This is a genomic window from Streptomyces massasporeus, from assembly GCF_014648995.1.
GTDB lineage: Bacteria > Actinomycetota > Actinomycetes > Streptomycetales > Streptomycetaceae > Streptomyces > Streptomyces massasporeus.
The window spans coordinates 171,674-228,030 of sequence record NZ_BMSE01000013.1 but is presented as its reverse complement, the minus strand read 5'-3'; the positions used below and the strand labels follow the sequence as shown (position 1 = coordinate 228,030).

Here is a 56,357-nt window from a genome sequence, read left to right as displayed (position 1 = left end):
CGGCGGTGACCTGGAGGGCGCCGAAGAGGGCGTTGGCGGAGGTGTCCGAGCCGGACACGGCGACGCCGAACCAGCCGAGGACGGGCGACAGGAACGCGAGCCCGGCTCCGGCCGCCGCCACGAAGTGGCCGATGGTCGCCGCCTGCCCGGAGAGGTTCATGACGTAGGCGAGGGCCAGGACGGACGTCACGGTGAGGATCGCGAAGCGCAGTTCGTGGACGGTCGCGAGCCACTCTCTGACCGCCACGCGCGCGTGGACCCCGATGACGGCGGCCGTGAGGATCCCGGCGAGCAGGACGAGAGTGCCGCCGGTCGACACGACGGGCCAGCTGAAGACGTTGCCGCCGACCGGTTCGCCGTCCGGGCCGGCGACGTCCAGGAAGGGCCAGTCGAAGGTCTGGGTGGTCCGGGCGAGCCAGTCCTTGACGGGCGGGATCTGCGCGACGGAGAAGATCACGACGATCAGCACGTAGGGGGCGTAGGCGCGCAGGACCTCGCGGGGCGGGTCCTCCTCGTCGAGTTCTTCGCTGCGGGCGCCGGTCAGCACGGAGGCGCGCACGGACTCGGCGGCGGGCACCCGCGCGCGTGGTACGGCGACCAGGGCACCCGCACCGGCCAGGGCGGCGCCGATGTCGGCGAGTTGGGCGGAGACGTAGTTGGACGCGGCGAACTGGGCGACGGCGAAGGCGACTCCGCACGCCAGGGCGGGCACCCAGGTCTCGCGCAGGCCGCGCCGGCCGTCCACGAGCCAGACCAGCACCAGGGGCACGACGAGTGCCAGCAGCGGCGTCTGACGGCCCACCACGGACGCCACGGAGTCCAGGGGCAGTCCGGTCACCTGGGCGAGCGTGACGACCGGCGTGCCCATCGCGCCGAAGGCCACGGGCGCGGTGTTGGCGACCAGGGCGACGATGGCCGCACGCACTGGTTCGAAGCCGAGGGCGACCAGCATCACCGCGCTGATCGCGACGGGCGCCCCGAAGCCGGCGAGCGCCTCCAGCAGCGCCCCGAAGCAGAAGGCGATGACGAGGGCCTGGATGCGCGGGTCGTCGGACAGCCGCCCGAAGGACCGGCGCAGGATGTCGAAGTGCCGGGTGCGGACGGTCATCCGGTACACCCACAGGGCGTTGACGACGATCCACAGGATGGGGAAGAGGCCGAAGACGGCGCCCTGGGCGCCGCTGGAGAGGGTCTGGCCGAGTGGCATGCCGTAGGCGAGCCAGGCCACGAGGACGGCGGCGAGGAGGCCGGTCAGGCCCGCCAGGTGCGCCTTCATGCGGACGCCGCCGAGCAGGACCAGGACGATCACCAGGGGCAGGGCCGCCACCAGGGCGGACAGGCCGAGCGAGCCGGCGACGGGTTCCAGCTCCTGGACGTACACGGGCGCCTCCCCGGTTTCCGTCATGCGAAAGCGATTTCTCGCAGCCTCACAACGGAATGGTCATGTCCGCGCCAAGCACGCGTCAATGGGTACACACATGGAGAAACCGAGAGGGGCGGTCAGTTGTCGGGCGAACGCAGGACGCGCAGATGCCCGCGTCGCGCGACTTCCCGCGGGTCGGCCCCGCGGCCCCCGCCCGCCTCGGCCGCCCGCTCCTGGGGGCGGGCCGCCTCACGCACGGCGTTCGCAAGCGCTTCCAGGTCGTCCCCGCTGGGGCGTGCCGGGGCCGAGCCGTCGAGGAGCCGGACGACCTCCCAGCCACGCGGGGCGGTGAGGCGCTCGGAGTGCTCGGCGCACAGGTCGTAGCAGTGGGGTTCGGCGTAGGTGGCGAGCGGGCCGAGGACCGCGGTCGAGTCGGCGTAGACGTACGTCAGCGTCGCGACGGCGGGACGGCCGCAAGCGGTGCGCGAACAGCGACGTACAGGGCTCACGACGTTGGACGGTACCGCACTCTTGAGCGGGCCGCGACGACTCTCCATCAGGTCACTCCCCCGTGTCGTGCTGTGAAACACCCCACACACCCTTGTGAGCGCACCTTCCTGACCTCGCAGGACATCACCGTCCGAGGTGTCGAACGATCCCTCAAGCGGTCAACAGTCGTCACAAAACCCCCAATTGCCGTGAGGTCACCGGTCTCGGCGGGATACGGATTTGAGCCCAACCTTGGCTTGAATGGTCATGTAACGACATGCCATGTGACGCGGCCGGAAGCCGTCCGTGCCGCCGTGCGGTGCCGGGCGCGGGGACGCGACGGGGACTACCCTTCACCAGTGATGGACAAGCCCGTAACGCCCCGTGCCGCCGCCCCCGGGCCCCGCCGTCGTGATCGCCACGGACGGGGCATGCGCGGCCCGATCGCACCGCCGCAGGTGCCGCTCGCCGCGAGCCGCGCGGAGGCGTTCGCCGATCTGGTGCAGGACTCCGTGGAGCGCCTGGAGCGGCGGTGGCCGCAGCTCGCCGACATCGATTTCCTGGTCCTTGAGGTGCCACGGCTCGACGGGCCCGGCCAGGCGTGGAACGACGAGGCCGTTCCGCTCGGCGGCACGATCAGCGCGCATGAGGGCCGCCCCGCGCGCGTGGTCGTCTACCGGCGGCCGGTCGAGATCCGCACCAAGGGACGCGACGAGCGGGCGGCACTGGTGCACGAGGTCGTCGTGGAGCAGGTCGCCGAGCTGCTCGGGCTGACGCCGGAGACGGTGGATCCGCGGTACGGCGAGGACCAGGGCTAGGAGGACCGGCGCCGGACGGACACCGTCCGGCGGACCCGCTCCGGCCGACGGGCCCGCTTCGATCGACGGGCCCCCTCCGGCCGGCAGCCCTACCGCTGGAGAACCGACAGGTCCTCGTCAGCCTCCGGCACCGCCACCGTGCCCCGGTCGTCCGGCAGTGTCTGCACGGTGAAGGCGGGGACGCCGTCCTCGTTCGCCGTCAGGGTGCGGGCCCCGTAGACCGGGCCGCCCGACACCGTCTCGACCGTGAGCGCGTAGGTGCCCTTCAGGCCGCCGGGGGCCGGGGGCTCGATGTCCTGGGTCGTGCCGGCCTTGATCGTGTACGTCTTCGACACCGGAGTGCCGCCCTCGCTGCCGGCCGAGGCCGTGACCTTGACCGTGGCGGCGGCGCCGGGGGCCGTCAGGGACAGGGTGCTGCCCTTGCCGCTGTTGTCGGCGGACGTCGCGCGCGTGCCGACGGGGCGGGTGGCCGGGACGAACGCCGTCTCCTGCTTGTCGCCCTTGCCGCGTACGACCCGCAGGGCCGCCACGACCGGCACGGACCGGTCCGTCGGGGTCAGCACCAGGGAGCCCGCCTCGCCGCGGGTGACGTCGCCCAGGTCGACGGCTGTGGTCATGCCGCCCTTGACGTGCACCGTCTCGTGCCCGGCCGGGGTGATCAGCCCGGAGGGGGAGGCCAGGCGCACCTTCAGGTCCGCGTCGGCGTCGCCGGGGGTGAGGGCGACCAGGCGCACGGACGTGGCGTCCTTGGGGATGCCGGGCAGGACCAGGCTGCCCGACGGGTCCGTGGACGCGGCCAGCCAGTCGCCGCCGAGCTTGTCGTCCAGGGCCTGCACGGCGGCGCCGACGCGTCCGCTGCGGACGTTGACGTGCACCGTGAGGTTGGTCTGCCGCTCGCCGGTGAGGGTGGACAGCAGGACCGGCTCGCTGGAGTGCGGCGGGACGGTGATGCCCTCCCCCACCGCGGACTTCAGGGCGCCGTCCTTGCCGTAGAGCTCGATGTCGACCACGGCGGCCGAGTCGTCGGGGTTCGTCAGGTGGACGTAGTCGGTGCGGTCGGCGTCCGTGCTGGCGCCGGGGAACCAGAAGTCGGTGTCCGGGGCGGTGCAGTTGACGCCCTGGAGGCCGCGTCCGGTCCCCGCGGCGACCTCGGTCGTCTCCTGGACGGTCCAGCCCGGCGCGAACCTGCCGTCCGCGGTGCCGACGAGGGCGGGTGCGTCGCCGCCGGAGCTGTCGCCGGTGACCGGCTTGCCGGGCTCCTTGGGAGTCAGCACGGGTTTCGCGGGCTTGTCCTCGCCGGACTTCCCGCCGTCCTTTCCCTTGCCCTTGCCGTTGCCCTTGTCCTCGCCATCACCGTCGGCCGGGGCGTCGGCCGACTCCTCGTCGGCCTCCCGGAGTTCGGCCTTGCCGCCGCTCCCGGTGCCCTTCGTGACGGGCGTGAAGGAGGTGTAGGACGTCTCGGCGAGGTCGGACGTACTGGGCGCCGGGCACAGCAGGCTCGTGCGCTCCACGGGCAGTTGGGCAGCCGCCTCGGCGGCGGTGTCCGTGCCCGGGGCGTCCGGGGCGGACAGCGCGGCGAAGCCGGTGACGGCGGCGAGCGCGGTCGCGCCGGCGATCAGGGACAGGGTGGTGCGGTTCACTGCTGGCTCCCGTCGGGACGCTCACTGCCCGTGCCGTGGGGGTGGTGCTGCTGCGCCGGGTCGTACGACGTGCCGTAGCCCTGCTGGTAGGTCTGGTCGTAGCCCTGCTGGTCGTACGGCGGGTTCTGCCCCTGTCCCCCGTACGCGTACGGGTCGTACTGGCCGCCCTGGTAGGGGTCCGCCTGGTACTGCTGCCCGTAGGCGTCCGCCGGGTACTGGGCGTTCTGGTACTGGTCGCCGTAACCCGCGTACTCGCCGGCCTGGTAGCCGGCGTTGTCCCACTCCCCGTAGTTCTGCTGCTGGGGCAGCGCCGCCGGCGGCTGCTCCGGGGGCGGGGGCGGGAACTCCTCGGGTCCTGGAGTCTCCTCGGCCTCGGCCTCCGCCTGGGCGCGCAGGCGGCGGGCGCGGCGGCCCTCGCCTGCGACGGCCTGGGCCGGGACGGCCGGCTCCTCGGGGAGGTCGTCGTCGATGTCGCGGCGCCGGCCGGGCAGGGCGAGCACGACCAGGACGACGGCGAGGAGGCCCTGGGCCCACAGCCAGGCCGTGTGGCCGACCGGGTCGTCGTAGGTGACGTCCAGCCGGCCGCCGGTGGCGGGGAGTTCGAAGCCCTGAGCCCAGCCGTCGACCGTGGTGCGGGTCAGCGGCTTGCCGTCGAGCGTGGCGGACCAGCCGTCGGAGGCCGCGTCGGCGAGGCGCAGCACGCGTCCGCCCGCGCCGGTCGGGATCGTGGTGCGGATGTCGACGGGCCCGGCGGCGACGGGCTGCGGGGTGCCGGAGGCGGGGACGATCGTGGCGCGCGCGACCTCCCGGTTGACGCGCCACAGCGCACCGCCGGCCTGCTGGCTGAGCCGGGTCAGACCGGGCGTGGCGTCCAGGACGCGGGTGACCTCGCGGGGCGCGCCCTGGTGGACGAAGACGTAGCGCACGGCGAAACCACCGAGCTGGTCGGCCTGGTCGGCGCCGGAGCCCGCGACCAGGTTGGCGACGACCTTGTCGAGCCTGCCGTTCTCGCCGTCGGCCGCGGCGATCTCGCCGTCGCCGAGGCGGGCGCCGGAACCGCGGACGAGCATGTAGCCGACGTGGGCGCCGGAGTCGCTGTCGAGGACGAGGGTGCGGGCCTGGTCGCGGGTGCCGCTCTCCTCGGCGACGAACGCGGGGACCTGGATCGGGTCGCGCCGCTCCAGAGGGCCGTCGGCGCCGCGGATCATCCAGCCGGCGGCGATGAGGAGCGGACCGGCGGCCGAGGCGAAGGCGATCAGCACGGCGACCGGCTGGCGCCAGCCGAAGCTCTGCTCCGCCACCCGCGCGCGTGCCCCGTCGGCGCCGAGCGCGGCGGCGGCCAGGAGGGCGATGCCGTAGACGAGGGTCGCCGGGCCGGCCCAGGTGGAGTTGTTGGACAGGATCGCGAAGACGAAGCCGACCAGGGCGACCGCCCAGGCCGTCCAGATGCCCGACTGGCGCTCCGAGCGGACCAGGGCGGCGAGGGCGGCGAGCACGATGCCGATGAGCATGAGGCCGCTGACGGTGCCGGGGCCGCCCGGGCTGGCGCCGAGCAGGTCGACGGCGGAGGCCGCCGAGGGGCCGTACGCGAGGCCCGCTTCCTTGAGGAAGCCGAACGGGAGCAGCGTGAGCGACCAGGGCGCGAGGAGCAGCAGGGGGGTGCCGAGCTGGGCGAGGAACCGCAGCCCGTAGGCCGTGATGTCGCTCCGGCGCAGCACCAGCAGTCCGACGCCGAGGAGCAGCGCGATCGGCCAGACGATCGGTGTGAAGGCCGTGGTGATGGTCAGCAGCAGCGCGTAGGCCCAGGTGGCGCGCCAGCTGCCGCGGGAGCCGGAGGAGTTCGTCAGGCCGCCGGCCGCGATGCCCGCGCGGGCGATGAGCGGCAGCAGCGCGGCCAGGACGGCGGTGCCGATGCGGCCGCCGGCAAGGGCGCCGGTGGCGGCGGGCAGGAAGGCGTAGACGACGGCCGCCCAGGCGCGCAGCAGCCGGGACTCGACGAGCGGGCGGGAGGCGAAGTAGGCGGCGACGCCGGCCAGCGGCACCGAGCAGACGAGCAGGACCGTGACGGCCAGGCCGGTCGAGCCGAACAGCAGGGACGCCAGCATCGCCACGAGCGCGACGTACGGCGGCGCCGATGAGGTGCCGCCGGCGCCGACCGGGTGCCAGGCGTCCAGGTAGCGCGACCACAGCTCGGCGGAGTCGGCGGGGGCGGGCAGCAGGGCGCCGCCCGCGAGCGCGCCGCCGCCGAGGAGCTGGCGGCAGGCGACCAGGGAGACGAGCAGCAGCACCAGGAAGAGGACCGGGCCGGGCTTGCGCGCGATGCGCTTGAGCCGGGCGAACTGCTCGATCTCCAGGAAGTCGGCGTCGTCGCCGCCGGGGCCCGACTCGACGGCGCTGCCGTGCCGTCCGGCGCCGGCCGCGACCTCCGGGTCGGAGCGGCCGACGAGGCTGCTCGCGACCTGCTCGACGGTGACGCGGACGGTCGCGCCGGGCGGCGGGAACAGCGCCCGCAGCTCGCCCTTGTCGATCTGGGGTGCGCCTCTGCCGCGACGCCCGGCGAGGATCCGCTCGGGCCGGAGCAGGGTGCCCATCAGGCCGCGGATCTCGTCGACGGCCTGCCCGGGGACCTTGCCGACGAGGTAGGCCACGGTGCGCAGCAGGGTGCCGAGCACGATCCGCAGCATCACCCAGGGGAGCACGGCCGTACGCGAGTTGACGAGCAGGGTGTAGACGGCGCCGGCCTTGTCGACCTTGTGCGGCGAGGCCGCCGTTCGGCCCATGCAGTCGACCGTGCGGCGCTCGCGGCTGGACGCCTCGGCGTGCCGGACGACCGCCTCGGGGGCGACCAGGACGCGGTAGCCGGCGGCGTGGGCACGCCAGCACAGGTCGACGTCGTCGCGCATGAGGGGCAGGTGGCGGTCGAATCCGCCGAGCTGCTCGAAGACGTCGCGGCGCACGAGCATGCCGGCGGTGGACACGGACAGCACGGGCCGGACGTGGTCGTGCTGGCCCTGGTCCTGTTCGCGGCGGTCCAGGCCGGTCCAGCGGCGGCCGGAGTTGGCGATGGAGACGCCGACCTCCAGCAGCTGCCGCCGGTCGTACCAGCCGCGGAGCTTGGGGCCCACGACGGCCACGTCCTCGCGGCCCAGCTCGTACTCGTTCTCCACGACCCGCAGCAGCTGGGCCAGGGCGTCCGGGTCCGGGGCGCAGTCGTCGTGCAGCAGCCACAGCCATTGCACCGGCTCGCCGTGCGGCAGCTCGGGCAGGTCGTAGGCGTCGTCGCGCCACGAGCGGGTGACCGGGTCCCAGCCGCTGGGGCGCTTCAGGTACGGCAGCTCGTCCGGGGTGAGGACCGGGGCGACGCGGCCGCACTCCTCGACGGCCTGGCCGAAGCCGGTACGGCGGGCGAGGTGCAGCACGCGGTCGGCGCCGAGGGCGTCGGTGACCAGCTGGGCGGAGGCGTCCGCGCTGCCGGTGTCGGCCCCCATCGCGTACTGGACGGGCCGCTCCTGGCCGAGCAGTCCGGCGAGCGCGTCGGGCAGCCAGCGGGCGCCGTCGTGGGAGACGAGGACCGCGGTCACCACGTGACGCGGGAACTCGGGCGGGCGGGCCGGATCAAACACGGCTGTGGCAGCGGTGTCGTGATGAGCTGCCGAGTGGCTGTGCACGGACATCGAGGTACGGGCCCCGGTTCGGTGGACTGCGGTGGACGCCTGCGCCCGGTGGGGGCGGCGGGGCGTCTCGGACGAGCGACCACACTATCGGCTGCACGGAAGGCGGCCCGCCGCCTGTGGATGACCCACGGGCGACGGGCCGTTCACGAAGAGGGGTGGGGGGTCAGACGGCGGCCTTCTTCAGCCGGCGGCGCTCCCGCTCGGACAGGCCGCCCCAGATGCCGAATCGCTCGTCGTTGGCGAGGGCGTACTCGAGGCACTCGGAGCGGACCTCGCAGGCGAGGCAGACCTTCTTGGCCTCCCTGGTCGAGCCGCCCTTCTCGGGGAAGAAGGACTCGGGGTCGGTCTGGGCGCACAGCGCGCGCTCCTGCCAGCCGAGTTCCTCGTCCGCGTCGTCGACCAGCAGTTGCTGCACCGTCTCGGTCATGTGCGCCCCTCGTCTGTCTTCGCGTCCCCGTGATCTAGCCGTTACCGATTCCGGCTGAACGACACGAGTGAAATTACAAGTGTGCTGCTCCGGGCGAGTCAAGCCGAGATCTGCTATTGAGCCCCTTATTCACTCTGCGGAACCAAGCCCATGCGGAAAGTGTTCAAATCACCATAAAACCTGACACACAGATGGAGCCCCTGAGGGCTCACCCCTTCCGACGGACCCCTCGCAGACCTGTACGGAGAAGGACGCCCAGGAGTTCGATCTCGTTCCGACACGCACGTCGAAGCGAAACGGATCACAGTCGGATCACGAGTACGCAACGGGGTTTGTGCGCCCGGTTGGACGCCATGTGTCCCGGGCGGGCCATGAACAAACCTTTCATCTGAGCGATCGACCGGATGAGGTGAACCACATCCCACATACCGGGTGTCGAGTTGACAGTGAAGGTGTGAACCGGTGTCCTTGTGGGCATGCTCGCGAACTTGGCGCTCACCTCGACCCGCACCGCCGGGTCCCACGGTGCTGCCCGCGCTCGCTGTAGCTGTCGCTGTTCCAGCTGTTGAGCCACACCTGCTCCAGCTGAAGGCCGAGCCACCCGCATCTCGGCTCCCGTTCCCTCTGACCTTCTTTCACTGAGGAACCACGCACCCCATGAACAGCGACAGCGACCTCCAGATCGCCGGCGACATCCTCGAAGTCACCCACCTCCTCCAGACCCCGCGCGAGCACCCGGCCACCGTCGCCGAGTTCGTCGGACTGGCCCGCTCGATCGCCGAGGACCGCTCCCAGTGGGAGCACCTCGTCCGCTACGACGCGGCCGGCCGCTGGTACCACCGGCTGCGCACCGGACCCGGTTACGAGGTGTGGCTGCTGTCCTGGGTGCCCGGACAGGGCAGCGGACTGCACGACCACGGCCGCTCCTCCGGTGTGCTGACCGTTCTGGACGGCACGCTGACCGAGCGCACGGAGCGGGGCACGCGCGCGTTGCGGGCGGGCGCGCAGCGCGTGTTCGCGCCGGGGTACGTGCACGAAGTCGTCAACGACGCGCTGGAGCCGGCGGTGAGCCTGCACGTCTACTACCCGGGCCTCACCGAGATGCCGATGCACACGGCCCCGCACTGCGAGGCCCGCACGGTGCCGGGTGCGCTGACCGCCTGACCGGTCCGCGAGTGCCGGCCGGTCGCCGAGACCGCCGGCCGTCGTCGAAGCCGCCGACCGGTTGTCGAAGCCGCCGACCGGTTGTCGTAGGCGCCTGCAAGACTGGCTCCCATGCGCATTGTGGTTCTGGCAGGCGGCATCGGCGGTGCCCGGTTCCTGCGTGGTCTGAAGCAGGCCGTCCCGGACGCGGACATCACGGTCATCGGCAACACCGGGGACGACATCCACCTCTTCGGGCTGAAGGTCTGCCCGGACCTCGACACGGTGATGTACACGCTCGGCGGCGGCATCAACGAGGAGCAGGGCTGGGGTCGCGCCGACGAGACCTTCCACCTCAAGGAGGAGCTCGCGGCGTACGGCGTCGGGCCCGAGTGGTTCGGCCTCGGCGACCGGGACTTCGCCACGCACATCGTGCGGACGCAGATGATCGGCGCCGGGTACCCGCTGAGCGCGGTGACGGAGGCGCTGTGCGACCGCTGGAAGCCGGGCGTGCGGCTGATCCCCATGTCCGACGACCGCGTCGAGACCCATGTGGCCGTCGAGATGGACGGCGAGACCAAGGCGATCCACTTCCAGGAGTACTGGGTGCGGCTGCGCGCCTCGGTGCCCGCCCGGGCCGTCGTGCCGGTGGGCGCCGACCAGGCGAAGCCCGCGCCGGGCGTCCTGGAGGCCATCGCCGAGGCGGACGTGATCCTCTTCCCGCCGTCCAACCCGGTCGTGTCGATCGGCACGATCCTCGCCGTGCCCGGGATCCGGGAGGCGATCGCCGACGCCGGGGTGCCGGTCGTCGGCCTCTCCCCCATCGTCGGTGACGCGCCCGTGCGGGGCATGGCCGACAAGGTGCTCGCCGCCGTGGGGGTCGAGTCGACCGCGACGGCGGTGGCCGAGCACTACGGCTCGGGCCTGCTGGACGGCTGGCTCGTCGACTCGGTGGACGCGGGCGCGGTGGAGCAGGTCGAGGCGGCCGGGATCCGCTGCCGGGCCGTGCCGCTGATGATGAGTGACACGGACGCGACCGCGCGGATGGCCCAGGAGGCGCTGGCTCTGGCCGAGGAGGTGCGGGGGGCGTGAGCGCTGATTCCTCCCCCGACGTGTCTGTCGAGGTCACCGGCGAGGAGCGGGGCGCCGGCGGGTACCGGGTGTGGGCCGTGGGCGGCATACCGGAGGTCGCGCCCGGGGACGACCTGGCCAAGCTGATCGCGGCCGCCGAGCCCGGCCTGGCCGATGGGGACGTGCTGCTCGTCACCTCGAAGATCGTGTCCAAGGCGGAGGGACGGATCGTCCGGGCCGCCGATCGGGAGGCCGCGATCGACGCGGAGACGGTCCGGGTGGTGGCCCGGCGCGGCGCCCTGCGGATCGTCGAGAACCGGCAGGGCCTGATCATGGCCGCGGCCGGGGTGGACGCGTCCAACACCCCCTCCGGGACGGTGCTGTTGCTGCCCGAGGACCCGGACGCCTCCGCCCGCGCCGTCCGGGACGGGCTGCGGGACGCCCTCGGGGTGGACGTCGGCGTCGTCGTCACCGACACGTTCGGGCGGCCCTGGCGAGCCGGGCTCACGGACGTCGCGATCGGCGCCGCCGGAGTGCGCGTGCTCGACGATCTGCGCGGCGGCACGGACGCGTACGGCAATCCGCTCAGCGCCACCGTCGTCGCCACGGCCGACGAACTCGCCGCGGCCGGCGACCTGGTCAAGGGCAAGGCCGCGGGACTGCCCGTCGCCGTGGTGCGCGGGCTTCCGCACCTGGTGGCGGAGGGCGACCGCGGCGAGGGCGCGCGGGCCATGGTCCGCGGCGCGCGCGACGACATGTTCCGCCTCGGCACCTCCGAGGCGGTACGGCTGGCCGTGACCCAGCGGCGTACGGTCCGGTCCTTCACCGACGAGCCCGTCGACGCGGATGCCGTACGGCGGGCCGTGGCCGCGGCCGTGACGGCACCGGCCCCGCACCACACGACACCCTGGCGGTTCGTCCTGCTGCAGTCGGAGGAATCGCGGACACGGCTGCTCGACGCCATGAAGGACGCCTGGATCGCCGATCTGCGCCGGGACGGCAAGAGCGAGGAGTCCATCGCCAAGCGGGTCCGGCGCGGGGACGTCCTGCGCAACGCGCCGTACCTCGTCGTCCCCTGCCTGGTCATGGACGGCTCGCACACCTACGGCGACCCGCGGCGGGACGGCGCCGAGCGGGAGATGTTCGTGGTCGCCACGGGTGCCGGCGTGCAGAACCTCCTGGTCGCGCTGGCCGGGGAGCGGCTGGGGTCGGCCTGGGTGTCGTCGACGATGTTCTGCCGGGACGTGGTGCGCGAGGTGCTGGATCTGCCCGCGGACTGGGACCCGATGGGGGCGGTGGCGGTCGGGCATCCGGCGGAGGAACCGCGGCCCCGTCCCGGGCGGGACGCCGAGGCGTTCATCGAGGTGCGGTGACAGGTGCCGGACGGCGCCTACGCTCGTAGGGCTGCTCCTCACGGATCCCAGGGACGTCATTCATGGCAGGACGGTTCGCTCCGCGGCCCACGCGCACGACGGTGCGCGGTGGGCATGTCGCCGTGCCCGCGGGTGTGCCCCGGCAGGCGGCGGGGCCGGGCCGGGTGCGGGAGTGGGTGCCGGGCGGGCCGCTGGATCTCGGTCTGGTGCTCGGGCCGTTGCGGCGCGGGCCCGGCGACCCGACGTTCCGGGCGACGCCGGACGGGTCCGTGTGGCGGACCAGCCTCACTCCGGCCGGGCCGGGGACGCTCCGGGTGTGCGCATACGGCGGTGGGGTGCGCGGGGAGGCCTGGGGGCCCGGGGCGGAGTGGCTGCTGGAGGGGTTGCCGGAGCTGCTCGGGGCCGCGGACGATCCGTCGGCGTTCGTGCCGCGGCACCGGCTGCTGGCGTCGGCCCGGCATCGGCGGCCGGGGCTGCGGCTGACGCGGAGCGGGCTCGTGCTGGAGTCGCTGATCCCGTCGATCCTGGAGCAGAAGGTCACGACCGACGAGGCGTACCGGGCGTGGCGGCTGCTGGTGCGGAAGTTCGGGGAGCCGGCGCCGGGGCCCGCGCCCGCGCGGATGTACGTGATGCCGGAGCCGCGGACGTGGGCGTTGATCCCGTCGTGGGAGTGGCATCGGGCCGGGGTCGACAACAAGCGGGCGTCGACGATCCTGCGTGCCGTGCGGGTCGCCGCGCGGCTGGAGCAGGCGGTGGGAATGGAGCCCGGAGCGGCTCGGGCGCGGCTGGAGCTGGTGCCGGGGGTCGGGCCGTGGACCTCCGCGGAGACGGTGCAGCGCAGTCATGGTGCGGCGGACGAGGTGACGGTGGGGGATCTGCATCTGCCCGGGATCGTGGGGTGGGCGCTGGCCGGGGACCGGGATGCGGATGACGCGGTGATGCTGGAGCTGCTTCAGCCGTATGCGGGGCAGCGGCATCGGGCGGCTCGGTTGATTCTGCTCAGCGGGAGGGTGCCTGCGCGGCGGGCGCCGAAGATGCCTCGGTGGGACATCGGGCAGTTGTGAGCTGTTGGCTTCGGGGGCTCGGCGTTTGTGCGGGCAGGGTGTTGCGCGCGAACTGTCGGGGTTCAGGTGCTCGGCGTCGGTGCTGAGGCCGGGTGGATCCGCAACCCGGCGTAGTGAGGTGCTGCTGCGTCTGTGCTGAGGCCGGGTGGGTCCGCAGCCCGGCGGAGCGGGGTGCCGCTGCGCCCACCCGTGCCGCCCCTGGCGGCACGCATGCCCGCAGCTGGGGGCGGGGCGGGCCCCCGCAGCGGGGGTCGCCTCGCAGGCCCGCGGAGAGGCGGCCGCGCAGGCCTGCGGAGGGCACGGCGCGCAGGCCCGCGGCTGGGTCGGTGCGCACTCCCGCGGCTGGATAGCGGGGCCCGCCCCCTGCCGTTTCTACTGGTCCGATGAGAAGCGGACCGCGCCTGCCGGGATGCGGGCGTCGCACCATATGCGGGCGCCCTCCAGGAGTTCGTTGTCGGGGCCGATCACCGCGCCGTCGCCTATGACCGTGCCCGTGAGGACCGAGCGTTGGCCGACGCGGGCCCGGGTGCCGATCAGTGAGTCGGTGATGACCGCGCCCGGCTCGATGACCGCGCCCGGCAGGATCGTGCTGCCGAAGATCCGCGCGCCCTCCGCGACGAAGGCCCCCTCGCCCACCACCGTGCCGCCCGACAGCTTCGCGTCGGACGCGACCTGCGCCGTGGGCAGGACCAGGCGGTCGCCGCAGCGGCCGGGGACGGCGGGCGACGGGGCCCGGCCGAGGACCAGGTCCGCCGAGCCGCGGACGAAGGCCGCCGGGGTGCCGAGGTCCAGCCAGTACGTCGAGTCGACCATGCCTTGGAGGTGCGCCCCGGCCGAGAGGAGGCCGGGGAAGGTCTCCCGTTCCACCGACACCGGCCTGCCCAGCGGGATCGCGTCGATGACCGAGCGGCGGAAGACGTACGCTCCCGCGTTGATCTGGTCGGTGACGATCTCCTCGGGCGTCTGCGGCTTCTCCAGGAAGGCCTGCACCCTGCCCGTGTCGTCGGTGGGGACCAGGCCGTAGGCGCGCGGGTCCGTGACCTTGGTGAGGTGCAGGGAGACGTCCGCGCCCGTCGTCTCGTGGGTGTCGACCAGGGCCCGGATGTCCAGGCCCGTCAGGATGTCGCCGTTGAAGATCAGGACCGGGTCGTCGGGGCCGGAGTGCAGCCGGGAGGCCACGTTGCGGATGGCGCCGCCCGTGCCGAGCGGCTCCTCCTCCGTGACGTACTCGATGTGCAGTCCGAGCGCGGCGCCGTCACCGAAGTACGGCTCGAAGACCTCGGCCAGGTAGGACGTGGCCAGGACTATGTGCTCGACACCCGCGGCTCTCGCTCTCGCCAGCTGGTGCGTGAGGAAGGGCACGCCGGCCGCCCGGACCATGGGCTTGGGCGTGTGCACCGTGAGCGGGCGCAGCCGGGTGCCCTTGCCGCCGACCAGGAGGATCGCTTCAGTCACGTGTCGTCTCTGCTTCCTGCCGGGACCGGCCGAACTGTCTTTCGGCCGGTCAGTGTATGCAGATCGTTCCGTGGCGCCTTCGTTGGCCGTGCGGCATGCCGCCCCCTGCCCCCCGTAGGCGGTGAACGTGTGCTCAGCGGCCCTGGTAGCGGGCCGCCTTGGAGCGGGCCGAGCCGAGCTTTCCGTAGAGCTTGCGTCCCGGGCACTCGGTCTTGAAGCCGTCCCGGTGCCCCGAGATCACGTTCAGTCGTACCTTCTTACCTTTTCGGTGGAGATTGCTGCCAGCCGACTTCAGGTAGGTCTTCCCCTTCGGATTCACCCGGTACAGCCCCAGCTTCCACGCGGTCAGCCGCGCGATGGCCTTGACCGCGGACTTCGACGGCTTGGTGGCGCCGTACGACCCGAGGACGGCGATCCCCATGCTGTTGTTGTTGAAACCCAGGGTGTGCGCGCCGAGGACCGGTTTCGCCACGCCCCCGGCGCGGCCCTCGTAGATCTTTCCGCACTTGTCGATGAGGAAGTTGTAGCCGATGTCCCGCCAGCCCATGCTCTTGACGTGGTAGCGGTAGATACTGCGGATGAGTGACGGGACCTGCGAGCAGCGGTAGTTGTTGCCGCTGGCCGTGTGGTGCACGAAGGCCGCCTTGACCTTCTTCGTGTAGCGGAAGCCGCTCTCCCGCAACCCCTCGTTCGCGCCCCAGCCGCGCCGCGTGACGATACCCGGGCGCGGACCGACGTACGGCTTGGCCTGCCGCTGCTGCTCCGTCAGCCCGCCGGGGTTCAGGGCGAGGTACTCCTGTTCGGTCTCGGCGCGGTTCAGTGCCGCGATCTCGGTGGCGCCGAAGGGGGCGAGGTCGGCGTTGACGGCGGAGGCCTCGGCGCCGGCGGAGGTCTCGGTGAGGGCGGAGGTCTCGGTGAGGGCGGAGGCCTCGGTGCCGGTGGAGGTCTCGGTGAGGGCGGAGGTCTCGGCGTTCAGGGCGCCTGCGGCGCGGGGGTCTTCCTCAGCGCCGAGGGCTGCGTCGTCCTCGCCGGGGTCGACGAGTTCGAGTCGCAGGCCCGAGGGCAGCGGGGGCGCGGCGGGGAGGTTGCGGTCGCCCGAGGTGTGTCCGGCGGAATCGTCGGACTCGGAGCGGACCCGCAGCTCCACGCCGTCGGAGTCGCCGACCCACAGCGGGGCCGTGGCACCGCGGACGCGGCTCGAGGCCCTCTCGAGGGTGTCCGGGTCGGCGGCGTGGTCGGCGTTGTGGGTCTCCACCTCCTGCCAGCCCGACCAGGTGCCGGTGCCCGCGGTTCGGGTGCGGACCTGCACGCGGCCGTGCAGTTCGGCGTTCGGGTCGTCCCAGACGACGCCGACGAGGGAGAAGTGGCGTACGGCCCGGCGGGGCAGACCCTGTTCGGTGGCGGGGGCGGAGGGGGTGGCACGGTCGCGGGTGAGGGGTTCCAGGGGGAGGGACTGGGTGCTGCCGGCGGCGGACGGCTCCGCGGCGCGCCGGTCGGACGGGGTCGTGGCCGGGGTCCCCGCGCGGGGCGCGGGTCTCGCGGCTTCCGCGGCCGGCACCGGTCTCGCCGTCGCCGCGAGGGCGGGAGGGGTGAGGGGGAGGGCCAGAGCGGCCGCGCAGGTGACACCGATCGAGGAAGCAAGGAATCCACGCATGCCCCTGATCTTCGACATAGTCGTACAAGTCTGTCTATTTGGGAGTTGACGGGCCGTCGGTCTGGGTTCCGCCGAACCGGTGGCGGATTCGGGGCGCCGCGGTGGGCGGGCCGTTGGGCGGGGGCCCGTGCGTTGCGTACGCTTGCGCGGTGAACGCCACCGATCGCACCCCTGCCGACCTGCTGGGTTCCGCGCTCGCCGCGGATCCGGGACGCCCCCTGGTGACCTTCTACGATGACGCCACGGGCGAACGGGTCGAACTGTCCGTGGCCACCTTCGCCAATTGGGTGGCCAAGACCGCGAATCTCCTCCAGGACGAGCTGTCCGTCGAGCCCGGGGACCGGGTGGCGCTGCTGCTGCCCGCGCACTGGCAGACGGCGGTGTGGCTGCTGGCGTGTGCGTCGGCGGGAGTCGTCGCGGACGTGTCCGGGGATGCCCGGGGAGCCGACGTCGTGGTGAGCGGGCCGGACCGGCTGGAGGAGGCCCGGGCGTGCTCCGGTGCGCGGATCGGGATGGCGCTGCGGCCTCTGGGAGGGCGGTTCCCGCAGGCACCCGAGGGCTTCGTCGACTACGCGGTGGAGGTGCCGGGGCAGGGCGACCGTTTCGTGCCGTACGCGCCCGTGGATCCGGAGGGGCCCGCGCTGATCGTGGCCGGGCGGGAGTTCAGCGGGGCCGAGGTGGTCGAGCGGGCCCGGGCGGAGGCGGTGGCGCTGGGGCTGACCGGGCCCGGGTCGCGAATCCTGTCCGGTCTGCCGTACGACACATGGGACGGGCTGCACGCGGGTCTGTACGGGCCGCTGGCCACCGGGGGTTCCGTGGTGCTGTGCCGGCATCTGGAGCAGGCCGGGGACGGGGTGCTGGACAAGCGGGTGGAGAGCGAGCGGGTCACGACGATCGCCCGCGGCGCAGCGGGCCACTAGAGGAGCGAGCGGGTCACGAGGATCGCCCGCGAGCCAGCAGGCCCTGGGACGAGCCGCGAGTCCCTCGTTCGCCCGCGGCGCCACGGGCCACCAGAGGAGCGAGCGGGCACCACGACCACCCGCGACACAGCAGGCGCCGGACGACCCGCGACACAGTTGGCGCCGGACGAGCCGGTGGGTCCCTCCCCCGTTCGGCCCATCCCCACCCACCCCCCGCCCTCCATCCGCGCCATGGTCGTAGGAGCAGTGCGCTGCGGGGCGTTCCTACGTCAGGAGGGGTGGTTGCTGCCGTGGGCTACAGGGTCGGTCCTGGCAGGGGGGCGTCCGCCAGTGGGCGGGGGCTGGTGCGGCGGCGCCGGCGGCGGTGGGTGCGGATCACGGCGTTCGGGGCCACGACCCTCCTCGTGGCGGCCGGCGGGGTCGGCTGGGCCGTCTACGCCAAGCTCAGCGGGAACATCACCCCTGACGAGGCCGCCGCCGCCGAGCTCGCGAAGTACGACAAGGAGCGGCCCACCTCCCTGGTCAAGGACGCGCGGAACATCCTGCTGATCGGGTCGGACTCGCGCGAGGGGCGCGACAACGCCCGCTACGGGCGGGATTCCGGCACCGAGCGGTCCGACACCACGATCCTGCTGCACCTGTCCGCGGGCCGGCGCAGCGCCACCGCCGTCTCCCTGCCCCGGGACCTGATGGTGGACCTGCCGGGCTGCCGCCGCCCGGACGGGTCCCGCAGCGCGCCCCGGTTCGCCATGTTCAACCAGGCCTTCCAGCTGGGTGGTTCGGCCTGCACCATCCGGACCGTGGAGAAGCTGACCGACATCCGCGTCGACCATCACGTCGTCGTCGACTTCCACGGCTTCAAGGAGATGGTCGACGCGGTCGACGGCGTGGAGGTGTGCCTGCGGGAGCCGATCGACGACCGGGCCGCCAAGCTGCGGCTGCCCGCCGGGCGCGTGACGCTGAACGGCGAGCAGGCCCTCGGCTACGTCCGCGCCCGCAAGACCCTCGGCGACGGCAGTGACACCGAGCGGATGGAGCGGCAGCAGCGATTCCTCGGGGCGCTCGTCAACAAGGTGCGCAGCAATGACGTCCTGCTGAATCCGGTGAAGCTGTATCCCGTGCTGGACGCCGCAACGTCGTCTCTCACCACCGACCCGAAACTGGCCAGCTTGCGCGGTTTGTACGAACTCGTGCGCGGCCTGCGCGACATCCCCATGGAACAAGTGCAATTCCTGACCGTCCCCCGGGAGTCGTATGCGTACGACACCAATCGTGACCAACTCGTGGAGCCCGCGGCGGAGAGGCTCTTCGAGCGGCTGCGGACGGACGCGCCGGTGGTCGTCGAGGGTGGCGGCCTGCGACGTCACGCCCCATTGAGGCTCCCCGACACGCGTGACGGGTCGTACGGGGATTCGCTTCCGGGCCCTTATCGCGGGCCCGCCGTCACCGTTTCTCCTCCACCGACGTTTCGGGGGAACACGGCAGCCGAGGACACCTGTGAGTAAAGCGGGCACCAAGGTTACTCCAAGGCAATGAGCTCCTCGCCCGGGAAATGGGCGAATTGCCCAGGTGTAGGGACGTGGAATGTGTCACCGTCGTCGCTCGGCGCGGAATGGGGCGGTTAGTGTGAGCGATCCGGTGCGCCCGGCTCTGAGGGACGGTCCTGAGGTCGCGCACTGAGTGACCGAGACCCGAGCGCCTTGGAGGGGAAGGCGCCGCGTGCCCCGACGGAGGAATCAGGCAACCGTGGACGCGCAAGGCCGTGGGCGGGCGGACGACATCGATCCCGCAGATCAGTGGGTGCTCAACCCGAACACCGGCGAATACGAACTGCGACTGGGGCCTTCCGCCCCGCAGTCGGGCGTCCCCGCGCCCCGCAGGCCACGGTCCTCCGAGGAGGCCCCGCCGGCGCGCGGCCGCACGGCCGCGCCCGGCCGGTCGCGGCCCGAGACGCCCGGCCGCGCGGTGCCGCCGCCGCGCAGGCGCCGCGGGGCGCCGGAGGAGCCGCCGCCGGGACGGCGTGGACGGCGTCCGGCGAAGAAGGCCTCGAAGAGCAAGAAGGTCCTGCTGTGGACCGGCGGCACGATGGCGTTCGTACTGGTCGCCGGTTCGGGCGCCGCGTACTTCTACATCGAGCACCTGAACGACAACATCGCGTCCGTCTCCGACGACGGCGCGAGCACCGGTGGCTTCCAGAAGGACAAGGCCATCAACATCCTGCTGATCGGTACCGACAAGCGCACCGGCAAGGGCAACGGCAGCTACGGCGACGCGGGCAGTGTCGGGCACGCCGACACCACGATCCTGCTGCACGTCTCCAAGGACCGTTCGAACGCGACCGCGCTGAGCATCCCGCGTGACCTGATCACCGACGTGCCGGACTGCCCGACGACGCAGGAGGACGGCACGCAGAAGGTCATCCCCGGCACGCAGCAGGTCCGCTTCAACACGAGCCTCGGCCAGGACGGCCGTACGCCCAGCTGCACCATGCGGACCGTGACCGAGCTGACCGGGGTCAAGCCGGACAACTTCATGGTCGCGGACTTCAACGCGGTCAAGACGCTGACCAGCGCGGTCGGCGGGGTCGAGGTCTGTGTGGGCAAGGACCTCGACGACCCGGACTCGCACCTCAAGCTGTCCAAGGGCACCCACACCATCGAGGGCGAGCAGGCCCTGGCCTTCGTCCGCACCCGGCACGCCGTCGGCTTCGGTGGCGACCTGAGCCGGATCGGGCTGCAGCAGCAGTTCCTGAGCGCGCTGATGCGCAAGCTCAAGTCCAACGACACCCTCACCAGTCCGTCGAAGATGCTCGACCTGGCCGAGGCGGGCACCAAGGCGTTGACCGTCGACTCGCAGCTGGACAGCATCGGCAAGCTGAAGGACCTCGGCCTGGAGCTGGGCAAGCTCAACACCAAGAACCTGACGTTCACCACGATTCCGGTCATCGACAACCCGACCGAGAAGGTGAAGGCCACGGTCGTGCTGAACGAGTCGACGGCCCCGCAGGTCTTCGAAATGATCAGGAACGACGTCTCCTTCACCGCCGTCAAGGAGCAGAAGAAGAAGGAGGCCGCCGCGGTCGCCGCCCGGCTGAAGGGCACCAAGGCCCCTGCCTCCGAGGTGCGGGTGCGGATCCTCAACGGCGGAGCCGTCGCGGGCAGCGCGCAGGAGACGCTGAGCTGGCTGCAGAACGAGGAGGGCGTGACCAAGTCGGAGAACGCCGGCAACGCGCCCGCCTCGCTGGCGAAGACCACCCTCGAGTACGCGCCGGACCAGGCCGACCAGGCACGCCGTCTCGCCGACATCATGGGCCTGCCCGGGTCCGCGATGAAGCCGGGCGAGAGCGTGACCAACGACCAGGGGCTGCCCGCGATGACGCTCACCCTCGGCAAGGACTTCGAGGGGGCGGGGGTCTCCCTCACCGCACCTTCAAAGGCGCCGGAGGGCGTACAGAAGTCCACCGCCGACAAGGTGGAGTGCGCCAAGTGACGTGCATTTCCTTCGCGTTCGCAGAACTTCCTTCAAACAAATGGGCGGGATTGCCCAGTTGTGAGAACGTGCAATTTCTCACCCACGTCGCTTGACGCCGAAGTGTGCGGATAGTGTGTGCGATCCAGTGCTCTCACCCATGAGCTCCGTCCTGGGGGCGTGCACTGCTTGACCAGCACCGTGCGCCTTCCGGGGGAGGGCGCCGCGTGGCCCGACGGAGGAATCAGGCAACCGTGGACGCGCAAGGCCGTGGGCGGGCGGACGACATCGACCCCGCAGACCAGTGGGTACTCAACCCGAACACCGGCGAATACGAACTGCGACTGGCCCCTTCCGCAGCGCAGTCGTCCGTTCCCGGGCCCCGTGGTTCCGGTGGCCGTGGCACGACCGGAAGAGGCGGCCCGGCCGGAAGAGCCGGCGCGCCCCGTACCGGCCGGACCGCCCCCGCCCGCCGTTCCGGTGCGGCGGCACCCGGCGACGATGCCCCTTCCCCGCGCAGACGCACCGGCGCCCCGACCGAGGCGGCCGCGGGGCGCCGCGGGCGCCGTCCGGCGCCGAAGAAGGGGAAGGGCAAGAAGGTCCTGATCTGGACCGGCGGCTCCCTGGCCTTCGTGCTCGTCGGGACGAGCGCGGCCGCGTACCTCTACTACGAGCACCTCAACGACAACATCACGTCCGTGTCCGACGACGGCGCCGGCACCGGCGGGTTCAGCAAGGACCGCGCCATCAACATCCTGCTGATCGGCACGGACAAGCGCACCGGCAAGGGCAACGAGGGCTACGGCGACAAGAACAGCGCCGGGCACGCGGACACCACGCTCGTCCTGCACGTGTCCAAGGACCGTTCGAACGCCACGGTGCTCAGCATCCCGCGCGACCTCATCACCGACATCCCGGACTGCCCGACGACGCAGGAGGACGGCTCGGAGAAGGTCATCCCGGGCAAGCAGCGCACCCGCTTCAACAACAGCCTCGGGCAGGAGGAGCGGACGCCGAGCTGCACCATGCGCACGATCACCGAGCTGACCGGGCTGAAGATGGACCACTTCATGGTGGCCGACTTCAACGCGGTCAAGACGCTGACCAGCGCGGTGGGCGGGGTCGACGTCTGTCTGGCCAAGGACATCAAGGACCCCGACTCCAAACTCGACCTGCCCAAGGGCGAGCACACGATCGAGGGCGAGGAGGCGCTGGCCTTCGTCCGCACGCGGCACTCCGTGGGCTTCGGCGGCGACCTGAGCCGGATCGAGCTGCAACAGCAGTTCCTGGGCTCGATGATGCGCAAGCTCAAGTCCAACGACACCCTCACCAGCCCGCCGAAGATGATCAAGCTGGCGGAGGCGGGCACCAAGGCGCTGACCGTCGACTCGCAGATCAGCACGATCAAGAAGCTGGCCGATCTCGGGGCGGAGCTGGGCAAGTTCGACACGAAGAACCTCACATTCGCCACCGTGCCCGTCGTCGACAACCCGGCGGAGAAGATCAAGGCCACGGTGGTTCTGAAGGAGCCTCAGGCCCAGCAGTTGTTCGCGATGGTCCGGGAGGACGTGTCGCTGACCGAGGTGAAGCAGGAGAAGAAGAAGGAGAAGGCCGCCGAGGCCGCCCGGCTGAAGGGCACCAAGGCGCCGGCCTCCGAGGTGCGGGTGCGGATCCTCAACGGCGGCGCCGTCGCCGGCAGCGCCCAGGAGACCCTCAGCTGGCTGCAGGTCCAGGAGGGCGTGACCAAGTCCGAGAACGCGGGCAACGCCGAGCAGCCGCTGGCGAAGACCACACTGGAGTACGGGCCCGACGAGGCGGACCAGGCGCGTCGGCTCGCGGAGATCATGGGCCTGTCGGGGGCGGCGCTCAAGCCGGGCAAGAGCGTGACCAACTCCCAGGGCGTCCCCGCGATGACGCTGACCCTGGGCAAGGACTTCGAGGGTGCGGGCGTGCCGCTCACGACTCCGGAGAAGGTGCCGGAGGACGTGCAGAAGGCCACGGCCGACAAGGCCGAGTGCGCGAAGTGACCTGAGCGTCCCGTTCTGCGTCTAACAGGTGGACGGAGCATGCCCGGACGAATCGGCCGGGTGTACATCCGACCGGGCATGTCAGTGGTCCAACCAGGAGCGGGGACGACCGTGCTCCGGCGGAGCGGCGGGGGAACCCGTGGTCCGGACGGACACGGGTCACCCGTGATCCGAACACGACGCGGGGCGGTCCCGTGGGTCGGCCGTAGGGGTGGGAGGCAGGGGTATGGCGCAGAGTGACGTGCGCGGAGGCAGCACACGGCGCGATTCGGGCGGCCTGGCTCAGGACGAGCGTCCGGGGACGGCGGCGCCCGCCGGGGGCGGGAGCGAGGGGGGCGGGGGCGGCCACGGCCGACGGCGCGGCCGGCGGCGTGGCGGGGGCCGCCGGATATTGCGCTGGTCCGCGATCGTGCTGTCGGTCCTGATACTCGGGACGGCCGGCGCCGGATACCTCTACTACCGCCATCTCAACGGCAACATCGACAAGGGCAAGCGCAACGCCGGCGAGTCCGACGTCAAGAAGACCGGGCCCAACGCGGACGGCCAGACCCCGCTCAACATCCTGCTGATCGGTTCCGACAGCCGGAATTCCGCGGAGAACGTCAAGCTCGGCGGCGGCCGGGACAACGTCGGCAGCAAGCCCCTGGCGGACGTGCAGATGCTCCTGCACGTCTCGGCGGACCGCGAGAGCGCGTCCGTGGTGAGCATCCCGCGGGACACCCGGGTGGACATCCCGAAGTGCATCGACCCCGACACCGGCGAGACCTACCCGGCCAAGAACACGATCATCAACGAGACGCTCCAGCGCGGCGGCCCGGGCTGCACCCTCGCCACCTGGCAGAACCTGACCGGCGTGTACATCGACCACTGGATGATGGTCGACTTCGCCGGAGTGGTGGACATGGCGGACGCGATCGGCGGCGTCCCGGTCTGCGTCAACCAGAACGTGTGGGACCGGCCGCTGCCCGGCCAGCGCGGCGGCTCGGGGCTGAAGATGAAGGCCGGCACGCACAAGGTGCAGGGCAAACAGGCGTTGCAGTGGTTGCGCACCCGCCACGCCTGGGGCAGTGACCCGCTGCGCGCCAAGGCACAGCACATGTACATGAACGCGATGATCCGGACGCTGAAGCAGCAGAACGTCTTCACCGACACCGGCCGCCTGATGGGCCTGGCCGAGTCGGGCACCAAGGCGCTGAAGGTGTCCGAGGAGATCGGCACGGTCAAGGAGCTGTACGACGTCGGCATGCAGCTGAAGTCCGTCCCGACCAACCGCATCACGATGACGACGATGCCGTGGATCGAGGACCCCCTGGACCGCAACCACCTCGTGCCCAAGCCCGAGGACGCCGACACGATGTGGGCGATGCTCCGCGACGACATTTCCTTCGACAAGGCCGGGAAGGCGCGCGCCGCCGGGGCCTCGGGCCCGTCCCCGGCGTCGGTGAAGGCCACGGGGCCCGCCGCCGCGCCGGCCGCGGGGCTGTCGGTCTCCGTCGTCAACGGGACGGCCAGTGACCAGCAGGCCGCCGTTCCCCAGCGGGCCGCCGCGATCGTGGCCGCGCTGCAGCAGGAGGGCTTCACCCGGGCCGTCGCCTCCGGGCAGCAGGATCCGCACGGCCGGACCCAGGTGACGTACCCGAAGAGCACCGGGGAGCAGGGCCGGGCCAACGCGCTGTCGGTGGCGAAGGCGGTCGGCATCCCGAGCGGCCAGGTGCGGGCCACGGACGACGTGACCACCACGCTGACCATCGGCAGCGACTGGCGGGAGGGCACGACCTACCCGAAGCAGAAGGCTCCCGAGGCGGGCGACCTGCCCGATTCCGCGGACGCGCTGAGCGCGGACAAGAAGGAGTGCATGGACGTGTACCGGCCCTACCGGTGGTGACGACGTCCGCTGCATGAAGCGGGGCCCACCGTCCGCGAGGACGGCGGGCCCCTTTTTCGTGTCCGCGGGCGGGTTCAGCGGCGCAGTGCCTCCGCCGGCTGGATGCGGCTGGCGCGCCAGGCCGGGTAGAGACCGGCGAGCACACCGGTGGCCAGGCCGACCAGGGGGGCGGTCACCACCGTCGCCGGATGGATGACCGGCGTCCACTCGCGGTGGACGGCCATGACGACGACGGTCACCGTGCCGAAGCTCGTGCCGACCAGACCGCCGAGCGCGCCGAGCGCTCCCGACTCGGCCAGGAACTGGACGGTGATGTGCCGGCCCCGGGCGCCGAGCGCGCGGCGCAGGCCGATCTCACCGGTGCGCTCCAGCACGGCGACGAGTGTGGTGTTGGCGATGCCGACCGCCCCGATGACGAGGCAGATCCCGGCCAGCAGCATGAAGAGCTGGTTGAGGTCGGAGGTGACGCTGCCGCGCAGGGTCTTCGGGTCGGGCGGCGGTACGACCTTGAAGTGGTCGGGGTGGGCGGGGTCGAGGGCGAGGGCCGCCTCGGAGGCGATCTGCCGGGCGGCGCCGAGGTCGGTGGAGATGAGCATCTTGGCCCGCTCGCCGCTCTGGGGTCCGCCCCAGATCTCCTCGGCGGTGGTGCGCGGCACCACGACCGACAGCAGCAGGTCGGCCTTGCGCTGCACGTCGTCGACGATGCCGATGACGGTGAAGGCCCGGTCCCCGACGAAGACGGCCGGGGCGGTCTCCAGAGTGAAGATGCCCAGCCGGGAGGCGAGCCCCGAGCCGATCACGGCCACGTTCTCCCCGTGCCGGTCGTGGTAGGAGTCGAAGGTCCGGCCCTGCGCCAGGCTCGGCTCGGCCGCCGCGAGGACTCCGGGTGACGCGGCGACGACCTGCGCCTCCTCCCCCGTCGCGCCGGAGCCCGGGGGCGCGGAGCCGACGGTGGTGCCGGGTGCCAGCCGCACGGGCCAGTACACCCCGGCCTCGCGGACACCGCCCAGCGCTCCGATGCGGCGGTCCGCGTCCGCCGGGAAGGCGTTGGCGAGGAACTCGGGCTGCTCGCCGCCGGTGTCCTCCACGGTCACCTCGGTGGCGGTCAGTTCGTTGAAGCGGGAGTCGATCTGCGACGACGTGGTCGCCGTCAGTCCGAGGACCGCGACGAACGTGCCGACGCCGAGCACCGTGCCGAGCGCCGTCAGCGCGGAGCGGGCGGGCCGCTGGAGGATGCCGGCGACGGACTCCGCCAGCAGGTCCCCCGGGCTGAACCGGGAGCGCTCGCCCCGGGGCACGCGCGGCGCGGCCGGCGTACGGCCCGGCCAGGCGAGGTCGCTGAGCTTCTTGAAGGACGGCATCAGACTCCCACCTGCTCCGTCAGCACCCCGTCCCGGATGGCGACGGTGCGCCGGCCGCGCGCGGCGACGTCCGGGGCGTGCGTGATCACGACGAGGGTGATGCCGTCCGCGTGCAGTTCGTCGAGGAGGGCCAGGACCGACTCCGCCGTCTGTGTGTCGAGGTTGCCGGTCGGTTCGTCGCACAGCAGCAGCGACGGCCGGGCGACCAGGGCCCGGGCGATGGCGACGCGCTGGCGCTCACCGCCGGACAGCCGGGTGGGCAGTGCGTCGGTGCGGTGGCCGAGGCCCACCCGGTGCAGGGCCTCGCGGGCGCGTTCCCTGCGGCCGCGGCGGGCGCCGCCGTTGTAGACCATGGCCAGTTCGACGTTCTCCAGCGCGGAGCGGTGCGGCAGCAGATGGAAGCTCTGGAACACGAACCCGATGCGCCGCCCGCGCAGCCCGGTGCGTTCGCCGTCGGCGAGGGGCCCGGTGTCGATGCCGTCGAGGAGGTACCGGCCCTCGGTGGGCGCGTCCAGCAGCCCCGCGATGTTGAGGAACGTCGACTTGCCGGATCCGGAGGGGCCCACGACCGTGACGTAGTCGCCCTGCCGCACCGTCAGGTCGCAGGGTTGCAGGGCCGGTACGGGCGGTGGCCCGGGGTACGTCAGCCCCACCCCGCGGAACTCGATGACCGGCGGCGCGCCGGCCGTGCTCACTTGGCGGTCCCGTCGCCCGCCGCGGGCCGGACCCCCACGACGACCTTGTCGCCGGCTTCGAGCCGGGCGCCGCCCACCGGGGTCACCGCGGTGTAGCCGTCACCGGAGGTGCCGGGCCGTACCTCCACACGCCGCCGCTCGCCGGAGGCGTCCAGCACGGTGACGGTGGTGCGCGCGTCGGCGCCGGCGGACAGCGCGGAGACCGGGACGACGAGCACCTTGCCGTCGGAGGAGCCGGCCTCGACGGTGAGCCGTACGTCCTGGCCGGCCAGGCGGGCCGGCAGGGCGGAGTCGGGCTTGACGGTGACCGCGTAGCCCTGCCCGGCGGGTGCCGCCGCGGCGGCGGTGTCGTCGCCGTCGGCCTCGGGGACGGTCGGGGTGTCGGCGACTGTGCCGACGGTGCCGGTGAGTTCCTGGCCGTAGACCTCGGAGAGCACCTTGACCTTCTGGCCGGGGCGGACGAGGTCCTTCTCCTGGGCGCCGAGGAAGCCGGTGACGACCAGCCGGCCGGCGGAGACGGTGGCGAGCTTCTCGCCCGCGGCCGTGCCGACCTTGGCGGTCATGCTGTCGACGCGGGCCGGGAAGCCGGAGAGGAAGACGACCTCGGAGGCGGGCACCATCGGGCCCGACACGGCCTCGGCCTCGGCCAGTGCGGCCTTGGCCTCGGTGAGGTCCTCGCGGGCGTAGCGGACCTCGTCGGCGTCGGCCTTGTCGCCGAGCAGTCCGTCGAGGGCGCGCTGGGCGCTCTTCACGTCGGCGCGGGCGCCCTTCAGCGGGTCGGCGCCGTCCTTGCCGCCGCCGGCGGTGACGGGTTCGTAGCCGATGGCGGCGTACAGCGCGGCGACGGCCTGCTTGGTGCCGGGGCCGTAGGTGCCGGTGGCGTCGGCGCCGGTGCCGTGGCCGAGATCGCGCAGTGCCTTCTGGAGCTGGCGGACGTCGTCGCCGCGGGAGCCGGGCTTGAGGTCGCGGTAGACGGGCAGTTCGCCGCGCAGGGCGAAGACCGGGCGGCCGGAGACCTCGACGAGGACGCGGCCGCCGCGGAAGGTCTGGCCGGAGCGCACCATGATCTTGGTGACGACGGGCCGGGCGACGTCCTCGGCGGCGGTGCCGGCGGGGGCGATGTCCACCGTCTGGGAGGAGGAGACCGTGCCCCGGGTGACGACCGTGTCGGCGAGGACGCGGCGCTCGACGGGCGCGGTGAGGACGTCGGGAGCGGGTGGCCGGGCCTCGGCCGCGGCCTGCGCCGGCGACTTCACGTACGCCGACGTCCACAGTGCGGCACCCACGAGCACGACCGATCCCACGGCCAGCGCGGTCAGCGACCGCCTGCGCCGGGTCAGGCCGGAGCTCTCCCCCTGCTTCGACAACTGACACTCCCCCAACAGCGGACGATGTGGGGCGGGTTGGCGCCTTCACGCCGTCCGACCAGCACCTTCACATCGTCATGGTCACGCCGAGATGACCATTTTCGTTCGGTCAAAGTCAAGTTATCTGTTCCCAAAGTCACTTGACGACCGTTTATTTACGGCCAGGGTGATCGTTTTTGAGTCACAACCGTCACTCGGCTTGCACTTCAGTGCACAACTCATGCAAGGATCCTGCGCCGTTGGTCACAACACCCTCACAGGAAACGGGGAGACACTGATGAGAGGTCGTTCCTTCTTCGCCGCGGCTGCGCTCGCACTCGGCACGCTCGCACTGAGCTCGGCACCGGCCCAGGCCGGGTACAACGACGGCCGCTGCGACAGCGGTGAGCTGTGCATGTACTACCACTCGACCCAGTACGGCGCGTCGTCCTACGTCGACTACTACGACGAGGAGCCGAGCCACCACGACGACGTGTTCCGCTCCAGCGGTGCCGGCAAGGGCCTGGTCGTGGGCAACAACGCGTCGTCCGCGAAGTGCGAAGGCACCCGCTACAACTACGCGATCTTCTTCAACTCCAACTTCAACGGGCAGCGCCACAACCACACCTGTGACGGTGTGCGCCGCAACACGCCGGGCTGGCTGCAGAACAACAACGCCTCCAGCTACGAGCCCTTCTAGGACGCGGACGATCCCATGCCGCGCAGTACCACCGCACGACGGCTCGGGGCGGCGCTGGTGTGCGCCGCCCTCGGGCTGACCGCCTGCTCCTCGGGCTCCGAGGACGACGGCACGCCGGGCTCCCGCTCCAGCGCCGCCCCGCCGGTCGACTTCAAGAACCCTCCGAAGGTCAGCGCCACGCCCAGCATGGCCGCCTCGGTCAATCTCGAACTGCCGCTGGAGGCGTACGCCTGGACCGACGACGAGCTGCGCACCCGACGGCAGGGCGAGGACCTGCTCGCCGCCGCGTGCATGGGCGACTACGGGTTCGACCTGGAGCCCCGGCCGTCGTACCGGGGCGACAAAGCCCTGCGTGACGCCAACCGGTACGGCGTGTCCGACCCGGACAAGGCCTCCCGCTTCGGCTACCACCCGGACCCCGCCGCGCGCGGGCCCAAGCCGCCGAAGGAGAACTACTCCAGCGCCGAGTCGCTCGTGCTGTTCGGCCCGCGCGAGGGGGAGTCCGCCAAGGCGGAGCAGAACGGCAAGACCATCCCCAAGGGGGGTTGCTGGGGCAAATCCCTGCGCGACCTCGCGTCCAAGGGGCCCAAGGTCCACCCGGACCAGGAGGAGTTCGCCGACCAGCTCGCCGGCTTCACCTACCAGGAGTCCCAGAAGGACTCCCGGGTGAAGAAGGCGTTCAGCGCCTGGTCCGCCTGCATGAAGAAGCAGGGCTACACCTACTCCTCCCCCATGGCAGCCGTCGAGGACAAGCGGTTCACCAAGGCCGGCACCGCCTCGGCCGAAGAGATCCGCGTCGCCACCGCCGATGTCACCTGCAAACGCGAGAACAACGTGATCGGCGTCTGGTACGCCGTCGAGGTCGCGTACCAGGAACGGGCCGTCGAGAAGAACGAGCAGCTGTTGAACACGCTCAAGGAACGCAAGAGCTCCATCCTCAAGGCCGCGGCCGCCGCCGGGGCCCGCTGACCCGACGGGACCCACACATGCGGCTCGCCCGCGCCGGTCTGGTCCTCCTTCTCGCCGCCGTCGTCACGTCGTGCGCGTCCCCGGAACCCTCCGGGCACGCTCGCCCTACGGGCGCGGCGGCGAGCGGGGACGCCACCGCCGGCCCGCCCCGGATCACCCTTCCGCTCGACCCCTACCAGGTGTCCGACGAGGACTTCGGTACCGTCTCGCGCGCCCTCACGGAGCTCACCGACCGGTGCATGCGGCGTCAGGGCCTCGCCTACGAGGCACCGGCACCGCAGGACACCACCACGACGGGCCCCACCGGACACGAACGCCGGTACGGGATCACCGTGCTGAAGACGGCCCGCACCCACGGCTACCACCTGGCCGGCGCTCCCGCGCGGGAGCGGCCGAAGGAGCCCAAGCGCTCCAAGGCCTACGAACGTGCCCTGACCGGTACGGGCAAACCGCTGGACGACGGCGCGTTCGACGACGGCTGCACCGGCGAGGCGCACCGCGAGCTGGAGGCCGGGATCGACATGGAGGCCGTCGACCTCCCCCAGTGGTACAAGCGCGACTCCTTCCAGCGCTCTCTGGAGGACCCGCGGGTGAAGGCCGCGTTCGCGGCCTGGTCGCGCTGCATGGCCGAGGCCGGCCACCGCTACGCCACCCCGCTGGACCCGCCCGCCGACCCCGGCGTCATGGGCCGCACGGTGACGGACCACGAGCGGTCGGTGGCCGTGGCCGACATCACCTGCAAGACGCGTACGGGACTGGTGGACGCCTGGCAGCGGGTGGAGACCACGCTCCAGCGCAGCACCGTCACCACCCGTGCCGCACAGCTGAAGAAGGCGGGCGCGGAGGCCGAGAGGCTCATCGCGCGCGCCGGCAAGATCCTCGCGGCCGACGGCGGCTGACCGCCGTACGGGCCGCGCGTACACATCCACGAAAACGAGGGGACCTCACATGAACCGCTGGGCCACGCTCGCCGCCGCCGGTGCCGCGGCGCTCACTTCCGTCTTCGCCTTCTCGGGCACCGCCTCCGCCGCCAACGGCGTGTGCTCCGTGCAGGAGACGTGCTTCTACTTCAACTCGAACACCTCGGGCTCGATGATCGACTACGAGGGCGACCAGTACACCCACCACGACGACTACTTCATCACCTCGGGCAGCGGCCAGAACCAGGTCGTCGGCAACAACGCCGCCTCCCTGTTCTGCAACATGGGGCCGCTGTTCACCTGCAAGACCTACTTCAACTCCGGCTACTCCGGCGACTCGTTCAAGACCCTCGGCGGCAAGCGGGTCAACCTGCCGACGTGGCTGAAGAACAACAACGCCTCCAGCGAGTCCTACTACTCCGGCGGCTGCAGCGGCCCCGGCTGCTGATCACCGCGCGGCCGCGGGCCACGCGCACCGTGGGCCCCCTTCCCGGTCGGGAAGGGGGCCCACGGCCACGTCACGTCGGGTCGGGTCAGCTCGCGGTGGCGTCCGCCCGCACCGCGGGGCGCCGGGAGGCGATGACCTTCCGCGCCAGCGCCCGCGGGCTGGTCAGGAAGCCCCAGCCCCACGACATGTGCATCGTGGCCAGCGCCACGGGGATCTGCAGCCGCGCCTTGAGCGGCAGGCCCTTGCCCGCCGGAAGCGAGCCGAGCAGGATCGCCGCGAGATAACCGCCGGGCACGACGAAGCCCCACGGCGTCAGCAGGGCGCCCACCAGGATCCCGGCCCCGATCGCGCACACAGCGGTCGGCGGGGCGAGGTAGCGCAGGTTGATCGAGCCCTCGTGGAAGCGGGCGACCACATGCCGCCAGCGGCCGTAGTCCTTGTACTGCTTGGCCAGCGCCTTCATGCTCGGCCGCGGCCGGTACGACACCTTCAGCTCGGGCGAGAACCAGATCAGGCCGCCGGCCTCACGGATGCGGAAGTTCAGCTCCCAGTCCTGGGCGCGGATGAACTCCACGTTGTACCCGCCCTGCCGCTCCAGCGCCTCGCGCCGGAACACACCGAGGTAGACGGTCTCGGCCGGGCCGGCCTGGCCGCCGGTGTGGAAGGCGGCGTTGCCGACCCCGATCTTCGAGGTCATCGCGGCGGCGACCGCGTGCTCCCAGTCGTTCTCGCCCTCGGCGTGCATGATGCCGCCGACGTTCTGCGCGCCGGTCTCCTCCAGGAGCCGTACGGCGGTCGCGATGTAGTTCGGCGAAAGCATGCCGTGCCCGTCGACGCGGACGACGATCGGATGCCGGGAGGCGTTGATCGCCGCGTTCAGCGCCGCGGGCGTACGGCCGGTGGGGTTGGGGACGGTGTGGATACGCGCGTCTTCGGCCACGAGCTCGGCGGCGATCTCGTCCGTGCGGTCCGTGGACGGACCGAGGGCGATCACGACCTCCATCTCGCCGGCGTACTCCTGCGCGAGGATCGCTTGGACTGCTCCCCGCAGATGCCGCTCCTCGTTGAGGACAGGCATGATCACGGAAACGGCGGGGTGCCGCACGTCGGGATTGGCGTTCATAGGGGCCTCACGTTACCGCGAACGGGGGACAGCGGTGCGCGCCGTCGGGGCGGTGGCGCGGGCCGCAGATCGTATCGGCCTACGGTTTCACGGATCCCACGTACGGCCGTCGTCCGGAGGTGCCCCATGCCCACGCCGCCGCGGTCCCCTCGGTCCACCGCCGCTCCCCGCCGCCCGCAGCCACCCGCCCCCCGCCGTGCTCCGCGCAGGCCCGCACCGCCCGCGCGGCGGCCGCGCTGGGCCATGCGGGCGGTCACCACACTGTCCGTGGTGGTCCTCGCCTCCGCCGGCCTCGGGCACGCGGTCATGACCAGCCTGGACGCGGACATCGCCCGGGTCGACCCCTTCAAGGACATGAAGAACCGCCCGCAGGCCGGCCACGGCATGAACGTCCTGCTGGTCGGCACCGACGGCCGCGAGAAGATCAGCAAGGAGGAGCGCCGCAAGTACCGGCTGGGCGGCGCGCCCTGCCACTGCACCGACACGATCATGATCGTGCACATCTCCGAGGACCGGGAACGGGCCAGCGTGGTGAGCCTGCCGCGCGACTCGTACGCGGTGACGCCGGAGCATGTCGACCGGGTGTCGGGCAAGCGGCACCACGGGCATCCCGTCAAGCTGAACGCCGCGTACGCCGAGGGCGGGCCGCAGCTGACCGTGCGCACCGTCGAGAGCATGACGAAGGTGAAGATCGACCACTACCTGGAGGTCGACTTCACCAGCTTCATGAAGACGGTGGACGTGGTCGGGGGTGTGCAGATCTGCACGGCCGACCCCCTCAAGGACAGCTACACCGGCCTGAACCTGCCGGCCGGGCGGCACACCCTCGCGGGCGGGCAGGCGCTCCAGTTCGTCCGCGCCCGCCACGTCGACGGGGCGTCCGACCTGGGCCGCATGAAGCGGCAGCAGCGCTTCATGGCGGCCCTCGTGGAACGGCTCACCTCGTCCGGGACCCTCCTCAACCCGCTGAGGTTCCGGGACGTGACCCGCGCGGTGCTCGGCTCGGTACGGGCCGACAAGGGCTTCGGCACGGACGAGATGCTGGACCTGGGCCGCGCCATGCGGAACTTCTCCCCCTCCTCCTCCGAGTTCACGACCGTCCCGATCGGGCGGATGGGGTTCGCCGTGAAGGGCGTCGGCTCGACGCTGAAGTGGGACCCGGTGAAGTCGGAGCGGCTCTTCCAAGCCCTGCGCAAGGACCAGCCGCTGTCCGTGCACCGGCCGCGCGGCGCGGCCCGGGTCGTCCCGGTCGCCCCGCAGCAGATCCGCGTCCAGGTGGAGAACGGCACCGGCACGCCCGGCCTCGGACGCCGCGTGGACGCGGCCCTGGCCTCGACGGGCTTCCGCACGACCCACGCCCCCGTGAACGCCGCCACCCGGGACGTGAAGCGCACGGTCGTCGCCTACGACCCACGCTGGGACCGCTCGGCCAGATCCCTGGCGACCGCCCTGCCGGGCAGCGAACTGCGGGTGGTCAAGGGCCTGGGCCCGACCCTGAAGGTGATCGCGGGCCCGGACTTCGAACGCGTCCGCAAGGTACGGGCCGAGGACCCGGGGCAGGGCGAGTTCGGGGTGGTGCGGGGGGACGAGGTGGGGTGCGACTAGGGGATCCGGCCGCGCCCGTCAGTCCTCGATGCCCTCTGCCGCCCGCTTCTCGCGGAGGTCCATGATCGCGCGGCGGCGGGCCAGGCGGTGGGTGCGGCGGATCTGGGCCTCCTGGTAGCGGCGCTTGTCGCGCTCGGTCTCCGGGAGGACCGGAGGGACCCGGCGGGGCTTGCCGTCGGCGTCGACCGCGGCGAAGACGAGGTAGGCGGAGCCCACCTGCGTGGCCGGGGCGGACTCGTTCCAGCGTTCGGCCAGGACCCGGACGCCGACCTCCATGGACGTCCGGCCGGTCCAGTTGACCTGGGCCTTGACGTGCACCAGGTCACCGACGCGGACCGGCTCCAGGAACGCCATCTCGTCCATGGACGCGGTGACCGCCGGACCGCCGGAGTGCCGCCCCGCCACGGCCCCCGCCGCGTCGTCGACCAGCTTCATGATCACCCCACCGTGCACGGTCCCCAGAAGGTTCGTGTCGTTGTGGGTCATGATGTGGCTGAGGGTGGTGCGGGACGCCGAAGTCGGCTTGCCCGGGATATCCGTACTGCCGGAATCCGCAGCTGGGGCCAGGTCTGTCATGGCCCCTACCTTATGCCGAGGCGGCATGAGGGGGATTTGTGTCAGCTTCGCCACAGCCGTGCTCTGATTTTCCGACGACTCTTGTATGGGTCACTACGGAGACCTGCACACTGGGGCGCATGAATGACTGGCCCGAGGGATACACCGGCGACAACCGCGGCAGCCGCTACGGACGCGGCAGCTCGAGCGCACAGCCCGAGAGCGCCCGTGTCATGCGGCAGGTCCGCCGCGGTCCGGCGGCATCGCCCGGGCAGGCGGGATACGGCGGCGCCCCGCCGTACGGCGGCGGAGTGCCGCAGCAGCCGTCGTATGTGGACGGCGGCGGCCACGGCCCCGGCGACGGCTACGACAGCGGCTACAACACCGGCCAGGTCTACGGCTCCCCCGGCGGCAGAGGCCCCGGCGGCCCGGGCGACGGCGTGTACGAGCCGCGCCCCGCCCCCAACTGGCGCCGCCGGATCAAGGTGACGGCCATCACGCTGGTGACACTGCTGGTCGTGACGAGCGTCGCCACGTACTTCTGGGCGGACTCCAAGCTCAACCGCGACGTCGACCTGTCGAAGGTCATCGACCGTCCGGAGGCGGGCGAGGGCACGAACTACCTGATCGTCGGCTCCGACAGCCGCAAGGGCATGTCGGCCGAGGAGAAGAAGAAGCTGCACACCGGATCCGCCGAGGGCAAGCGCACGGACTCGATGATGATCCTGCACACCGGCGGCGGCGCCCCGACGCTGATCTCGCTGCCACGCGACTCGAACGTCACGATCCCGTCGTTCAAGGGCTCCGACTCCGGCAAGCTCTACCCGAACACCGGCCGCCAGACGAAGCTGAACGCGGCCTACGCCGAGGACGGCCCGGAGCTGCTGGTGCGCACGGTGGAGGCCAACACGGGCCTGCACATCGACCACTACGTGGAGATCGGCTTCGCCGGCTTCGCGAACATCGTGGACGCGGTCGGCGGCGTCGAGATGGACATCCCGCAGGACATCAAGGACACCAAGTCCGGCGCGGACCTCAAGAAGGGCAAGCAGACGCTGAACGGCGAGCAGGCCCTCGCCTTCGTCCGCACCCGCTACGCGCTCGCCGGCTCCGACCTGGACCGTACGAAGAACCAGCAGAAGTTCCTCTCGGCCCTGGCCAACCAGGTCGCCACCCCGGGCACGGTGCTCAACCCCTTCAAGCTGTACCCGACCATGAGCGCGGGCCTGGACACCCTCGTGGTCGACAAGGACATGGGCCTGTTCGACCTGGCGTCCATGTTCTGGGCGATGAAGGGCGTCAGCGGCGGCGAGGGCACGTCGATGAACATGCCGATCGCGGGCAACGCCGCCAACGGCAACCTCCAGTGGGACACCGCGAAGGTGAAGACGCTGGTGAACCAGCTGAAGAACGACGAGACGGTCACCGTCTCGGGCAACTGAGCGGACACCGCCTCGGGCGACCGGGCGGGCGGACAGCGCGGAAGGGGGGGCACCCGGGCCGGGTGCCCCCCCCTTCCGCTGCCTGCGGCGGTTCTCACATCGAGGCGGCCGACATCGAGCGGCAACTCTCGGCGCAGCGGCGACACGCCTCGGCGCAGCGCATCATCTGCGCGTCGTCCGGCATGGACATACACGCCTCGGCGCACATGTCACAGGCCCGGGCGCACATCGCGCACATCTCGGCCATCAGGGGCGAGCGGCGCATCATCATGTCGGCGCACATGCGCGTCATCTCGGCGCAGTCCATGACCGTGCGCATGATCTGCATCTGGGCCGGGCCGCCCATCTGCAGGCAGGAGCTCATGGTCTCCTCGCACACGCTGTGGCAGGTCATGCACGCCTGGACGCAGTCCTGCATCTCCTTGCTCAGCGGGGTGGTGGTGGCGGGCTGCTGGGTCATGATGTCCTCCAGGGAGTGGCGGGAGCCGCGGATCGACGCCCGCACCTCTCGTCCTACGCCTGTGTCCCCATGAGCACCACAGGGCGGACCCGCCCGAGTGCGGTCCGTCCGACTGTGAGGCACGACGCATCCGGCGCTGCGTGAAAGTGCCGACAGCGGCAAAAAGGGTGTGCAGGCGCCGGGATCCGGCGTCGCGAGGCCGGGGGCGGCGAGCACACCGTGCAGGGGGGAGACCCACATGACCCAGCAGACGTACGACGAGCGGCGGGCACAGGAGCCGGAGCGCGAACCGGAGCCGAGAGGTCCCGAGGAGCAGAAACAGCGGCTGCGCAGACGGCTGGAGCGGCTGCTCGGTATCGCGGCGACCGAGGGCAACGAGCTCGTGCCGTTGCGCAACGGCGACGAGATCTTCCCGGCGATGCTGGCGGCCATCCGGGCCGCGGAGCACACCGTCGACATGATGACGTTCGTGTACTGGCGCGGCGACGTCGCCCACGAGTTCGCCGCCGCCCTGGCCGAGCGGGCCCGCGCGGGTGTCCGGGTGCGGCTGCTGCTGGACGGCTTCGGGGCCAAGGAGATAGAGCGGGACCTGCTGGACGCCATGGACGAGGCCGGCGTCCACGTGGCCTGGTTCCGCAGACCCACGCGCCTGTCACCGATGCGGCAGAACCACCGCTGCCACCGCAAGGTGCTGGTCACCGACGAGCACACCGCCTTCACCGGTGGCGTGGGCATCGCGGAGGAGTGGTGCGGCGACGCGCGGAACCCGGACGAGTGGCGCGACACCCACGTCCAGGTCCGCGGCCCCGCCGTGGACGGCATCGCCGCGGCCTTCGCCCAGAACTGGGCCGAGTGCCACGACGACCTCTACGACGACCACGACCGCTTCACCGCCCAAGAGCAGCCGGGCCGGGCCACGGTCCAGGTCGTGCGGGGCTCGGCCGCCTTCGGCTGGCAGGACATGCAGACGGTCCTGCGGGTCCTGATCACCTCGGCGCAGGAACGCCTGCGGCTGGCGACGGCCTACTTCGCCCCCGACTCCTACTTCATCGACCTGCTGGCCGCGGCGGCCCGCCGCGGGGTCCGGGTCGAGATCCTGCTGCCCGGCCCGCACACCGACCAGCGGGCGTGCCTGCTGGCCGGGCGGCAGCACTACCAGACGCTGGTCGACGCCGGTGTGGACGTGCGGGAGTACCAGCCGACCATGCTCCACACGAAGATCATCACGGTGGACGGGGTCTGCTCCCTCATCGGCTCCACCAACTTCAACCGCCGCTCCACGGAGCACGACGAGGAGGTCGTCCTGGCGGTCCTCGACGAGGACTTCACCGCGCGCCTCGACGACGACTTCGAGGCCGACCGCAAGCGCAGCGACCCCATCGACCCCGCCCGCTGGAAGCGCCGCCCGCTGTCCGAGCGCCTGGCCGAGGCGGCGGTGACCCCGATCCGCCGCTTCCTGTGAGACACGTCGGCCCCCGGCACGAGCCGGGGGCCGAGGAGCGTCCGCAGGGACCGGTTACGGCAGGTTGCGCGCCATGACGATGCGCTGGACCTGGTTCGTGCCCTCATAAATCTGCGTGATCTTGGCGTCGCGCATCATGCGCTCCACCGGGTAGTCGCGCGTGTAGCCGTAGCCGCCGAGGAGCTGGACCGCGTCCGTGGTGACCTCCATCGCCACGTCCGAGGCGAAGCACTTGGCGGCGGCACCGAGGTAGGTGAGGTCGGCGTCGACGCGCTGCGACGCGGCGGCGGCCTGGTAGGTCAGGGCGCGGGCGGCCGAGATCTTCATGGCCATGTCGGCGAGCATGAACTGGATGCCCTGGAAGTCGGCGATCGGCTTGCCGAACTGCTTGCGCTCCTGGACGTAGCCCTTGGCGTAGTCGAGGGCGCCCTGGGCGATGCCGAGGGCCTGGGCGGCGATGGTGATGCGGGTGTGGTCGAGGGTCTTCATCGCCGTGGCGAAGCCGGTGCCCTCCTCCCCGATCATGCGGTCTGCGGGGATGCGGACGTTGTCGAGGTAGACCTCACGGGTCGGGGAGCCCTTGATGCCGAGCTTCTTCTCGGGGGCACCGAAGGAGACGCCCTCGTCGGACTTCTCGACGACGAAGGCGGAGATGCCCTTGGAGCGCTTGGTGGGGTCGGTGACGGCCATCACCGTGTAGTACTCGGACTCGCCGGCGTTGGTGATCCAGCGCTTCACGCCGTTGAGGATCCAGTGGTCGCCGTCGCGGACGGCCTTGGTCTTCATGCCGGCGGCGTCGGAGCCGGCGTCCGGCTCGGAGAGGCAGTAGGAGAACATGCCCTCGCCCTTGGCGAGCGGGGTCATGTACCGCTTCTTCAGGTCCTCGGAGCCGGAGAGGATCACCGGCAGGGAGCCCAGCTTGTTCACGGCCGGGATGAGGGAGGAGGAGGCGCAGACCCGGGCGACCTCCTCGATCACTATGACGGTGGCCAGCGCGTCCGCGCCGGAGCCGCCGTACTCCTCGGGTACGTGCACGGCGTGCAGGTCGTTCGCGACCAGCGCCTGGAGGGCCTCGCGCGGGAAGCGGGCCTCCTCGTCCACCGCGGCGGCGTGCGGCGCGATCTTCGCCTCGGCCAGGGAACGGACGGCGTCACGGAGCATGTCGTGCTCCTCGGACGGGCGGTACAGGTCGAAGTCAGCCGATCCGGCCAAGGTCTCTCACGCTCCAAAACGCTGCGATGCTGACGCTAACTACCGTTAAGTAATCAAAAGTTTATGGGGTCGCCCACGCGAGTGATACGTGAGCTAGGCGACAGCGGAGAAGTTGCCCAGTGAAGCGCGCTGCCATGCCCCGGCTATGCTCGGGCGCGCACCGCATGCCGTAGACCCCTGGAGTACCCCATGGCCCTGAAGATCACCGTGATCGGCACCGGTTATCTCGGCGCGACACACGCGGCGGCCATGGCCGAGCTGGGCTTCGAGGTGCTCGCCCTCGACGTGGTGCGCGAGAAGATCGAGAAGCTGGAGCGCGCCGAGGCCCCGATGTACGAGCCGGGCCTGGAGGAGCTGCTGCGCAAGCACGTCGCCGGCATCGAGGGTTCCAGCGGCCGACTGCGCTTCACCCAGGACTGGGCGGAGATCGGCGCGTTCGGCGATGTGCACTTCGTCTGCGTGAACACCCCGCAGCGACACGGCGAGTACGCCTGCGACATGAGCTACGTCGACGCCGCGATCGCCTCGCTCGCGCCGCATCTGCACGGTCCGGCGCTGGTCGTCGGCAAGTCGACCGTGCCGGTCGGCTCCGCGGACCGCCTCGCGTCCTACCTGGCCGCGCACGCGCCCGCCGGGGCGGACGCCGAGCTGGCGTGGAACCCGGAGTTCCTGCGCGAGGGCTTCGCCGTCGACGACACGCTGCACCCCGACCGTCTCGTGGTGGGCGTGCGCAGTGAGCGAGCCGAGAAGCTGCTGCGGGAGGTGTACGCGACGCCGATCGCCGAGGGCTCGCCGTTCGTGGTGACCGACTTCCCGACCTCGGAGCTGGTGAAGACCTCCGCGAACTCCTTCCTCGCCACGAAGATCTCGTTCATCAACGCCATGGCGGAGGTGTGCGAGGCCGCGGGCGGTGACGTCGCCAAGCTGGCGGAGGCCATCGGCTACGACGACCGGATCGGCAAGAAGTTCCTGCGGGCCGGGATCGGCTTCGGCGGCGGGTGTCTGCCGAAGGACATCCGGGCGTTCATGGCGCGCGCCGGTGAGCTGGGCGCGGACCAGGCGCTGACGTTCCTGCGGGAGATCGACTCGATCAACATGCGCCAGCGCGGGCAGATGGTGGAGCTGGCCCGGCAGGCGCTGGGCGGCGGGCCGTTCCTGGGCAAGCGGGTGGCGGTGCTGGGCGCGACCTTCAAGCCCGACTCCGACGACGTGCGGGACTCGCCCGCGCTGAACGTGGCCGGGCAGATCCACCTCCAGGGCGGCCAGGTCACGGTCTACGACCCGAAGGGCATGGACAACGCCCGCGGTGTGTTCCCGACGCTCGGCTACGCCGACTCGGCGCTGGACGCCGTGCGCGGGGCCGACATCGTGCTGCATCTGACGGAGTGGCGGGAGTTCCGCGAGCTGGACGCCGAGGCGCTCGGCGAGGTCGCCGCGGCGCGGGTCATCCTGGACGGCCGCAACGCCCTGGACCCGGAGCTCTGGCGCAAGGCCGGCTGGACGTACCGGGCGATGGGGCGTCCCAGGGCCTGAGCGCGAGACGCGTCACACAGGCGACGCCGGTTCGGCCGAGGCTCAGTCGGCCGAACCGGCGTCTTCGTGCATTCTGCACCACCGGGCTGTGCGGCGGGCCGTCCATACCTCTTTGGGCCGGTAGCGGCTGTACCACTGTGGCCCGGAAGCCGCTGCACCCCTGTGGACCCCGGTGGCCGCTTGACCTCGTCAGCCCGGAAGCCGCTGCACCCCTGTGGACCCGGCGGCGGCCTGATCCCGTCGGCCCCGAAGCCGCTGCACCCCTGTGGACCCGGTGGCGGCTATGCCTCCTTGGCCCGGTAGCGGCGCATCTTCGCGCGGGCTCCGCAGACCTGCATGGAGCACCAGCGGCCGCGGCCTGCCGGGCTGCGGTCGTAGTAGGCCCAGTGGCAGTCGGCGGCCGCGCAGGCCTTGAGGCGGGTCCAGGTGCCGGCGACCAGGGCCTCTGCGACGGCGGCGGCCACGCGCGCGTGCAGGGAGCGGCCGTCGGCGGGGGCCAGGGCGGCCGAGCCGTCCGCCGCGTCGACGGTGACGAGGAGCGGGGCCTCGGCCAGGAGCACGCCGAGCGGGGTGACGTCGCGGTGCGGCGGGTGGCCGGCGTGGGCGAGCAGGGTCGCGCGCAGGGACTCGCGCAGGGTGCGGGCCCGGTCCGTCTCCTCCGCGGTGATGCCGAGGCGCTCCCGGCCCTCGGGTGTGTCCAGCGCGTCGGCGCCGGACTCGATGTCCAGCGTGTTCACCAGGGCCTCGACCAGGGCCAGGCCGCCGGGCGCGGGCGATCTCTCCGTCATGGCTGGACCGTACCTCTCGCGATTCCCCTTGCGAGGTTACCGCCCATGCGGGAGCATGCAGTAACGGTTACTGGTTATCCGCCTCTGCGGGTAACGCCGACTTCGAGGAGGAAGTCATGGCTCTCGCCAAGCTGGGTGTCGTCGTCCTGGACTGTCCCGACCCGCGCGCCCTGGCCGGTTTCTACGCCGAGGTGCTGGGCGGCACGCCGACGGTGGAGACCGACGGGGAGGACGAGTGGGTCGACCTGAAGGTGCCGGACGGCACACCGCTCGCCTTCCAGGCGTCTCCCGGGTACGTACCGCCGAAGTGGCCCTCGCCCGACGGCTCGCAGCAGTTCCACCTCGACCTCGTGGTGGACGACCTGGACGCGGCCGAGAAGGGCGTACTGGCGCTCGGGGCGAAACCGCTGGACGCGGAGGACCGGGAGCGGACCTTCCGGGTTTACGCCGACCCGGCCGGGCACCCGTTCTGCCTCTGCGCCTGCTGACCCTCGGAGGCCTCATGTCCGCCGTGGCACGTTTTCGTTCCGTGGTCGTCGACTGCCCCGACCCCCGCGAGCTGGCCCGCTTCTATGCGCGGGTCGGCGGCGGCACCCCGGAGGACGACGACCCCGACTGGGTGGTGCTGCGCGTCCCCGGCGGGCCCCGGCTCGCCTTCCAGCGCTCCCCCGGCCACACTCCGCCGGAGTGGCCGCGGGCCGATCGCAACGCCCAGCAGTTCCACCTCGACTTCGACGCCGGTTCGACCTGGGACGAGATCGACGCGGCGGAGGAGCGGGTGCTGGCGCTGGGCGCGCGGGTGCTGGACAAGGAGGACGACGTGAAGAAGGACTTCCGCGTCTACGCCGACCCGGCGGGGCATCCGTTCTGCCTGTGCCGGATCGAGCACGACTGACCCGGGGACGATCGGCGCGAGCACGATCGACCTGACGGACCCGTTCCGGCGGCAGGCCCGTCCGGCGGCAGGCCCGTCCGGCGGCGGGCCGCTACCCGTCCAGCTCCGAGATCGTCGCCGTGGACGGCTCGCGGCGCTGCTGGGCGGCGCGGGCCGCGAAGTCGGCGCCGCGCAGGACACGCTGGACGTTGCCCCAGGTCAGCAGCGCCACGTCCGCCTCCTCCCAGCCGCGCCTCAGCAGCTCGGCGATCAGCCGCGGATAGCAGGAGGTGTCGCCGAGCTCCTGCGGGTGGGCGGCTCCGGAGTCGTACGTGCCGGACAGTCCGACGCAGTGCGCTCCGGCCACGGCGCGGACGTGGTCGAGGTGGTCGGCGACATCGCGGACGGTCGGGCCGGTCTGTTCGGCGGTCAGCGGCACCAGGCACAGTCCCTTGGCCGCGCCGAGCTCCGCCAGCAGGTCGTCCGGGAGGTTGGCCGGATGGGGGCGCAGGCTCCGGGCCGCGGAGCGGCTGCACAGCACGGGTGCCCGGGACAGGCTCAGGACGCGGCGCAGGGTCTGGGCGGAGGCGCCGGAGAGGTCCGTGATCACGCCGAGACGGTTCATCTCGCGCACGACCTCCTCGCCGAACCGGGTCAGGCCCGCCTCGCTCGCCCAGGACACGCCGGTCAGCGTGAGGACGCGCAGACCGAGCAGGTGCAGCTGGCGCAGGATGCCGAGCGAGTCGCCCAGGGCCGGGGCGCCGGCGGGGCCGAGGAGCACGGCGACGCGGCCGCAGTTGCGGGCGTCCGCGACCTGCCCGGCCGTGCAGGCCGGCCGCAGGCCCTCCTCACAGGTCCGGACGACGGTCTTCGCCAGGTCCAGCTGCTCCAGGGTGGCGCCGACGGCTCGGTCGCCGTCCAGGCCCTCGGGCAGGTGCAACGACCAGAACAGCGCGCCCACATGGCCGCTGCGCAGCCGGGGCACGTCCGTGTCGACGGTGCTCTCGCCGTCCTCCAGGTCGTACCAGGACAGGCGCTTGAGCGCCCAGGGCAGTCCGTTGTAGCCGTCGGCGACGGGGTGCGCGGCCAGGATGGCGCGGGCCCGGGTCATGGGCGCGTCGTCCGGGTCGGAGACGGGCTCGTAGGACTCCGCCGCGACGACGCCCTCGTCGGGGTACGGCTCGGCCAGTTCGTCGAACTCCCCGGCGGCCGCGGCGGCGGCGCGCAGGTCGTCCTGGAGGTCTGCCATGGCGGCTCCGTGGGGTCGTTCGTGAGGTACGGTCACCGTCGCACGAAGCGGGGAGTGGTTCCTGGTGGGCGGGGCGTTCGGAGTACGGCGCGGGCCTCGCGGGCGGGTGCCCTCAGGACAGCCGGGCCGCGTCGATCACCTCGTCCAGGGTGTCCCGGGAACGGACCAGGTCGGCGATCATCCGGTCGATGCGGGCGCGCTCGGCGGTGAGGTCGGCGACCAGCTTCGGCGTGGCGACGACGGAGGGGCCGCCGTCGGTGTCCCGCATGCAGGGCAGCAACTGGACGATCTTCTCGCTGCACAGTCCCGCAGCGAACAGCTCCTGGATCCGGATGACCCGGTCCACGGCCGCCTCCGGGTACTCCCGGTGCCCGCCGGGGGTCCGCTCGGCGGACAGCATGCCCTGCTTCTCGTAGTAGCGCAGCGACCGCTCGCTGACGTTGGTCCGCCGGGCCAGTTCACCGATCCGCACGTGCCACCCCCGGACTTGATTCTGACATCAGTGTCAGGTTCTAGCGTACGGGTATGACGCAGCACACGACAGCACTCTTCGCACCGGCTCGTCTCCCCGGGCTGGACCTGCCCAGCCGTCTGGTGATGGCTCCGCTGACCCGCAACCGCGCCGGCGCGGACGGCACCCCGACCCCGCTCATGGCCGAGTACTACGCCCAGCGCGCCTCGGCCGGGCTGATCATCGCCGAGGCCTCGACACCGAACGCGGTCGGTCAGACGTACCCCGACATCGCCGCCATCCACAGTCCGGCCCACGTGGCCGGCTGGCGGCAGGTCACGGACGCCGTACGGGACGCGGGCGGGCGGATGTTCCTCCAGCTCCAGCACGGCGGCCGGGTCGGCCACCCCGCGACCAGCGGGCTCACGCCGCTGGCGCCCTCGCCCGTCCCGCTGCCCGAGACCATCCACACGCCGCAGGGGCGACTGCCGGCCGTCGTCCCCCGGGAGATGACCGGCGAGGACATCCGCACCACCGTCGCCGACTTCGCGAAGGCCGCCCGCAACGCGATCCACGCCGGGTTCGAGGGCGTCGAGGTGCACTCCGCCAACGGCCATCTGCTGCACCAGTTCCTCGCCCGCAACACCAATCTCCGCACCGACGGCTACGGCGGTTCCGTCGCCGCCCGGATCCGGTTCACGGCCGAGGTGACCGAGGCCGTGGCCGCCGAGATCGGGGCCGGGCGGACGGGGCTGCGGGTCTCCCCCGGCAACACGGTCAACGGCATCGCGGAGGGCGAGACGGAGGAGCTCTACCCGGCGCTCGCCGAGCGGCTGGGCGGGCTGGGACTCGCGTATCTGCACCTGGTGCGCTCCGACCCGGACACGGAGGTGTTCCGTGCGGTGCGCGCCGCCTGGCCGGGCGTGCTCATCGGCAACCCGGTGCTGAGCGAGTTCACCACGCGGGAGGTGCGCCGGGCGTCCGAGGCACTGCTGGCCGCCGGTGCCGATCTGATCGCGCTCGGCCGGCCCTTCCTCGCCAACCCCGACCTGGTGGCGCGGCTGCGGCTCGGGGCGCCGCTCAACGAGATGCGCGACCGGTACTTCATGTACGTGGGCGGGGCGACCGGCTACACCGACTACCCCGCCCTCGACGATCAGCCGGCGGACGCGTCCAGCGACTCGATCGTGGCGTTGGACGGCGACCGCGTCGCCTGAAGCCCCCGGGCCACGTCCTCCGCCGCGTCCAGCACCCGGACCGCGTTCTTCCAGGTCAGCTTTGCCAGATCGGCCTTGGACCAGCCGCGGTCGAGCAGTTCGGCGAGGAGGTTGGGGTAGCCGGAGACGTCGGCGAGGCCGTCGGGCGTGAAGGCCGTGCCGTCGTAGTCGCCGCCGATGCCGAGGTGGTCGATGCCGGCCGCCTCGCGCATGTGGTCCAGGTGGTCGGCGACCGTCGACACCGTCGCGACCGGCCGCGGGTGCCGCTCCTCGAAGGCGCGGTGGACCTTCATGGCCTCCGCGGTGGTGTCGAGGTGATGGAAGCCGTGTGCGCGCATGTTCTCGTCGGCCGCGGCCGTCCAGTCCACGGCCGCCTGGAGCACGAACTTCGGCACGAACGTCACCATCGCCATGCCGCCGTTGGCGGGCAGCCGCTCCAGGACGTCGTCGGGAACGTTGCGCGGGTGGTCGCACACGGCCCGGGCGGAGGAGTGGGAGAAGATCACCGGGGCGGAGCTCGCGTCGAGCGCGTCCCGCATGGTCGTCGCCGCCACGTGGGAGAGGTCGACGAGCATGCCGAGCCGGTTCATCTCCCGGACGACCTCACGGCCGAACGCGGTCAGACCACCGGCCTTCGGCTCGTCGGTCGCGGAGTCCGCCCAGTCGACGTTGTCGTTGTGGGTGAGGGTCATGTATCGCACACCGAGGTTGTGCAGGCCGCGCAGGGTGCCCAGGGAGTTGGCGATGGAGTGGCCGCCCTCCGCTCCCATGAGGGAGGCGATACGCCCCTCCCCGCGCGCGGCCTCCATGTCGGCGGCGGTGAGCGCGGGGCGCAGGTCCTCGGGGTGGCGGGCCAGCAACTGCCGTACGCAGTCGATCTGTTCGAGCGTGGCGGCGACCGGGTCGGGCGCGTCCGTGCGGACGTACACCGACCAGTACTGGGCGCCGACCCCGCCCGCGCGCAGCCGGGGGATGTCGGTGTGCAGATGGGCGCTCTGGTCGGCGGCGATGTCGCGGGCGTCGAGGTCGTAGCGGACCTGCTCGCGCAGCGCCCAGGGCAGGTCGTTGTGGCCGTCGACGACCGGGAACTCGCGCAGGAGTTCCCGGGCTGCCTCCTGGGAGGTCATCGTCGTCACTTCCCCGCGCCGAAGCCGAATCCGCCCGAGCCCTCGACCTTGGAGCGCAGGCGCTTGCCCTTCTCGGTGGCCTGGTCGTTCAGCTCCTGCTGGAAGTCGCGCATCCGGCCGCGCAGTTCCTCGTCGTGCGCGGCGAGGATGCGGGCCGCCAGCAGACCGGCGTTGCGGGCACCGGCGACGGAGACGGTGGCAACGGGGACACCGGCCGGCATCTGCACGATGGACAGGAGGCTGTCCATGCCGTCGAGGTACTTCAGCGGCACGGGCACGCCGATGACGGGCAGCGGGGTCACGGAGGCGAGCATGCCGGGCAGGTGGGCGGCGCCGCCCGCCCCGGCGATGATCACCTTGAGCCCGCGGGCGTCGGCCTGCTCGCCGTAGGCGACCATCTCGCGCGGCATGCGGTGCGCGGAGACGACGTCGACCTCGTAGGCGATCTCGAACTCGTCGAGGGCCTTGGCGGCGGCCTCCATGACGGGCCAGTCGGAGTCCGACCCCATGACGATGCCAACAACAGGGCTCATTCGGTGATGGTGCCTCTCAGGTAGCCGGCTGCGTGACGGGCGCGCTCCAGCACGTCGTCCAGGTCGTCGCCGTAGGTGTTGACGTGACCGACCTTGCGGCCGGGCTTCACGTCCTTGCCGTACATGTGGATCTTGAGCTGGGGGTCGCGGGCCATGCAGTGCAGGTACGCGGAGTACATGTCCGGGTAGTCGCCGCCGAGGACGTTGACCATGACTGTCCACGCGGCGCGCGGGCGCGGGTCGCCGAGGGGCAGGTCCAGGACCGCCCGGACGTGGTTGGCGAACTGGCTGGTGACGGCGCCGTCCATCGACCAGTGGCCGGAGTTGTGGGGGCGCATCGCGAGCTCGTTGACGAGGATGCGGCCATCGCGGGTCTGGAACAGCTCGACCGCGAGGTGGCCGACGACGCCGAGCTCCTTGGCGATGTTCAGCGCCATCTCGGAGGCCTCCAGGGCGAGGGCCTCGTCGAGGTCGGGCGCCGGGGCCACGACCGTGTCGCAGACGCCGTTGACCTGGCGGGACTCCACGACCGGGTAGGCCACGGCCTGGCCGTGCGGGGAGCGGACCACATTGGCGGCGAGCTCGCGCAGGAAGTCGACCTTCTCCTCGGCGAGCACGGGGACACCGGCCTTGAACGGTTCTGCGGCCTCCTCGACGGAGTCGACGACCCACACGCCCTTGCCGTCGTAGCCGCCGCGGACGGTCTTGAGGACGACCGGGAATCCCCCACTCTCGGCTTCGCTCGAGCGGGAGGTGCCCCCACCGCCCTCGGCCGCGAAGGCGGCCACGTCCTGCGGATCGGACACGATCCTGTGCCGGGGGCAGGGAACGCCGATCGCGTCGAGCTTCGCGCGCATCACCCCCTTGTCCTGGGCGTGCACGAGCGCGTCGGGGCCGGGGCGCACGGGGATGCCGTCCGCCTCCAGGGCCCGGAGGTGCTCGGTGGGTACGTGTTCGTGATCGAAGGTGATCACATCGCACCCCCGGGCGAACTCGCGCAGCGTGTCGAGGTCGCGATAGTCGCCGACGACGACATCGCTCACGACCTGCGCAGCGGAGTCCTGCGGGGTGTCACTGAGGAGCTTGAACCTGATGCCCAGCGGGATGCCCGCCTCGTGTGTCATACGAGCGAGCTGGCCACCGCCGACCATGCCGACTACGGGGAACGTCACTCCCTCAGGGTATCGGCCGCGCCAGGGTGGCCGGTTTCCCGTCCCTCCCCGGGGCCGTCCGGACCATCTCCGGCCCTCCACCGGCATCCGCAGGAAGATCGCGCGGGAGGGTGGTTAGCATGGCTGGGTTGACGCCGACGACCGGACGGGGGCCTGCACGACCATGGGACATGGTGCATCTCGGCTCCGGCGGATCGTCCGCGAAGTCGCCAAGTTCGGCGCGGTGGGCGGTGCCGGGGTGCTGGTCAACCTCGCCGTCTTCAACCTGGTGCGGCACACCACCGACCTCCAGGTGGTGCGCGCGAGCGTGATCGCGACCGTCGTCGCGATCGTCTTCAACTACGTCGGCTTCCGCTACTTCACGTACCGCGACCGCGACAAGAGCCGCCGCACGCGTGAGATGACTCTCTTCCTGCTGTTCAGCGCGATCGGCCTGGTCATCGAGAACGGCGTCCTGTACGCGGCCACGTACGGCTTCGGCTGGAACACCCCGCTCCAGAACAACGTCTTCAAGTTCCTGGGCATCGGCATCGCGACGCTGTTCCGCTTCTGGTCCTACCGCTCCTGGGTCTTCCAGGCGCTCCCCGCCCGCGAGACGCCCGCTCCCCCGGCCCCGGCCCCGGTCCTCCGGAACGAGCAGGCCGTCCCCCCGAAGACGAAGCAGCAGGTGCCGTAGCCCTCCGGGCCCGGGCCGCCCCTAGCGGACCGTCGGTTCCTCGTCGTCCTCGGGCTTGTGCAGGGGGGTGCGGGACAGGAACAGGCCGAAGATCGGGGGCTTGGTCTGGAGCATTTCCAGGCGGCCGCCGTCGGCCTCGGCCAGGTCGCGGGCCACGGCCAAACCGATGCCCGTGGAGTTGCGGCCGCTGATCGCCCGCTCGAAGATCCGGGCGCCGAGGTCGGCGGGGATGCCGGGGCCCTCGTCCGTGACCTCGATGACGGCCTGGTTGCCGGTGACGCGGGTGCGCAGGGCCACCGTGCCGCCGCCGTGCATGAGGGAGTTCTCGATCAGCGCGGCCAGGACCTGCGCGACCGCGCCGGGCGTGCCCACCGCGCGCAGATGCCGTTTGCCGGAGCTGACGATCGCCCGGCCCGCGCTGCGGTACGCCGGACGCCACTCCGCGAGCTGCTGCTGGATGACCTCGTCGAGGTCGAAGGAGACGGCGGAGCCGGTGCGCGGATCGCGGGAGTTCGTCAGCAGCCGTTCCACGACGTCGGTGAGCCGCTCGACCTGCGTCAGCGCGATCGTCGCCTCCTCCTTCACCGTGTCCGGGTCGTCGGTGAGGGTGATCTCCTCCAGCCGCATCGACAGCGCCGTCAGCGGCGTGCGCAGCTGGTGGGAGGCGTCCGCGGCCAGTCGGCGTTCGGCGGTCAGCATGCGGGCGATGCGCTCGGCGGAGCCGTCCAGCACGTCCGCCACCCGGTCCAGCTCGGGCACCCCGTACCGCTTGTGCCGGGGCCGTGGATCGCCCGAGCCGAGCCGCTCGGCCGTCTCCGCGAGGTCGGTCAGCGGCGACGCCAGCCGGTTCGCCTGGCGGACGGCCAGCAGGACCGCGGCCACCACCGCCAGCAGCGCGACCAACGCGATGATCAGCAGGGTCCGGCCGACCTCACGGGTCACCGAGGAGCGCGGCTCCTGGACGGTGACGGTCTCGCCCTCCTCGCCGGGCGCGGTCGCGCTGATGACGTCCCCGGCGGGCTTCGTGCCCACCTCGATGGGCGACTCCCCGGGGATACGGATCACCGCGTAGTAGCGGTTCTGCGTGACCTGGTCGCGCAGCACCTCGGCGTCGACCTGCTGCGCTCCGAAGAGCCGGCTGTCGACGATGCTGGCGAGCCGGACGGCTTCGGACTCCACCCGTTCCTGGGCGCTGTTGCTGATCGTCCGGGTCTCGACGATGACGAGGGAGACGCCGAAGACGGCGATCACGACGAGCACCACGGCGAGCGTGGACTGGATCAGTCGGCGACGCATGTCCTGTTACCCGAGCCCGCCTCGCGGCTCAGCTCTTCTCGAAACGGAAACCCACACCGCGCACGGTGGCGATGTAGCGGGGGTTGGCCGCGTCGTCGCCGAGCTTCTTGCGCAGCCAGGAGATGTGCATGTCGAGGGTCTTGGTCGACGACCACCACGTCGTGTCCCAGACCTCCCGCATCAGCTGGTCGCGGGTAACGACCCGGCCCGCGTCGCGCACCAGCACCCGCAGCAGGTCGAACTCCTTGGCGGTGAGCTGGAGCTCTTCCTCGCCCATCCATGCGCGGTGCGACTCGACGTCGATGCGCACGCCGTGCGTGGCGGGCGGCTGCTGCGGCTCGGAGGCGCCGCGCCGGAGCAGGGCCCGCACGCGCGCGAGGAGTTCGGCGAGCCGGAACGGCTTGGTGACGTAGTCGTCGGCACCCGCGTCGAGCCCGACGACGGTGTCCACCTCGTCGGCGCGCGCGGTCAGGATGAGGATCGGGATGGCGTGGCCTTCGCCCCGCAGGCGGCGGGCCACCTCCAGACCGTCCATGCCGGGCAGACCGAGGTCGAGCACGACCAGGTCGACTCCGCCCTGCAGTCCGGCGTCGAGAGCGGTGGGTCCGTCCTCGCGGACCTCGACCTCGTAGCCCTCCCGGCGCAGAGCACGGGCCAGCGGCTCCGAGATGGACGCATCGTCCTCGGCGAGCAGTACACGGGTCATGAGGTGATGGTAGACCTGCGGCGCCCTGAGCTGGGGTGTGACCGGAAGCCTTGATTCTTACCGCTGGCATACCCGGTTCTTACGTACCGCGGGTACGCGCACGAACCTCTGCCTGTGGGGTGCGATCCTGGTAAGGACCTTGGAAACCGGGCGCACGGTTCCGTCGACACCTGTGATCCGTGTCTCAAGCCCTTCCATATGCGGCGGTGTCCTGCCGTATGGTGATTCAACGCCTGTAGCACCACGGCGACCTTCGGAGGCCGTTTGCCCTGAGGGTCTCTTTTGTGTGCGGGCCGGTTCCCGCCGGCCCCCAACGTGAAACGACCTGTGGCCGGGCCTCGTAGTGCGGCGACGCGCGTAGAGGCGTGGATCCCGGTGGCGACCGCCCACCGCTTCGTGACCCGGAGCGGCCCCCCGTAGGCGTCGGACGGACGGCCGTACCCACCGGTGCCGGCAGCCCCCCACCGGGCGCACCACCGCTGCCGCGGGGCGCGTCCCGAGCAGCAAGGAACGACCATGGCGTCCAGCCTGACGAAGGACTCGGCCCGACCGGGCACCCCCGGTTCCGAGAAGACCTTCTTCGGCCACCCCCGCGGACTGGCCACTCTGTTCATGACCGAGATGTGGGAGCGCTTCTCCTACTACGGCATGAGGGCCCTGCTCCCGCTGTACCTGGTGGCCCCGGGTGGCCTGCATCTGCCGGCGGGCACGGCGACGGCGATCTACGCCGTGTACCTGTCGCTGGTGTACCTGCTCACCCTGCCCGGCGGCTGGTTCGCCGACCGTGTGCTCGGCCCCCGCAAGACGGTCGCCGTCGCGGGCGTGGTCATCATGCTCGGCCACCTGTGCCTGGCGCTGCCCGCCGCCGCGAGCTTCTATGTCGGCCTGGGTCTGGTCGCCATCGGTTCCGGTCTGCTGAAGGCCAACATCTCCACGATGGTCGGCCACCTCTACGACGGCCCGGAGGACCCGCGCCGCGACGGTGGCTTCACGGTCTTCTACATCGGCATCAACCTCGGCGCCTTCATCGCGCCGCTGGTCATCGGCACCGTCGGTGAGAACGTCGACTGGCACCTGGGCTTCGCGCTGGCCGCGCTCGGCATGGCGCTGGGCCTCGTCCAGTTCCTGCTCGGCAGCCGCCACCTGGACGCGAAGAGCAGCCTGGTCCCGACCCCGCTGACGCCCGCCGAGAAGGCGTCCACCCTGCGCAAGGGCCTGATCTGGCTGGCCATCGCCGTGGTCTTCTACGGCCTCGTCGGCGGCACGGGCCACTTCACCCTGAACTGGGCGCTGATCCCGCTCACGCTCCTCGGCCTGATCGTGCCGATCCTGGTCATCTCCCGCATCATGCGCGACAAGGACCTGGACTCGGGCGAGCGGTCGAAGGTCTCGGCGTACATCTGGTTCTTCGTCGCCGCCGCCGTGTTCTGGATGATCTACGACCAGGGCGGCTCGACCCTGTCGCTGTTCGCCGAGAAGAGCGCCGACAACACGATCTTCGGCTGGGAGTTCCCGGTCTCCTGGTACCAGTCGGTCAACCCGGTCCTGATCATGGCGCTGGCGCCCGTCTTCGCCTGGCTGTGGCTGTGGCTGAACCGGCGCGGCCAGGAGCCCAGCACCATCGTGAAGTTCGCCTCCGGTCTGGTGCTGGTGGGTGCGTCCTTCTTCCTCTTCCTCGCCCCGCTGTCGATCGCCGAGGGCGGCCACAAGGCCGCGGCGATGTGGCTGGTCGCGATCTACTTCGTGCAGACCGTCGGCGAGCTGACGCTGTCCCCGGTGGGGCTGTCCGTGACGACGAAGATGGCACCGGCGAAGTACGCCTCGCAGATGATGGGCGTCTGGTTCCTCGCGGTCACCGCGGGCGACTCCGTCACCGCGCTGCTGTCCAACCCGGCCGTCGGCGGGGTCAACCTCGACAAGACGGGCTTCGTGGCGCTGGAGGCGGCGCTCGCCGTGGTCGCCGGCTTCGCGGTGTACATGTACCGCAAGAAGGTCAAGGCCATGATGGGCGACGTCCGCTGATCACCGCCGCCTGACTCCTCGGGAAGGGCCGTCGCACCCCGGGTGCGGCGGCCCTTCCTCATGTCCCGGTCGAACGCGGAGGGTCGGCGTCCGGGACGAACCAGGGCTCGGCGGAGGCCCGGCGGGCCACGGGCGGCCACACCCGGCGAGGCGGGCGGGCCGCGTGGCCGGGGCGGCGCGGTCGCAGGTGGTCGATCACGGCCAGGCCCGCGCGGAACAACGCCACCGGCACGACCAGCAGGACGAGGACCCAGAACAGGGTCACGCCCCAGGGCCGTCCCACGCCCCAGGGGTGCTCGGCGAGCACCTTGCCGCCGTACTTCAGCGACACGGTGTAGTCCCCGTGCGCCCCGGCCCCGAGCTCCACGGGCAGCTCGATGCGGGCCCTGCCGCCCGGGCGGATCGTGCCGCGCCACCGCTGGTCCTGCCACTGCGGGGCGAACACGCCGTGTGAGGTGCCGACCTGGAAGACCGGGTTCTTCACGGGGGACGTGCCGACGTTGCCGACGGTGACCACGAGGGTCCGGGCGGGCGGGGAGCCGAACCAGGTCAGCAGACCGCCGGAGCCCCGCAACCGGGTGTCAGCGAGCAGGGACAGCCGGCCGCCGGCCGCTTCCGCGGGCAGCGGCTCGACGGCGTGCCCGGCGACCTGGAGTGCCGCGTCGGCCTCGGCCCCGCGTCCGGTCACCGTGGCCACGTGGACCACGCAGGGGCAGGGCACGGGCGGCTCCACCACGGGCAGGGCGCGGCGGAAGCGCCCGTCGGCGCCGGTCGTGACGGCCCGGCCGTCGGAGTTGGCGCAGGAGTTGGTGCCGCCGGTGACCCCCCGCTTCGGCTCGGCCTGCCCGCACACGAGAAGCGTCAGCAGGGCACGGGGCCGCCAGCCGCTGCCGCTGACGGTGATCGAACCGCCCGTTCCCGCGTGGGACTTGGACAACTCGACGGCGGGCCGGTCCACCGCCCCGACGGACCCGGCGCCCGCCAGGACCAGCAGCAGCGCGAGCAGAACCGGCAGGGAGACGTACGGAAGACGGACGACGGACGGCATCGGCGGCTCCAGCGGTCGTGCGGTGCGGGCAGGCGGCCGGACCGGGCGGGGGCGGTGCTGAGGCGTGCGGTGCTGCGGTGCGGGGCGCATGTGCGGCCGGACCGGTGGCAGCGGTCGTGCCGTGCGCGTGTGCGGCCGGACCGGTGGCTCCGGCGGTCGTGCGGTGCCGGCGTACGGCCAGGCCGGCGGCGGACGGTGCTGCTTTGCCGGCTGACGACCAGACCGACGGCGGGGGGTGCTGCGGAGCGGGCGTACGACCAGACCAGCGGCGTGCAGTTCTGTCGTGCGGGCGTACGACCAGACCAGTGGCGTGCGGGAGGTCGGCCAGACCGCCCCCATGCGGTCCTGCGCTCAGCGGCGCACCCGCCAGGAGGGGTGCATGGCGGTCAACGGCCCGCCCGAACCCCCTGATGACGCCGCGTCAGCCATAGAGCGCCCGCAGCGCCGGCGAGCAGGACCGTGCCGCCGAGGGTGCCGAGGGCGACGGCCGAGTCCTCGGGCCCGGTCTGCGGAAGTCCGGCACCGGTGTCCGCCCCGGAGCCACCGCCCTGGGCGGAACCGCCGGCGCCGCCACCGCTCCCGGCGCTGACGTCCAGCGTGAGGGACGGGCCCGGGTCGTTCGTCGGGGTGCACGTGGTCGTCGTGCCGAGCGCCTTGATGGTGAGCACACCGGCCGTGAAGGTGACCTCGCCGCTCTTCTTCGGCGTGTACGTGCCGCTCAGATCGCTGATCTTGATGGGCGTGTTGGCGGGAATCGCGGCGTCGTTGGCGGGGCCGGACACCGCGAGGGTGCCGCTGTCCGCGCCGCCCAGGGCGATGGTGGCGCTCGACGTCATCGCGCCCTTGCCCAGTTCGACCGGGCTGGAGGAGACGCCCTTCTGCCAGGACATCGTGATCCGGTAGCCACTGCCGCTCTTGACGCCCTTGATGTCGATGGGCGAGACGGCACTTTTGTCGCCGATCGGCGTCTTGCACTGGTAGTTGACGTCGACGACCTCGGCCCGGGCGACGGGGGCGGCCATCCACACCGCCGAGCCGGCCAGGGCCGCGGTGGACGCGAGTGCGGCGGTTCGTTTCCGGTACGACACGGTGCCGCTCCCCTTCCTGTTCCTGACGGCGTATCAGATCGGGCCGTCAAGGTACGCCCGGGGCCTTGAGGAAGGAAGACACAGTGCGCGCCGGATCCGTGGGGATCCGGCGGGGGGTGAGTGACGCATGAGGGGATGTGCGGCGACGGTCCGGTGCAGCGGTCACCCGTTCGGACGCACCCCGGGGCGCCCGCCGAGGCCCGAGATCAGCACGTATGCCCGAGATCGGACAGGAATGCCCGTGATCGGACAAGCAAACCTCGAGGCCAGTCGGTTACATGCCGCGGCCGGACGCGTACGCCCCGCGATCAGGCGGGTGCGCCCAGTTCCGCCCAGACCGTCTTGCCGGAGACCCCCGGCGTACGGACGACGCCCCAGTCCAGGCACAGGCGCTGGACGATGAACATGCCGTGACCGCCCGGGCGCCCCGCGCGGTGCGGGGTGCGGGGGGCGGGCTGACCGGTACCCCGGTCGGCGACCTCCACACGGATCACCTTGTTGTCGCAGGTGATCCGCAGCTGGTCCGGCCCCTCGGCGTGCAGACAGGCATTGGTGACCAACTCGGAGACGACCAGCAGCACGTCCTCGGCGGCGGCCCGCTGGTCGGCGGAGGCGGCGGGCAGCCAGCCCCACGCGTACAACGCCTGGCGGGTGAAGTCGCGGGCCAGCGGAACCACGCCGCTCTCGTCCTCGAAGCTCAGCCGGCGCACCTGCCGACCGCCCGGCGGCGCCGCGGCTCCGGACGGCGCGTCCACGCCCTCGCCGGCCGCACCTGCCGCCGCTACGCCACCCTCGGACGCCCCGGAAGCGCCGCTGGGCTCCGGCCCGCGGTCGCCCGGCGGGTAAGGCCGGGTGGTGCTCATCAGCGCTTCACCTCACCGATTCACCAGTTCATGATTCAAAAAATTCACTACACAGTCGGTCACGCCGTGCGCGGCACGTCGGTTTCGCGGCGCCCCCGTCACCCTGGCGACCGACACGCTCAGGATGTCTCCTGCCCTGGCGGACCGACTGAACACCCATGTATTCGGCACGAAAGACGTGAGGGGGCTGGGACGCCGGTCACAGAGGGATGGCCGAGGCACCGCGCGCCGACGCACCGCCGGTCAGCCCGACTCGTCGGCCAGGGCCGCCTCGAGCGAGTCGTGGACGCTGAAGACCGCATCCGCGCCCGTGATCTCGAACACGCGCGCCACCACCGGCTGCATGCCGGCGAGCGAGACGCCGCCACCGGCGGCCTCCGCCTTCAGCCGCGCCCCGAGGAGCACGTTGAGTCCCGTGGAGTCACAGAACTCCAGGCGTGCGCAATCGATGACCAGGCGCTTGAATCCCTTGGCGAGGCAGTCCTCGAGTGGCTCACGCAACAAATCGGCGGTGTGGTGATCCAACTCACCCGCCGGGGTCACGACGGCACTAGAGCCCTCTTCCCGCACCTCCACCAGAAGCCGGCCAGACTGTGCGCTGCCGACCGTCCCGCGGTCCATGCCGTCTCTCTCTCCCGACGTCGAGGTGGTTGCTGACGCACTCGAACACTACGCCTTCCCCACACGGTCCGACACCCGAACAACTACACACAAACGGACATATGCTCACAGAACGCACTTGCGGTGGGCTCCGGAAAGCGGGTAGGCCTAGTAAAGACACGTACCCGACACGGCCGGCTTTGGAGGCGCCGCACACCGCAGTGCACCTAACGGCTCCGGCAGCCAAATGCCGAGAACGATGGAGGACATCATGTCACCCCGGCTCGACGGATCGCCTACCCACAAAGCGACGTCGACACCCCCTCCGGAACATCTGGATCCCAT

Annotated in this window: 50 protein-coding genes (2 of these 50 running past the window's edge); 24 read left to right on the top strand and 26 right to left on the bottom strand. The window is 71.9% G+C overall.

Annotation, left to right across the window (positions count from 1 at the left end):
• Both IE153_RS26785 and IE153_RS26780 read right to left on the bottom strand, forming a co-directional pair.
• Positions 1-1,381: the 5' portion of an L-lactate permease gene (locus IE153_RS26785; protein ID WP_189592379.1), read on the bottom strand. 236 nt of this gene lie to the left of the window's left edge; the window shows 1,381 of its 1,617 coding nt (coding positions 1-1,381); its start codon is at positions 1,379-1,381; its stop codon lies beyond the left edge, outside the window.
• A 119-nt stretch (positions 1,382-1,500) separates the two neighbouring features.
• Positions 1,501-1,920 carry a DUF3499 domain-containing protein gene (locus IE153_RS26780; RefSeq protein ID WP_189592357.1) on the bottom strand — a complete coding sequence of 140 codons (420 nt, stop codon included), beginning with the start codon at positions 1,918-1,920 and terminating at the stop codon, positions 1,501-1,503.
• A 294-nt stretch (positions 1,921-2,214) separates the two neighbouring features.
• Between IE153_RS26780 and IE153_RS26775 the strand changes: the two genes are divergently transcribed.
• The gene (locus tag IE153_RS26775) at positions 2,215-2,670 is read left to right on the top strand and encodes a metallopeptidase family protein (protein WP_189592356.1); all 456 of its coding nucleotides are present in this window, start codon (positions 2,215-2,217) and stop codon (positions 2,668-2,670) included.
• Positions 2,671-2,759: 89 nt separating this feature from the next.
• On the opposite strand, the gene IE153_RS26770 is transcribed toward IE153_RS26775, so the two are convergent.
• The 3 genes from IE153_RS26770 to IE153_RS26760 all read right to left on the bottom strand — a co-directional run bounded on the left by IE153_RS26770 (position 2,760) and on the right by IE153_RS26760 (position 8,411).
• Positions 2,760-4,310, bottom strand: a complete 1,551-nt coding sequence (locus IE153_RS26770; protein ID WP_189592355.1) for a DUF5719 family protein — start codon at positions 4,308-4,310, stop codon at positions 2,760-2,762.
• Positions 4,307-7,984 carry a glycosyltransferase family 2 protein gene (locus IE153_RS26765; protein WP_189592354.1) on the bottom strand — a complete coding sequence of 1,226 codons (3,678 nt, stop codon included), beginning with the start codon at positions 7,982-7,984 and terminating at the stop codon, positions 4,307-4,309. The genes IE153_RS26770 and IE153_RS26765 overlap by 4 nt, the downstream gene beginning before the upstream one ends.
• A gap of 163 nt (positions 7,985-8,147) precedes the next feature.
• Positions 8,148-8,411, bottom strand: coding sequence for a WhiB family transcriptional regulator (locus tag IE153_RS26760; RefSeq protein WP_010034659.1), 264 nt, complete (start codon positions 8,409-8,411; stop codon positions 8,148-8,150).
• Between the two features lie 657 nt (positions 8,412-9,068).
• Between IE153_RS26760 and IE153_RS26755 the strand changes: the two genes are divergently transcribed.
• The 4 genes from IE153_RS26755 to IE153_RS26740 all read left to right on the top strand — a co-directional run bounded on the left by IE153_RS26755 (position 9,069) and on the right by IE153_RS26740 (position 13,062).
• A complete protein-coding gene (locus tag IE153_RS26755; protein WP_189592353.1) occupies positions 9,069-9,575 on the top strand; it encodes a cysteine dioxygenase in 507 nt (168 codons plus the stop codon).
• Positions 9,576-9,686: 111 nt separating this feature from the next.
• The gene (gene cofD, locus IE153_RS26750; RefSeq protein ID WP_097217003.1) at positions 9,687-10,646 is read left to right on the top strand and encodes a 2-phospho-L-lactate transferase; all 960 of its coding nucleotides are present in this window, start codon (positions 9,687-9,689) and stop codon (positions 10,644-10,646) included.
• Between the two features lie 20 nt (positions 10,647-10,666).
• Positions 10,667-11,998, top strand: a complete 1,332-nt coding sequence (locus tag IE153_RS26745; RefSeq protein WP_189592378.1) for a coenzyme F420-0:L-glutamate ligase — start codon at positions 10,667-10,669, stop codon at positions 11,996-11,998.
• A gap of 62 nt (positions 11,999-12,060) precedes the next feature.
• Positions 12,061-13,062 (top strand): DNA-3-methyladenine glycosylase family protein, encoded by a 1,002-nt coding sequence (locus tag IE153_RS26740; RefSeq protein WP_189592352.1) that lies wholly within the window; start codon positions 12,061-12,063, stop codon positions 13,060-13,062.
• Positions 13,063-13,434: 372 nt separating this feature from the next.
• Here IE153_RS26740 and manB read toward each other — a convergent pair whose 3' ends face one another.
• A complete protein-coding gene (gene manB / locus IE153_RS26735; protein ID WP_189592351.1) occupies positions 13,435-14,517 on the bottom strand; it encodes a mannose-1-phosphate guanylyltransferase in 1,083 nt (360 codons plus the stop codon).
• 133 nt (positions 14,518-14,650) lie between these two features.
• The gene (locus IE153_RS26730; RefSeq protein ID WP_229829177.1) at positions 14,651-16,171 is read right to left on the bottom strand and encodes a peptidoglycan recognition protein family protein; all 1,521 of its coding nucleotides are present in this window, start codon (positions 16,169-16,171) and stop codon (positions 14,651-14,653) included.
• A gap of 149 nt (positions 16,172-16,320) precedes the next feature.
• Here IE153_RS26730 and IE153_RS26725 point away from each other — a divergent pair, with 149 nt between their 5' ends.
• The 5 genes from IE153_RS26725 (at position 16,321) to IE153_RS26705 (ending at position 24,471) form a co-directional block, all read left to right on the top strand.
• Positions 16,321-17,091: a TIGR03089 family protein gene (locus tag IE153_RS26725; RefSeq protein WP_189592349.1), complete on the top strand. Its 771-nt coding sequence runs from the start codon at positions 16,321-16,323 to the stop codon at positions 17,089-17,091.
• 341 nt (positions 17,092-17,432) lie between these two features.
• Complete coding sequence (locus IE153_RS26720) at positions 17,433-18,596, top strand: LCP family protein (RefSeq protein WP_435812017.1); 1,164 nt, start codon at positions 17,433-17,435, stop codon at positions 18,594-18,596.
• 241 nt (positions 18,597-18,837) lie between these two features.
• Positions 18,838-20,580, top strand: a complete 1,743-nt coding sequence (locus tag IE153_RS26715; protein WP_189592347.1) for an LCP family protein — start codon at positions 18,838-18,840, stop codon at positions 20,578-20,580.
• A 233-nt stretch (positions 20,581-20,813) separates the two neighbouring features.
• Entirely contained in the window at positions 20,814-22,586 is a 1,773-nt protein-coding gene (locus IE153_RS26710; protein ID WP_189592346.1) for an LCP family protein, read from the top strand.
• A gap of 226 nt (positions 22,587-22,812) precedes the next feature.
• Positions 22,813-24,471, top strand: coding sequence for an LCP family protein (locus IE153_RS26705; protein WP_189592345.1), 1,659 nt, complete (start codon positions 22,813-22,815; stop codon positions 24,469-24,471).
• A 74-nt stretch (positions 24,472-24,545) separates the two neighbouring features.
• Here the strand turns inward: IE153_RS26705 and IE153_RS26700 are convergent, their stop codons facing one another.
• From IE153_RS26700 to IE153_RS26690, 3 genes are read right to left on the bottom strand one after another with little or no spacing between them, the layout of a single operon-like run.
• Positions 24,546-25,832 (bottom strand): ABC transporter permease, encoded by a 1,287-nt coding sequence (locus IE153_RS26700; protein WP_189592344.1) that lies wholly within the window; start codon positions 25,830-25,832, stop codon positions 24,546-24,548.
• Entirely contained in the window at positions 25,832-26,527 is a 696-nt protein-coding gene (locus tag IE153_RS26695) for an ABC transporter ATP-binding protein (protein ID WP_189592343.1), read from the bottom strand. The genes IE153_RS26700 and IE153_RS26695 overlap by 1 nt, the downstream gene beginning before the upstream one ends.
• Positions 26,524-27,894, bottom strand: a complete 1,371-nt coding sequence (locus tag IE153_RS26690; RefSeq protein ID WP_229829175.1) for a peptidoglycan-binding protein — start codon at positions 27,892-27,894, stop codon at positions 26,524-26,526. Before IE153_RS26690 ends, IE153_RS26695 begins: the two co-directional genes overlap by 4 nt.
• Before the next feature lie 277 nt (positions 27,895-28,171).
• Between IE153_RS26690 and IE153_RS26685 the strand changes: the two genes are divergently transcribed.
• Genes IE153_RS26685 through IE153_RS26670 form a run of 4 tightly spaced genes read left to right on the top strand, consistent with a single transcriptional unit; the run spans position 28,172 to position 30,910 of the window.
• Positions 28,172-28,573: a hypothetical protein gene (locus tag IE153_RS26685; protein WP_031107102.1), complete on the top strand. Its 402-nt coding sequence runs from the start codon at positions 28,172-28,174 to the stop codon at positions 28,571-28,573.
• A 15-nt stretch (positions 28,574-28,588) separates the two neighbouring features.
• Positions 28,589-29,542, top strand: coding sequence for a hypothetical protein (locus IE153_RS26680; protein ID WP_189592342.1), 954 nt, complete (start codon positions 28,589-28,591; stop codon positions 29,540-29,542).
• A gap of 17 nt (positions 29,543-29,559) precedes the next feature.
• Positions 29,560-30,441: a hypothetical protein gene (locus IE153_RS26675; RefSeq protein WP_189592341.1), complete on the top strand. Its 882-nt coding sequence runs from the start codon at positions 29,560-29,562 to the stop codon at positions 30,439-30,441.
• Positions 30,442-30,490: 49 nt separating this feature from the next.
• Positions 30,491-30,910 carry a hypothetical protein gene (locus IE153_RS26670; RefSeq protein ID WP_189592340.1) on the top strand — a complete coding sequence of 140 codons (420 nt, stop codon included), beginning with the start codon at positions 30,491-30,493 and terminating at the stop codon, positions 30,908-30,910.
• A gap of 85 nt (positions 30,911-30,995) precedes the next feature.
• On the opposite strand, the gene IE153_RS26665 is transcribed toward IE153_RS26670, so the two are convergent.
• Positions 30,996-32,033: a glycosyltransferase family 2 protein gene (locus tag IE153_RS26665; RefSeq protein WP_189592339.1), complete on the bottom strand. Its 1,038-nt coding sequence runs from the start codon at positions 32,031-32,033 to the stop codon at positions 30,996-30,998.
• 126 nt (positions 32,034-32,159) lie between these two features.
• Here IE153_RS26665 and IE153_RS26660 point away from each other — a divergent pair, with 126 nt between their 5' ends.
• Complete coding sequence (locus IE153_RS26660; RefSeq protein ID WP_189592338.1) at positions 32,160-33,638, top strand: LCP family protein; 1,479 nt, start codon at positions 32,160-32,162, stop codon at positions 33,636-33,638.
• 18 nt (positions 33,639-33,656) lie between these two features.
• On the opposite strand, the gene IE153_RS26655 is transcribed toward IE153_RS26660, so the two are convergent.
• Positions 33,657-34,214 (bottom strand): acyl-CoA thioesterase, encoded by a 558-nt coding sequence (locus IE153_RS26655; RefSeq protein WP_229829174.1) that lies wholly within the window; start codon positions 34,212-34,214, stop codon positions 33,657-33,659.
• A 119-nt stretch (positions 34,215-34,333) separates the two neighbouring features.
• Between IE153_RS26655 and IE153_RS26650 the strand changes: the two genes are divergently transcribed.
• The gene (locus IE153_RS26650; protein ID WP_189592336.1) at positions 34,334-35,635 is read left to right on the top strand and encodes an LCP family protein; all 1,302 of its coding nucleotides are present in this window, start codon (positions 34,334-34,336) and stop codon (positions 35,633-35,635) included.
• 94 nt (positions 35,636-35,729) lie between these two features.
• Here the strand turns inward: IE153_RS26650 and IE153_RS26645 are convergent, their stop codons facing one another.
• Positions 35,730-36,095, bottom strand: a complete 366-nt coding sequence (locus IE153_RS26645; protein WP_189592335.1) for a four-helix bundle copper-binding protein — start codon at positions 36,093-36,095, stop codon at positions 35,730-35,732.
• 238 nt (positions 36,096-36,333) lie between these two features.
• On the opposite strand from IE153_RS26645, the gene IE153_RS26640 reads away from it, so the two are divergent.
• Entirely contained in the window at positions 36,334-37,557 is a 1,224-nt protein-coding gene (locus tag IE153_RS26640) for a phospholipase D-like domain-containing protein (RefSeq protein WP_229829173.1), read from the top strand.
• A 54-nt stretch (positions 37,558-37,611) separates the two neighbouring features.
• Here IE153_RS26640 and IE153_RS26635 read toward each other — a convergent pair whose 3' ends face one another.
• On the bottom strand, positions 37,612-38,769 hold the full coding sequence (locus IE153_RS26635) for an acyl-CoA dehydrogenase (RefSeq protein ID WP_185007834.1): 1,158 nt from the start codon (positions 38,767-38,769) through the stop codon (positions 37,612-37,614).
• Positions 38,770-38,958: 189 nt separating this feature from the next.
• On the opposite strand from IE153_RS26635, the gene IE153_RS26630 reads away from it, so the two are divergent.
• Positions 38,959-40,302: a UDP-glucose dehydrogenase family protein gene (locus IE153_RS26630; RefSeq protein WP_189592334.1), complete on the top strand. Its 1,344-nt coding sequence runs from the start codon at positions 38,959-38,961 to the stop codon at positions 40,300-40,302.
• A gap of 281 nt (positions 40,303-40,583) precedes the next feature.
• Here the strand turns inward: IE153_RS26630 and IE153_RS26625 are convergent, their stop codons facing one another.
• Positions 40,584-41,090: a CGNR zinc finger domain-containing protein gene (locus tag IE153_RS26625; protein WP_189592333.1), complete on the bottom strand. Its 507-nt coding sequence runs from the start codon at positions 41,088-41,090 to the stop codon at positions 40,584-40,586.
• A 116-nt stretch (positions 41,091-41,206) separates the two neighbouring features.
• Between IE153_RS26625 and IE153_RS26620 the strand changes: the two genes are divergently transcribed.
• The gene (locus IE153_RS26620) at positions 41,207-41,578 is read left to right on the top strand and encodes a VOC family protein (protein ID WP_031138493.1); all 372 of its coding nucleotides are present in this window, start codon (positions 41,207-41,209) and stop codon (positions 41,576-41,578) included.
• Between the two features lie 14 nt (positions 41,579-41,592).
• Positions 41,593-41,985 carry a VOC family protein gene (locus tag IE153_RS26615; RefSeq protein ID WP_189592332.1) on the top strand — a complete coding sequence of 131 codons (393 nt, stop codon included), beginning with the start codon at positions 41,593-41,595 and terminating at the stop codon, positions 41,983-41,985.
• Between the two features lie 91 nt (positions 41,986-42,076).
• Here IE153_RS26615 and IE153_RS26610 read toward each other — a convergent pair whose 3' ends face one another.
• Complete coding sequence (locus IE153_RS26610; RefSeq protein ID WP_189592331.1) at positions 42,077-43,213, bottom strand: dipeptidase; 1,137 nt, start codon at positions 43,211-43,213, stop codon at positions 42,077-42,079.
• 112 nt (positions 43,214-43,325) lie between these two features.
• On the bottom strand, positions 43,326-43,685 hold the full coding sequence (locus tag IE153_RS26605; protein ID WP_097217026.1) for a MerR family transcriptional regulator: 360 nt from the start codon (positions 43,683-43,685) through the stop codon (positions 43,326-43,328).
• A gap of 53 nt (positions 43,686-43,738) precedes the next feature.
• On the opposite strand from IE153_RS26605, the gene IE153_RS26600 reads away from it, so the two are divergent.
• Complete coding sequence (locus tag IE153_RS26600) at positions 43,739-44,881, top strand: alkene reductase (protein WP_189592330.1); 1,143 nt, start codon at positions 43,739-43,741, stop codon at positions 44,879-44,881.
• On the opposite strand, the gene IE153_RS26595 is transcribed toward IE153_RS26600, so the two are convergent.
• From IE153_RS26595 to IE153_RS26585, 3 genes are read right to left on the bottom strand one after another with little or no spacing between them, the layout of a single operon-like run.
• The gene (locus IE153_RS26595; RefSeq protein WP_189592329.1) at positions 44,821-46,008 is read right to left on the bottom strand and encodes a dipeptidase; all 1,188 of its coding nucleotides are present in this window, start codon (positions 46,006-46,008) and stop codon (positions 44,821-44,823) included. The two genes, IE153_RS26600 and IE153_RS26595, sit on opposite strands and share 61 nt — an antisense overlap.
• 5 nt (positions 46,009-46,013) lie before the next feature.
• Positions 46,014-46,541, bottom strand: a complete 528-nt coding sequence (gene purE, locus IE153_RS26590) for a 5-(carboxyamino)imidazole ribonucleotide mutase (RefSeq protein WP_003990723.1) — start codon at positions 46,539-46,541, stop codon at positions 46,014-46,016.
• Positions 46,538-47,713, bottom strand: a complete 1,176-nt coding sequence (locus IE153_RS26585; RefSeq protein WP_189592328.1) for a 5-(carboxyamino)imidazole ribonucleotide synthase — start codon at positions 47,711-47,713, stop codon at positions 46,538-46,540. Before IE153_RS26585 ends, purE begins: the two co-directional genes overlap by 4 nt.
• Positions 47,714-47,876: 163 nt before the next feature.
• Here IE153_RS26585 and IE153_RS26580 point away from each other — a divergent pair, with 163 nt between their 5' ends.
• Positions 47,877-48,389, top strand: a complete 513-nt coding sequence (locus IE153_RS26580; RefSeq protein WP_189592327.1) for a GtrA family protein — start codon at positions 47,877-47,879, stop codon at positions 48,387-48,389.
• Positions 48,390-48,410: 21 nt separating this feature from the next.
• Here IE153_RS26580 and IE153_RS26575 read toward each other — a convergent pair whose 3' ends face one another.
• Both IE153_RS26575 and IE153_RS26570 read right to left on the bottom strand, forming a co-directional pair.
• Positions 48,411-49,685 (bottom strand): sensor histidine kinase, encoded by a 1,275-nt coding sequence (locus IE153_RS26575; RefSeq protein WP_189592326.1) that lies wholly within the window; start codon positions 49,683-49,685, stop codon positions 48,411-48,413.
• Positions 49,686-49,713: 28 nt separating this feature from the next.
• The gene (locus IE153_RS26570) at positions 49,714-50,391 is read right to left on the bottom strand and encodes a response regulator transcription factor (RefSeq protein WP_030844734.1); all 678 of its coding nucleotides are present in this window, start codon (positions 50,389-50,391) and stop codon (positions 49,714-49,716) included.
• A 516-nt stretch (positions 50,392-50,907) separates the two neighbouring features.
• Between IE153_RS26570 and IE153_RS26565 the strand changes: the two genes are divergently transcribed.
• Positions 50,908-52,413: a peptide MFS transporter gene (locus tag IE153_RS26565; protein WP_189592325.1), complete on the top strand. Its 1,506-nt coding sequence runs from the start codon at positions 50,908-50,910 to the stop codon at positions 52,411-52,413.
• Between the two features lie 58 nt (positions 52,414-52,471).
• Here IE153_RS26565 and IE153_RS26560 read toward each other — a convergent pair whose 3' ends face one another.
• The 4 genes from IE153_RS26560 to IE153_RS26545 all read right to left on the bottom strand — a co-directional run bounded on the left by IE153_RS26560 (position 52,472) and on the right by IE153_RS26545 (position 56,033).
• Positions 52,472-53,461, bottom strand: coding sequence for a hypothetical protein (locus IE153_RS26560; protein WP_189592324.1), 990 nt, complete (start codon positions 53,459-53,461; stop codon positions 52,472-52,474).
• A gap of 386 nt (positions 53,462-53,847) precedes the next feature.
• The gene (locus IE153_RS26555; protein WP_189592323.1) at positions 53,848-54,549 is read right to left on the bottom strand and encodes an LPXTG cell wall anchor domain-containing protein; all 702 of its coding nucleotides are present in this window, start codon (positions 54,547-54,549) and stop codon (positions 53,848-53,850) included.
• A gap of 308 nt (positions 54,550-54,857) precedes the next feature.
• Entirely contained in the window at positions 54,858-55,412 is a 555-nt protein-coding gene (locus IE153_RS26550; protein WP_097217036.1) for an ATP-binding protein, read from the bottom strand.
• 243 nt (positions 55,413-55,655) lie between these two features.
• Positions 55,656-56,033 carry an STAS domain-containing protein gene (locus IE153_RS26545; RefSeq protein WP_031102780.1) on the bottom strand — a complete coding sequence of 126 codons (378 nt, stop codon included), beginning with the start codon at positions 56,031-56,033 and terminating at the stop codon, positions 55,656-55,658.
• A gap of 250 nt (positions 56,034-56,283) precedes the next feature.
• On the opposite strand from IE153_RS26545, the gene IE153_RS26540 reads away from it, so the two are divergent.
• On the top strand, positions 56,284-56,357 hold the 5' end (the start) of the coding sequence (locus IE153_RS26540) for an RNA polymerase sigma factor SigF (RefSeq protein ID WP_189592322.1). Its footprint extends 841 nt past the window's final position; only the first 74 of its 915 coding nucleotides appear in the window; its start codon is at positions 56,284-56,286; its stop codon lies off the right edge, out of view.

What these genes read in the sequence shown, in the direction of transcription:
- IE153_RS26780 (WP_189592357.1), bottom strand. Translation starts at nt 1,920, where the DNA reads ATGGAGAGTCGTCGCGGCCCGCTCAAGAGTGCGGTACCGTCCAACGTC.
- IE153_RS26775 (WP_189592356.1), top strand. Translation starts at nt 2,215, where the DNA reads ATGGACAAGCCCGTAACGCCCCGTGCCGCCGCCCCCGGGCCCCGCCGT.
- IE153_RS26765 (WP_189592354.1), bottom strand. Translation starts at nt 7,984, where the DNA reads ATGTCCGTGCACAGCCACTCGGCAGCTCATCACGACACCGCTGCCACA.
- IE153_RS26760 (WP_010034659.1), bottom strand. Translation starts at nt 8,411, where the DNA reads ATGACCGAGACGGTGCAGCAACTGCTGGTCGACGACGCGGACGAGGAA.
- IE153_RS26755 (WP_189592353.1), top strand. Translation starts at nt 9,069, where the DNA reads ATGAACAGCGACAGCGACCTCCAGATCGCCGGCGACATCCTCGAAGTC.
- cofD (WP_097217003.1), top strand. Translation starts at nt 9,687, where the DNA reads ATGCGCATTGTGGTTCTGGCAGGCGGCATCGGCGGTGCCCGGTTCCTG.
- IE153_RS26740 (WP_189592352.1), top strand. Translation starts at nt 12,061, where the DNA reads ATGGCAGGACGGTTCGCTCCGCGGCCCACGCGCACGACGGTGCGCGGT.
- IE153_RS26730 (WP_229829177.1), bottom strand. Translation starts at nt 16,171, where the DNA reads ATGCGTGGATTCCTTGCTTCCTCGATCGGTGTCACCTGCGCGGCCGCT.
- IE153_RS26705 (WP_189592345.1), top strand. Translation starts at nt 22,813, where the DNA reads ATGGCGCAGAGTGACGTGCGCGGAGGCAGCACACGGCGCGATTCGGGC.
- IE153_RS26700 (WP_189592344.1), bottom strand. Translation starts at nt 25,832, where the DNA reads ATGCCGTCCTTCAAGAAGCTCAGCGACCTCGCCTGGCCGGGCCGTACG.
- IE153_RS26685 (WP_031107102.1), top strand. Translation starts at nt 28,172, where the DNA reads ATGAGAGGTCGTTCCTTCTTCGCCGCGGCTGCGCTCGCACTCGGCACG.
- IE153_RS26680 (WP_189592342.1), top strand. Translation starts at nt 28,589, where the DNA reads ATGCCGCGCAGTACCACCGCACGACGGCTCGGGGCGGCGCTGGTGTGC.
- IE153_RS26675 (WP_189592341.1), top strand. Translation starts at nt 29,560, where the DNA reads ATGCGGCTCGCCCGCGCCGGTCTGGTCCTCCTTCTCGCCGCCGTCGTC.
- IE153_RS26670 (WP_189592340.1), top strand. Translation starts at nt 30,491, where the DNA reads ATGAACCGCTGGGCCACGCTCGCCGCCGCCGGTGCCGCGGCGCTCACT.
- IE153_RS26665 (WP_189592339.1), bottom strand. Translation starts at nt 32,033, where the DNA reads ATGAACGCCAATCCCGACGTGCGGCACCCCGCCGTTTCCGTGATCATG.
- IE153_RS26660 (WP_189592338.1), top strand. Translation starts at nt 32,160, where the DNA reads ATGCCCACGCCGCCGCGGTCCCCTCGGTCCACCGCCGCTCCCCGCCGC.
- IE153_RS26655 (WP_229829174.1), bottom strand. Translation starts at nt 34,214, where the DNA reads ATGACAGACCTGGCCCCAGCTGCGGATTCCGGCAGTACGGATATCCCG.
- IE153_RS26650 (WP_189592336.1), top strand. Translation starts at nt 34,334, where the DNA reads ATGAATGACTGGCCCGAGGGATACACCGGCGACAACCGCGGCAGCCGC.
- IE153_RS26645 (WP_189592335.1), bottom strand. Translation starts at nt 36,095, where the DNA reads ATGACCCAGCAGCCCGCCACCACCACCCCGCTGAGCAAGGAGATGCAG.
- IE153_RS26640 (WP_229829173.1), top strand. Translation starts at nt 36,334, where the DNA reads ATGACCCAGCAGACGTACGACGAGCGGCGGGCACAGGAGCCGGAGCGC.
- IE153_RS26630 (WP_189592334.1), top strand. Translation starts at nt 38,959, where the DNA reads ATGGCCCTGAAGATCACCGTGATCGGCACCGGTTATCTCGGCGCGACA.
- IE153_RS26625 (WP_189592333.1), bottom strand. Translation starts at nt 41,090, where the DNA reads ATGACGGAGAGATCGCCCGCGCCCGGCGGCCTGGCCCTGGTCGAGGCC.
- IE153_RS26620 (WP_031138493.1), top strand. Translation starts at nt 41,207, where the DNA reads ATGGCTCTCGCCAAGCTGGGTGTCGTCGTCCTGGACTGTCCCGACCCG.
- IE153_RS26615 (WP_189592332.1), top strand. Translation starts at nt 41,593, where the DNA reads ATGTCCGCCGTGGCACGTTTTCGTTCCGTGGTCGTCGACTGCCCCGAC.
- IE153_RS26610 (WP_189592331.1), bottom strand. Translation starts at nt 43,213, where the DNA reads ATGGCAGACCTCCAGGACGACCTGCGCGCCGCCGCCGCGGCCGCCGGG.
- IE153_RS26600 (WP_189592330.1), top strand. Translation starts at nt 43,739, where the DNA reads ATGACGCAGCACACGACAGCACTCTTCGCACCGGCTCGTCTCCCCGGG.
- IE153_RS26595 (WP_189592329.1), bottom strand. Translation starts at nt 46,008, where the DNA reads ATGACCTCCCAGGAGGCAGCCCGGGAACTCCTGCGCGAGTTCCCGGTC.
- purE (WP_003990723.1), bottom strand. Translation starts at nt 46,541, where the DNA reads ATGAGCCCTGTTGTTGGCATCGTCATGGGGTCGGACTCCGACTGGCCC.
- IE153_RS26580 (WP_189592327.1), top strand. Translation starts at nt 47,877, where the DNA reads ATGGGACATGGTGCATCTCGGCTCCGGCGGATCGTCCGCGAAGTCGCC.
- IE153_RS26575 (WP_189592326.1), bottom strand. Translation starts at nt 49,685, where the DNA reads ATGCGTCGCCGACTGATCCAGTCCACGCTCGCCGTGGTGCTCGTCGTG.
- IE153_RS26570 (WP_030844734.1), bottom strand. Translation starts at nt 50,391, where the DNA reads ATGACCCGTGTACTGCTCGCCGAGGACGATGCGTCCATCTCGGAGCCG.
- IE153_RS26565 (WP_189592325.1), top strand. Translation starts at nt 50,908, where the DNA reads ATGGCGTCCAGCCTGACGAAGGACTCGGCCCGACCGGGCACCCCCGGT.
- IE153_RS26560 (WP_189592324.1), bottom strand. Translation starts at nt 53,461, where the DNA reads ATGCCGTCCGTCGTCCGTCTTCCGTACGTCTCCCTGCCGGTTCTGCTC.
- IE153_RS26550 (WP_097217036.1), bottom strand. Translation starts at nt 55,412, where the DNA reads ATGAGCACCACCCGGCCTTACCCGCCGGGCGACCGCGGGCCGGAGCCC.
- IE153_RS26545 (WP_031102780.1), bottom strand. Translation starts at nt 56,033, where the DNA reads ATGGACCGCGGGACGGTCGGCAGCGCACAGTCTGGCCGGCTTCTGGTG.